Genomic DNA, 56,745 nt, shown 5'->3' with positions numbered 1-56,745 from the left:
TATTCTTGGCCTGAGCCGGAATATGGAAGGTATCCATTGGCGCATCTTCACCGTCGCTGACGCCTTCGGTGATCATCGGGAACTTGTAGAAATCGAGCTTGCTGTCATCAAGACCAGCTTCACGCAAAGGCGCCACGGCAAAGTTGCCCATCAGATAGGCCGCCGCTTCCCCTTTGACCATGAAGGGCAAAGCCTCCTGCCAGCTGTAAGAGGTGTGATTGTCGACATAGGCGCCCATGTCGATCAGCTCGCGCCAATTGGCGAATGTCGCTTTCACCCGATCATCAGTCCACGGCACATTGCCCTGCAGCAGATCGATATGGAACTCAAAGCCGTTGGTGCGCATATTGAGATAGTCGAACCAGCCCGCAGCAGTCCAAAGGAACTTGGTACCGATCGTGAAGCATTTACGGCCACTATCGAGAATTTTCTGGCAGTTGGACTTCATGTCGGCAAAGGTTTTTGGCTCGCTCAGACCCAGTTCCTTGTAGATGTCCTGACGATAATAGATGCCCCACTGATAGAAGGAATAAGGCACGCCCCACTGCTTGCCATCAAGGGTCAGAGCGGCTTTGGAAGGGGCCAGTTTGGTGGCAAACAGATCTTCTTTCCAAAGATCGGACACATCATCAAACAGCCCCGCATCCACATAAGGCTTCATCCGGTTGGCGGCATACCATGTGGCAACGTCCGGCGCATTGGCGGTCAGGAAGTTGCGGATCTGGGTTTTGTAGGCTTCGCGATCAATGATCGTGGTTTCGATCTGCAAATCCGGATTCTTGGCCTGGAAGCGCGCAATCATGTCTTCCATGGTCGCCCGCGGCGCCGGGTTTGACGTATCGAGAAAGATCTTCAAATCCCCCGTAAGACCTTCCGCCATCGCTGGCACCGCAATCATCGCAGTTGTGGCAAGAGCTGCCAAAGTTGTCTTGAGCATGGAACGCATTTTGTCCTCCCTATGGGTTCCAACTATTGAAACTTGGTTTTACATATTGCAATCATAACGCCAAACGGCTACACCTTGTCAACAGCAACAATTAAAAAGACACCGGTTTCGGGCCGCTCTACCTGTCCGCTAGCGCCAGCTACAAGCAGGCACGACAGGCTGTGTTTGCGGGCAGATATCAAGGCAAGCTGGCCGGTGAAAGCTGGGAGACATGAGATGGCTGTGATGGATGAAAAAAGGTCCGCCACCCCGGTCAAGACCGCTGATGGCACAGTCGGCAAAGCCCTTGATGTGCTCGATCAGGTGGCAGGCTTTGGCCGTCCGGTTCGCTTTGCCGAACTGCTCGAAGGCAGTCGCTATCCCAAAGCCACCCTTTATCGCTTTGTGCAAACCCTGACCAATCAGAACATGCTGAGCTATGACCCGGAGCGCCAGACATATAGCCCCGGCTTCCGGCTGGTGCGCTTGGCTCATGCCGCGTGGCGCCAGACATCGCTGGCACCGATCGCCCGCCCCTATCTCGACCAGCTCAGCCTCGACATCGGCGAAACCGTCCATTTGGCACAGCTGGATTCCGGTCATGTGCTCTATGTCGACAAGCGCAACGCCCGACAGCCCATCGCCATGTATAGTCAAGCGGGCAAAATCGGCCCGGCCTACTGCACCGGTGTCGGTAAAGCGATGTTGGCCTATCTGCGCGAACCGCAATTGTCGACAGTCCTCTCGCAGCAGAGTTTCCATGTCTTCACACCGCACACCTTGCGCGATATTGACAGCCTGAAGGCTGAACTGGTCGAAATCCGCACAGCGGGCCATGCCTTTGACCGCGAAGAGCATGAGCCGACCATCATTTGCGTCGCCGTGCCGATCATCACCAATCAAGACAATGTGCTGGGCGCTCTGTCGGTAACAAGCTCCACCCAGCGTTCGAGCCTGGAGGCGCTCGAGTTGCTGGCACCGCGCTTGAAACGAACAGCCAAGACCATCGCCGAAGAAGCCACCAACTGGCATTTTCCCGACGCTTGACGCCCGACGCGGCTCCAAGGCAGGAAGGCACTAAAACAATCGCAGCTCTCATCCGGGCTGATCAGGAGGAAACAACACCATGTCAGGACTGAAGCTCCGCAACACCGTCAAGAAATTCACGCAGGTTCAAGTCATCCATGGCGTCGACCTCGACATTGCTGACGGGGAATTCTGTGTCTTTGTCGGGCCATCGGGTTGCGGCAAGTCGACACTTCTGCGGATGATTGCCGGTCTGGAGGAGACCACAGAAGGCACCATCCATATCGGCGAACGCGAAGTCACCAAAATGGACCCTGCCGAGCGTGGTGTCGCCATGGTGTTTCAGACCTATGCCCTTTACCCGCACATGACGGTTGCGGAAAATATGGGTTTTGGTCTCAAAATGAATGGCTTTCCCAAGGAGGAGATCAACGCCAAGGTGACCGAAGCCTCTCGCATTCTCCGGTTGGATGACTATCTCAAGCGCAAGCCCAAGGCCCTGTCCGGCGGCCAGCGCCAGCGTGTCGCCATTGGCCGGGCCATCGTCCGCGGGCCAGAAGTCTTCCTGTTTGACGAACCCCTGTCCAACCTCGACGCCGAATTGCGCGTCGAAATGCGTGTCGAGATCGCCCGCCTGCACAAGGAAATCGGCGCGACCATGATCTATGTGACCCATGATCAGGTCGAAGCCATGACCCTGGCCGACAAGATCGTCGTGCTGCGCGCCGGGAAAATCGAACAGGTCGGTGCGCCGATGGATCTTTACCGCGATCCTGACAATCGCTTTGTTGCGGGCTTCATTGGCTCACCTTCGATGAATTTCTGCGCGGGCACCTTTGCGGCTGGCGGCATCCGGGTGGAAGGCTTCGGCATCGACCATCTGGCGCCACCATCCAGCCTGACCGATGCCCAGAAAGACGTAATCGTTGGCGTTCGCCCCCAGCATATCAAGATCGATCCATCAGGCAGCACCCATATGGTCGAACATTCCGAATCTCTTGGTGGCGTGTCCTATGTCTATTTGCGCGCCGACAATGGCGAGCGGATCACCGTCGAAGCCGGAGAAGAAGCACCAGCCAAGAATGGCGACCGTGTCGGCCTCGCCATCGAAATCGATCGTGCCATGGTGTTTGATGCCGCCACCGAGGCCCGCATCCGCTAGCTACCTCACAGATCCAACCCAAAAAGGCTGGCACCCGCCAGCCTTTTTCATTGCGTCTTTCTCAGACCTTAGCCTCTTGCTCCGCCTTGGCTTCGGCTTGGGCCATTGCCCTGAGGCTTGCACGGATGATCTTGCCACTGGTGGTCATCGGCATTTCTTCGATGAAGCGCACCACACGCGGATATTCATGCGCCGCTAACCGATGTTTGACAAATTGGGCGATCTCGTCGGCCAAATCATCGCTCGGCTCATAGTTGTCTGACAGCAAAATATAAGCCGCCACCACGGCATTGCGCATCGGGTCGGGCTTGGCGACGACACCTGCCATCTGCACCGCAGGATGCTGCAACAGACAGTCTTCCACCTCGACAGGACCGATCCGATAGCCAGCCGAGCCAATGACATCGTCATCCCGGCCAACAAACTGGATATAACCCTCGTCATCCTTGAGGCCCTGATCGCCGGTCAACAGCCAGCGCTTGCCCCTTGGGCCATCGAGATATTTCTCGGCCGTGGCATCCGGACGGTTCCAATAGCGCAAGAACATCACCGGATCCGGCGACAAAACGGCAATGGCTCCCTGCTCACCCGTTGGCATCACGTCGCCGGTCTGGTCATCAATCACCTCGACCACATGCCCCGGCACCGCCTTGCCAATGAAGCCGGTCTTGTTCACACCCAAAGACGAGCAAGAAGACAGCACCACGTTGCATTCGGTCTGGCCATAAAATTCATTGATCGTCACGCCCAGAACCTCACGGCCCCAGTCGAGCAATTCATGCCCCAGCGCTTCGCCACCACTGCCCACCGAGCGCATCCGTACAGTCGGTCGTTTGGCCTCGGGCACCTGCCGCATCAGCTTGAGCGCCGTCGGCGGCAGGAAGGCATTGCGGATGCCTTGCTTATGGATGAAATCAAACGCCCATTCGCCAGTGAATTTCTCCACCCGCCCCGCGACCACAGGCAAACCCAGATGCAAAGCCGGCATCAAGACATCCATCAAGCCGCCAATCCACGCCCAGTCCGCCGGTGTCCAGACCTTGTCTCCCGGAAGGGGAAGAAAATCATGATGCATTTCCACCCCCGGCAAATGGCCAAGCAGCACACGATGCCCATGCAAGGCACCTTTGGGCAGCCCGGTTGTCCCGGACGTGTAAATCAACAAAGCCGGATCATCGGCACGGGTAACGACCGGTTCAAAGACCGGGCTTTCCTGCTGGATTTCAACATGGAACCCAAAGGCACCAATATCGATCCCGTCAATCGAGAGCACCAGCGCCAACTCGGGCAAATCATTGCGGAGCGAAGCGATCTTGCGCGCCCCTTCCCGGTTGGTGATCACAGCGCGCGCGCCGGAATCCTTCAGCCGATGAATGAGCGCCTCTTCGCCAAACAGTGAGAAAAGCGGCAATGACACGCAGCCCATTTTCCACGCCGCGATATGCGCAACGGCAGTCTCAAGGCATTGAGGCAGCAGAACACCAATCCGGTCGCCCACATCGCCGGGGCGCTCCATACCGCGAATACCATGATGCTTCAGGCGATTGGCAAGACGGTTTGACATATCCCGCATCGCCCCAAAACTGAGATCCCGGCTCAGTTTCTTTTCAGAGACTTCGTGGATGGCCAAACGGTCAGGGTCTGATTGCGCCCACTTGTCGCAAACATCGACCCCCATATTATAGATGTCAGGAATGTCCCACCGGAATGCCTGATAGGTATCCCGGTAGCTATCTTTCTTTTCCAGCATAGTGTCCTCCCCGCTGGCACTGGTCTGATTGCCGCTATGGCCAGCTTTGGAAGATCACCCTAACCCGCTTCACCTCTGAGAAGAAAGCACTTCTTCAGAACTAGGTTCCTTGAGAGCCTGAAAGGCCGCAAGCGCCGCCTCGCGGCTTTCTTTCAAATCAACAATTGGCATCGGATAAGTCTTGCCAAGCGACACACCTGCCTCCTTCAAAACCAGCAAGGGCGCGTCCCAAGGTTTGAACAGGAATTTGTCAGGCAGATTGGCCAACTCAGGGACATAATGACGGGTATAGTCCCCCGCCTTGTCGAATTTTTCCCCCTGCAGGATCGGATTAAACACCCGGAAATAGGGCGCTGCGTCTGCCCCGCAGCCGGAAATCCACTGCCAACTGGCGCTGTTGTTGGCCAGATCCGCGTCCAGCAGACAATCCCAGAACCATGCTTCCCCCAACCGCCAGTCAAGCCGCAGATTCTTGACCAGAAACGAGCCAACAATCATCCGCACCCGATTGTGCATATAGCCTGTGCGCCACAGCTCGCGCATGCCCGCATCGACAATCGGAATGCCCGTCTGCCCCTGTTGCCAGGCAGTCAGCCAGCCCGGCGCATCGACCCAGTCGAAGGCCTTGAATTTTTCTTGCAAAGGCTGATGGGGCAGATCTGGATTGTGAAACAGCAGATGATAGGAAAATTCCCGCCAAGCCAGCTCGCTACGAAAATGATCAAGGTCATTTGATGGCGCATCATCGCCCACATCACTGGCCGCATGCCAGATCTGGTTTGGTGAAATCTGACCATTCGCCAGATAGGGAGAAAGCCGGGAAACATGGGTCTTGGCCGGGAAATTCCGCCCTTCCTTATAGCCATTCAGCCCACCAGACAGAAAGGTCTCCAACACATCCAGAGCGCCCGCCTCGCTCACATCCCAAAGGCTATCCATCTCTTTGTGCCAAGGGATGGACGGCATCAGCCCAAGCGCGTCAAGAGCCATAGCCCCGTCGTCAGCCTTTGCCGCGCAATAGTCGATCCCTTTGGGTGCAGCAATCGGCTCTGGCGGTGGTGGTGCTTGCAGGCAGCCCTTGCGGAAGAAGGGTGTAAAGACCCGGTATGGCGTTTTGTCTGCTTTGCTGATGGTCCATGGTTCCCAAAGAAGCGACCCATTCAGCCGCAGATTCTCGCAACCCATGGATTTGAGTTGCTCGGCAATCGCCTTATCGCGCTTGATCCGCCAAGGTTCATAACAGCGGGTCCAGCTGACGCATTTGGCCCCATAAAGCGCGGCCAGACGCGGCACGATCTCATCCGCCTTGCCGCGATAGAGCCGCAAATGGCCACCGAGTTGACGATTGAGGTCTACCAGCGATTTGTGCAGCCACCAGCGCCGCGCCCCGCCCAAGCTGTGGTCACCCGCCGCCTCATCATCGAGAATAAAGATTGGCAGCAAAGCCCCCGCTTCGACGGCCTTGGTCAAAGCAGGATTGTCCCCAAGGCGCAAATCCTGCCGGAACCAGTGAATGGCGATCTCTGTCATGGCTCTATTTCCTTCCCCGCCCAATCATAGCAGCGCCCGGTATGGCTTACATTCCGGCTCAGCAACACATCCATCAGGCAAGCCGCAGAATGGTCGGGCGTGAAGAGCTTTCCTTTCGGCACCGATTTCTGAAATGGCTGCGACAGAGCACTATCCACCGTTCCGGGATGCAGCCCCACCAGCACAGCCTCCTTGTTGCGTCGGAAAAGCTCAACCGCTGCCGACTTGACCATCATATTGAGCGCCGCTTTCGAGGCTCGGTAGCTATACCAGCCACCCAGATGATTGTCGGAAATCGAGCCGACCCGCGCACTGATCACCCCGATCCGCACAGGACTGGAGCGGTCCAGCCGCGGCAGCAGATGTTTGAGGATCAGGCTCGGCCCAATCAGATTGAGCGCCAACACCTTGGCGAAAGCCGACGGATCGAGATCCTGCAGACGGCGTTCGGGTGCAAAGCCATCCCCATGCAGCACCCCGGTGGCAATCAGCACAAGATCCGGCTGCCCATCGGCCAGACAAGCCTTGCAGGCAGCCTCGACCAAGGCTTCATTCTCCAGATCAAAACCGCAATGCTGATAAAGCCGCTGACTATGCTTTGTGGTGAAGCCGCCCATCTCGGAGCGGCTGACCACATGCAAAATAGCCTCAGGGAAGCGATCGAGCGCTTGCACGGCAAACGCTCGCCCAATGGCACCTGATGCACCAATGACTGTGATATTGCGTGGCATGGCGCCATCAAATCCCGATAATCGGCTGAAGCAAACGGGTGATCATCCCTTTGAATTCCAGCGGAGCATCGGTCACCGTGAGGCAAATGCACTCCTCTTCCGTATCGGCCATCGGCTGATGGTGCACCGAATCGTCCGCATCCTGAATATCGCCAACCCGATAGCGACCGGACTCATCGCTGAAAGAGCCCTTCAGCACCATCGTCAATTCGCTGCCATTGTGGCTGTGTTCAGGGGTGATGAAGCCGGGCGACAATTTCAGCAATCGCACCGTTTCCCCTTCCGACCCTTGCATCGGCAGAACAAATTGCTTGATCCCCGGACCAACAGCCCGCCAGCGAATGGCTTCAATATCATCACCAATCACAGCCGCCAGTTTGGTCGGCATCAGCGATGACCCCAGAGCGGGCGGGGCTGCCGATTGGGCCAGATCCATACCGGGACGGTTGAATGGGGCTTCAGGGAAGGTCGATCCCTGTTGCAAGCTCTCGTCCTCATCAATCGACGCCATCATGCGGTCGAACAGATCGTCCGAGACGACCATATACTCGCATTGATTGAGCATCGCGCCACCAATGACCTCGGCCTCGGCAACGCGGGCAGCGCAATGCGGGCACACTTCCAAATGACACGCCACCAGCAACGCATGCCCGACGGGCAGCGAACCGGCAGCATAGGCCAAAATCATTTCATCACTCAAATGATGGTGAATCATGCTTCTACCTCTGACAAAATCTTCCTCAGCCGTCCAAAGGCCAACCGCATGCGGGACTTCACGGTCCCAAGGGGCAAGGACAGCTTCTTGGCAATGTCGGCATGCGTGGCTTCTTCATAAAAAGCCATACTGACAATCTCTGCCTGATTGGCAGGAAGCAGCGCGAGCGCCTTGGATACCCGATCCGCCAGCTCACTTCTATGCACGTCTTGAGTCTGTTCCTCATCGAACACCAGCTGCGAAGCGAAATAGTCCTGGTCCTTGTAGACGAAGCTTTTTTCCGATCGCAAACGGTCGATGCGCTGGTTTCGTGCGATGGTGAAAATCCACGTGGATGCCGCGGCCTTGCCGGGGTCATACAAATGGGCTTTCCGCCAAATCTGGGCGAAGGTTTCCTGAACCAGTTCCTCTGCCATTTGCGGGTTCGTACCCGCCTTGAGATAAAAACTCTTCAGTCTGGGGGCGAAATGATCGAACAGCGACCGAAAGGCGTGTCTGTCCTTGTCGCTCCCGACTAATACGAGCATGGCATTGAACTGGCCAGAGGTCATAACCTCGCCTCCACTTGATCCTTTTCGCAAAGGTTGCCTCAATGACATTGCCAAATCCACCTAAAAAGCCGTTCGAAGACTGATACTCCGCAGATAGATAATTGGATCACAATAATCATCCACTGCAGAACAGGTCGTCTACGACTTATCGCCTAATGATTGCATTCGATTTCGGTGATCTGATGAAGGCGGGTCTTCGAATAAGGGTAAAACGCTCGGAGAAACAGATGGATATCGCAGTCATCGGATCAGGGGTAGCGGGGTTGTCCGCAGCTTGGCTACTATCGCACAATCACAAAGTCGACCTGTTTGAAAAGGACGATCGCCTTGGCGGACACGCCAATACACAACAGATCGAGCTCAATGGTGCCCCCGTCGCCGTGGATACCGGCTTCATCGTCTATAATGAGCACACCTACCCCAACCTAACTGCCCTGTTTGATCATATTGGCGTCGAGACAGCAGATTCCGATATGTCCTTCTCGGTCTCGCTGGCGAATGGCAAGCAGGAATATTCCGGCACCGGTCTGCGCGGCCTGTTTGCCAAGCCGAGCAACATGCTCAATCCGCGTTTTCTGAAAATGCTTGCTGACATCCGCCGCTTCTATGCCGAAGCCACCGAAGAGTTTGCCGCCAACCCGGACCTTGACGTCACCCTTGGCGCTTATCTCTCGGAGAAAGGCTATTCCGAGGTCTTCATTCGTGAGCATCTGATGCCCATGGGGGCTGCCATCTGGTCGGTGCCATCCGAACAAATGCTGAAATTCCCTTTCTCCGCCTTCATGCGGTTCTGTGTCAATCACGGCCTCGTCCAGTTTCGGGACCGACCGCAATGGCGCACAGTCCCCGGCGGATCTCGCGCCTATGTCGACCGGCTGGCCGCTGGCATTTCAGGTGAGATCCACCTCAATGCCGCCATTGCGGAAATCGACCGCCGCCCCGGCTCGGTGACGCTCTATACCCGCCACGGGACCGAGAAGCGCTATGACCATGTGGTGCTGGCCTGCCATTCCGATCAGGCGCTGCGCATTCTGTCTTCCGGCAACGGCGATGCTAGCGCCGAGGAACAGGCTTTGCTCTCCGCAATTCCTTATCAGCGCAATCTTGCCATTCTGCATACAGATTCCCGCCTGATGCCCCGACGCAAGGCTGCCTGGGCCAGTTGGAACTATTTGCAGCAAAGCCATAATGAAGAAGAGGCAGAACAGGGTCAGTTGTCCGTCACCTATTGGATGAACAACCTCCAGCCTCTGCAAACCGAGCAGAACCTGTTCGTCACCCTCAACCCGATCACCCCGCCCGCAGAGGGCTCGATCCTGCGCTCAAGCATTTATCATCACCCGGTCTATTCGCTGGAAGCGATGGTGGCCCAGAAGCATCTCTGGACCCTTCAGGGCAAAAAGCGCACCTGGTTTTGCGGCGCTTATTTCGGCTATGGCTTCCACGAAGATGGCTTGCAATCCGGCCTTGCGGTCGCCGAGCAATTGGGCGGCATGGCGCGACCATGGCAAGTGGACAATCCATCGGGCCGCATTCACCTCAGCGCGTCCGGCTTGGATCGCCTTGCCCCCTTCACGCCGCAAGCACGAAAGGCGGCGGCAGAATGAGCAACGCGCACTCCTTGCAGTTCAGCCCTGAGCCTTGCCTTTATCGCGGTCACGTCAGCCATGTGCGGCAGGGTCAGGCCGATCATCGGTTGGTCTATAGAGTGGCCTGCCTGCTGCTGCCGCTCCACCGGATGGATGACGCGGCCAAGGCTTCGCCTTTCTTCTCGATCAATCGCTTCAATCTCTTCTCTTTTCATGAGACAGATCACATGGATGAAGGCTTTCCGTCGCTGGAGGGATTCGTGCTGCATTGCCTGCGGACATCCGGTCAATACGAGCTGCAAGAGGTACTGCCCACGCGCATCTCACTGCTGGCCTTCCCGCGCTTTCTCGGCCACGCCTTCAACCCCTTGTCGATCTTTTTTTGCTGCGATGAAAACGACCACTTGCAGGCCATTCTCTATCAGGTTCGCAACACCTTTGGTCAGCGTCATCACTATCTTTATCGCGTGGATCAGTCATCGATCGAGACAGGTCCCGATTCCCGTCTGCGCCATGGCGGAGACAAAAAATTCTATGTTTCCCCGTTTCTTGCGATGGACGGCCATTATGAATTTGTCATGCGCCTGCCCGACGAGAAGGCAAACTATCAGATCACCATGTCCGGCAACCAACCGGCCTCGCTGACCGCCTCCTTTGCCGCCAAGCGCCAACCGCTGACCACCGGCACCTTGCTGCGTCTGGCTGGCATGCTCTGGCAGGGTGGTTGGAAGATCCTTGCCGCGATCCATTTCGAAGCGCTGAAATTGTGGCTGAAGGGGGCACGTTTTCACAAACGCCCACCACTGCCCAGCCAGCCCGTAACCAATCTTACACCGACCCCTGCCGGGAAAGGACCCCTTTCATGACCATGGAAAACGACTTGCTCAATCCCCCACTCCCGCAGGCTCCTCATCTCGCGCTGCCCAAGCTGCCCACATGGCTGTGTCGCCTCTGGCACAAAATGCTCACCCCGCTTTTTAAGCACTTTGAGCATGGCCGCATCGAAATCACGCTGCCGTCTGGCGGCCATCTGGTCTATGGAGCAGGCAGTCCGGACGGCCCGACAGCCCATGTGACCGTGCATCAGCATGCCACCCTATGGCGTATCCTGTCGCGCGGACCGCTTGGCCTTGCCGAAAGCTACATGGATGCCCAATGGTCCTGCGATGATCTGACAACCCTGTTTGACATCTGCCTGAAAAACCGGGCGATCTTCGAAGCCATCCGGGCACGAGGCTCGGTCGCCCATCTGTTTGCCCGCCTGAAGCATCTCAGTCGCGCCAACAGCCTGAAGGGCAGTCGCCGCAACATTGCCTATCACTATGATTTGGGCAACGACTTCTACGACCTGTGGCTCGACCGCACTATGACTTATTCCTCAGCGCTCGGGGTCAAGGCGGGCGAGGATCTGGCCATCAGCCAATGGCGCAAGTTCGACAAGGCCCTTGCCATGTGCAACGCCAAGGAGGGCGACCATATCCTCGAAATAGGCTGCGGCTGGGGCGCCTTTGCCGAACGTGCAACCGACGCCGGATGCCAAGTGGATGGCCTGACGCTGTCGCGCGAACAGCTTGCCTATTCCACCGTGCGGGCCGAGACCAAAGAGTTCAGCGACCGCGCCCGATTCCATTTGCGTGACTATCGCCACGAGACGGGCACCTATAATGCCATTGTGTCAATCGAAATGATCGAAGCGGTTGGTGAGGAAAATTGGCCGGTCTATTTCCAATGTCTGCGTGACCGTCTCAAACCCGGCGGACAGGCGGCCATTCAGGCCATCACCATCCATGATGACCAATATGAACGCTATCGCCGCAGCGCCGATTTCATCCAGACCTATATTTTCCCCGGTGGTATGCTGCCGACCAAAGGCCTGATGAAAGAGCATGCGGAACAGGCCGGGCTTGAACTGGTCGAGCAGCATATATTCGGTGCCGACTATGCCAAAACATTGGCCCGCTGGCGACAAAACTTCCTTGCCGCATGGCCAAAGATTGCCGCCCTTGGCTATGATGAGCGTTTTCGCCGGATGTGGCTCTATTATCTGTCTTATTGCGAGGCCGGCTTTGAAAATGGCACCATCGATGTGGGCCTCTATAGCTTCAGAAAGCCCGCTTGAGTGCACACCAAAAAGGGGAGGCAAATGCCTCCCCTTTTTTTTCGTCCTTGAAAATGGCTCAAGAGCCCAGCCGCGCCTTGCGAGTGAGGAAACGCAGAAGAGGGCCAATCACCGGCAGCCGACCATAGAAATGCCGACCACTGTCCCAATAGTCATAATGGGCGCAAATCAGCCCCTCCTCGTTGAACTGCAATTCGGTCATGCCGCGCACATGCCAGGCCCCGATCACCTTGACATTGCAATAAAAGTCCCAGCGCATCAGACAAAGCTCATCTGTCCAGGCGAGATCGAGAATATCGAAGCGAGGATCCTCAACATCCTCGAACATTTTCTCAACCAGCCGGACGACCTGATCTCTGCCCCGCACATCGTTGAACGGGTCTATGAAATGCACATCCTCGCTGAGCAATGCTGCAATATCCCCGGCCCGGTCCAACGTGAGCGTTTCAAAATAGTGGGCATATTGCCCGGCAATCTGACGTCGACGATCTTTTCTGTCGCTCATTTGGCCATCCTCCGCATCAGGGTGAAATAAAGACCATAGGGAAGCCAGCTGAGCAGGCGCAGCAGCCATGCCATCCGCGAGGGAAAGGCAATCTCGAACCGCTTCCCGTCCAACCCCTTCATGATCCGCTCAGCGGCTTCCTCTTCGTCCATCAGAAAAGGCATTTCGAAGTCATTCATTTCGGTCAGCCTTGTCGTCACAAAACCCGGATTGATGACCTGCAGTCGCAGGCCCATCTGTTCCACCTCCGGTCGCAAAGTTTCGCACAGACTGAGCAATGCCGCCTTGGTCGGTCCATAAAGCGCCGCATTGGGTAAGCCACAATAGGAAGTAAGAGACGCAGTGATGGCAATGCTGCCCGCTCCGCGCTCTTTCAAGGCAGGCAGAAGGGCCTCGATCAGCGCAACTACGCCAAGATAGTTCACCGCCATATGGTCCGAGGCTGCGGCATGGCTCAGGGCGCTAATGCCACCGGGTTGATAGATTGCCGCGCAATAGATCGTCTGGTCCGGCAGACAATCGCGCACAGACAGATCGTCCACCGCCGCGCGCAGATCCTCAATTCTGGTTGCGTCCAGCGGCAGCGCCTCAATGCGATCGGACTGATCGCTCAAAGCCTCGAGTTGTTCAGCCCGCCGCGCACTGGCCACGACCCGGTGCCCCGCTCTGGCATAGCCAAGCGCCAAGGCCCGTCCAATGCCAGAACTGGCGCCGATGATCCAGATCCGCTTGCAGGTATCATTGTATTTGAGGTCTTTGAGGTCTTTGGAATTGTCAGCCATGAGCGCGAAAATCCTTTCGCACTCCATACGCCACAACCTGAGAGGCAGATCACCCCGATCCGCGTCAAGGGTGCGGAGCAAGTCTGCCCCGCGGCCCAATTTCGATCCTATTGGGGGCTTTAGCCAACCATCAATTGCTTGAGGCGCAGATTCTCATATTCCACTTCCTGCACCCGATGGATAACCATGTCGCGGATCGAAATCATCCCGACCAGTTCGTCACCATCCATGACGGGCATATGACGAAACCGCCCCTTGGTCATCCGATCCATCACATCCAGAACCCGATCCTCACTAGAGCAGGTTTCTGGATTGGCCGTCATATGGGCCGACACCGGATCATGCATCACCATGTCGCCCAATTCTGCGGTCGCAGCAATCACGTCGCGCTCGGACAAGACTCCGACAAGGCCACCATTGTGATTGATCACTGGCATGTTGCCAATTTTGCGTGCAGACAATTCCGCCACCGCCGCGGCCAGCGTCATGCTGGCAGTGATGGTGAAGATCTCGGCGCTCTTTTGCTCGAGGACATCCTGAATCACGGTTTGGGAATAGGCCTTTTCAAATGCCAATCTTGCGTCTTGAGACATGCTGAGTTGGCTTGGTTCCTCAATATCGGCGCGTGGTCCTTGATAGGTGCTAGGTGCCATCATCTCTCTCCGCGAGTGTCCCCTCCGACCTCTTGATCACCACTCGCTGCCGACCAGAGGCTCGTTGTTTTCTGAAAGCCTATCAAACGATTGGCAGATATGGCAATCCACCACAGCTCGAATTGTTACCAATGGCCTAATCGCATTTTCGTGATCACGGCCATTTTAAAAAGCGACAGGGAGACCGGGATCGCTTGCAAAACCCAATTTTTCCCGCCTTTGCTTCCCCTCAACGAAAGATCGCCCGCTCCTCTTCCACCAACCGATAGATATAATCAGACACCGCCTGAATCCGCGCCAACCGCCGCGTGCTTTCGTGATAAACCGCCCAATAGGCCCGCTGAATCGCATGCTGGGGCAAGATTTCAACCAGATTGTCATCCTCCCGCGCCATGAAACCATGCAGAATGCCGATCCCCAGCCCGGCCCGCACGGCCTCCGTCTGCCCCAAAGCACTGGCGCATTCAAACTGGGCACTCTGGCCTTTCATCATCTCACCGGCATAATTGAGCGACGGGCTATAGATCAGATCCTCGACAAAGCCCACCAGCCTGTGTGACGCCAGCGCCTCGCGGCTCACCGGGATGCCATGCCGGGCGACATAATCCCGCGAGGCATAAAGCCCAAGGCTATAATCCACCAGCTTGCGCGCCACCAGCCGCCCCACCGACGGACGATCCACCGTGATGACAATATCCGCTTCGCGCCGATTGATCGAAAAGGTCCGCGGCACCGGCACCAGCTGGATGGTCAAATGCGGATAGCGATCCAGCAACGGCGCCAGCCTTGGGGCCAGATAGGCCACCCCGAAACCATCCGGTGCCCCGATCCGCACCACGCCCGAGACATCGATATTGGTCTCTCCAATGCTCGCTCGCGCCGCATCCATTTCCGCTTCCATTCGCTCGGCAGCGAGCTGGAAGTCCTCCCCTTCCGGGGTCAGAACACACCCGGTTGTGCGCCGATCGAGCAGTTTGGCATGGAGTGATTCTTCCAGCGCCGTGATGCGCCGCGCCACCGTGGCATGATTGACCCCCAGACTGCGCGCGGCCTGCAGGATCTGCCCTGCCCGCGCAACCGCCAAAAAAATCCTCACATCATCCCAGTTCATCGCAACAGCTTTCCCTTGCAATAGAGTGCCTTACCTTCATTACTTTAATTTTTGCACATCCGATGAGACTTTGCGACTATTGATATTTATTTTTGTCGAGGCAAAATACAGCCAAACGGCAATCAACAACAAAAAGCTGCATCAGGCAGCGACATGAAGACGCAAATCGACATTTAAGGGAGGATCCCCCCAATGACACGTGAAATCGGTCATTTCATCAATGGTGCGCTTGTCTCCGGCACGTCCGGACGCTTCGCCGACATTTACAACCCTGCGACCGGTGAAGTGCAGGCCAAAGTCGCACTGGCCACCAAGGCGGAGCTTGACGCAGCAGTCGACGCCGCCGCCAAGGCACAGCCAGCATGGGCTGCCCAGAACCCGCAGAAACGTGCCCGCGTGATGATGAAATTCGTCTCTCTCATCAACCGCGACATGGACAAGCTGGCCGAGAAGCTGTCTTCCGAGCATGGCAAGACCTTTGTTGATGCCAAAGGCGACGTGCAGCGCGGTCTCGAAGTGATCGAAGTCTGCATTGGTGCGCCCCACCTGCTCAAAGGCGAGTTCACCGACAGCGCCGGTCCGGGCATTGACATGTATTCCATGCGCCAGCCATTGGGCGTCGTCGCAGGCATCACACCGTTCAACTTCCCGGCCATGATTCCGCTTTGGAAAATGGGCCCGGCGCTGGTTGCCGGCAATGCCATGATCCTCAAACCATCCGAGCGCGACCCGTCCGTGCCGCTGATGTTGGCAGAATTGCTCAAAGAAGCCGGTCTGCCCGATGGGGTTCTGCAGGTGGTCAATGGCGACAAGGAAAGCGTTGACGCGATCCTCGATAATGAGACCATTGAAGCGGTCGGCTTTGTCGGCTCCACGCCGATCGCTCACTACATTTACACCCGCGCAGCGGAAACCGGCAAACGCGCCCAGTGCTTCGGCGGCGCGAAAAACCACATGATCATCATGCCCGATGCCGACATGGATCAGGCGGCCGATGCGCTGGTCGGCGCAGGCTTTGGCGCTGCTGGCGAACGCTGCATGGCCATCTCGGTTGCCGTACCCGTGGGTGAAGAGACCGCCGACAAACTGATCGAAAAACTGGTGCCACGCATCGAAAAACTCAAAGTCGGCCCATACACGGCAGGCGATGATGTCGATTACGGTCCGGTCGTCACCGCAGCCGCCAAGGAAAATATCCTTCGTCTGATCGAAACCGGAGTCGAGCAAGGGGCCGAACTGGTCGTCGACAGCCGCGACTTCCAGCTACAAGGCTATGAAAATGGCTTCTTCGTTGGCCCGCACCTGTTCGACAAGGTGACCACCGACATGGATATCTACAAGAAAGAAATCTTCGGCCCGGTTCTCTCCTGCGTCCGTGCCAAGACCTATGAAGAAGCCATCGGTTACGCCATGGATCATGAATATGGCAACGGCACCGCCATTTTCACCCGTGATGGCGACACGGCCCGTGACTTTGCCAACCGTATCAATATCGGCATGGTCGGCATCAATGTGCCAATCCCTGTGCCGCTCGCCTATCACACCTTTGGTGGCTGGAAAAAGTCCGGCTTTGGCGATCTGAACCAGCATGGCCCGGATGCCTTCCGCTTCTATACCCGCACCAAGACCGTGACGGCCCGGTGGCCATCGGGCATCAAGGAAGGTGGCGAATTCTCCATTCCTGTAATGGAATAAGCCTTAATGCTGCGGGGATGTCTCCCTCCCTGCAAGGGCCTCTTGATAGAAGCCTGACCAAGCCGTCGCCATCCTCATCTCGGGCGACGGCTTTTTCATGTTTGTGGAGTCCTTGCTTTGGGCTGGCCTTTGTTGCCATCAGTCAGTATGGTGCACTCTGTTTGATCGCAAGGACAGAGCATCGGCCCTAGGCACCCTGCCAAAGCCAGACCGCAGTCCATCCCGCATTCCCAATGAGCCACTCTCATGCAAGTCACTTTTTCGCCCGACAACCATCCTGACATTCTCGTGGTTGGCGGTGCCCATATGGACCGCATTGGCCGCTCACGCGCACGCCTTGAGCTCGGCCAATCCAATCCCGGCTCGCTAAAGCGCACCGTCGGCGGTGTCGCGGGCAACATCACCCGCTCTCTGGCCCGCCTTGACTGGAAGGTCGCGCTTTCGACCATCAGCGGCGAGGACATCGACGCCACCCTGTTGCTGGAACAATTGCAGCAGCAGGGCATCGACATGTCACTGGCCACCCGCAATCCGGATCTAACCAGCGCGACCTATACCGCAATCGAGGATCGCGATGGCTCGCTGATTGCTGGCATTGCCGATATGGGCATCTATGACAGCTATCCAGCCGATCAGATTACCCACGCCCTGTCGCGTCTGACCAAGCCAACCCGCATTCTCGCCGACACCAATCTGCCGACAGACGCCCTGCTGCGCATCGCCGAGGCAAAGGGCGATCATCTCTTTGCCGTCTGTGCCGTCTCCGGCCCAAAAGCCAACCGGGTGGCCGAAGCGCTGCATGGAGTCGACCTTCTCTTCTGCAATGAAGCCGAAGCCGCAATCCTTGCCGATGAATTTGCCGACCTTGCTGCCTTGCCTGACATCCTGCGCGACATCGGCGTCACTTCTGGCGTCATCACCAAGGGCAATGCGGGCGTCACCGCCTGGCAAGGCGACAAAGTCTGGAGCCTGCCAGCCCCGCCGGTCAAGGTCACCTCATCGAACGGTGCTGGCGATTGCCTGACCGCTTGCACACTCCATGCGCTATTGCTGGGACGGGATCTGCAACAGGCTCTTGCTTATGGCATGGCGGGCGCAAGCCTTGCCTTGATGAGCGAACAATCGGTCCCGGATCTTCTGTCCCGCACCATGCTGGAGGCCTGTCTCGCAGACATTCCCGCCAGCCAACCCCAATCCTGAGTCAATCAAGCCAACCAAGAAAGAGCAACAAAATGGCAAGTCTCCCAATTAAATTCAGCGCCGAAGTGCAGGCCGCCCGTGACGCAGGCCAGCCGATTGTCGCCCTTGAATCGACCATCATCACCCATGGCATGCCTTACCCGGAAAATGTCAGCACGGCCTTGGATGTCGAAGACATCATCCGGACCGAAGGGGCATGCCCTGCCACCATCGCCATTCTCGACGGGGTGATTGAAGTCGGCCTGACCCGCGAACAGATCGAACATCTGGCCCAGCGCGATGATATCCTGAAACTGTCCCGCGCCGATCTTGCCTATGCGCTGGTTGCTGGCAAAAGTGGCTCGACCACGGTTGCCGCCACCATGATCTGCGCGGCACAGGCGGGCATCGAAACCTTCGCCACCGGTGGCGTTGGCGGTGTCCATCGCGGGGCCGAGGAGAGCTTCGACATTTCCGCCGACCTGCAAGAATTGGCCAAGACCCCGGTGATGGTTGTCTCCGCTGGCGTCAAGGCTCTGCTCGACATCCCCAAAACCCTCGAGTTGCTCGAAACCCTTGGCGTGCCCGTGGTCGGCTTCGGCACTGACGAGTTCCCGGCCTTCTGGTCCCGCGAGAGTGGTGAGGCCTGTCCGATGCGCCTTGATGAACCCGAACAGATCGCAGCCCTATATAAAATGCGCGCCACTCTGGGCCTTGAAGGTGGCATGATGGTCGCCAATCCGGTGCCAGCCGAAAGCGAAATTCCACGCAACGAAATGGAAAGCGACATCATCGAAGCCATTGATGAAGCCAACCGCCGCAATGTTTCGGGCAAGGACGTCACCCCCTTCGTGCTGTCCCGCATCAAGGAATTGACCAACGGTGAGAGCCTTGTGACCAACATTGCTCTGGTCAAGAACAACGCCAAACTGGCCGCACGGATTGCCAAAGGTCTGAAAGCCTGATCCATCGCGCCACGCAACAAAAAGACAAAAGCCCGCCAGCATTTGATTGCTGGCGGGCTTTTTCATAAGGGATGTGCCTGAAGGCAACCCGATCAGGCATCGAGCACTTCGCGGATCTTGGTCGCCAATTGCTTCAGTGAGAAGGGTTTTGGCAGGAAGCCAAATTCCACATTGTCCGGCAAATTCTTGCGGAAAGCCTCCTCCGCATAGCCGGACATAAAGATCACCTTGAGATCCGGGCGTTTCTTGCGCAGCTCACCGAGCATGGTCGGTCCGTCCATTTCCGGCATCACCACGTCGGACACCACCAGATCGACCTTCTCTTCGATTTCCTCGATCAATTCCAGTGCCTCGGCACCGGATCCCGCTTCATGGACACTGTAACCACGTGAGGCCAAGGCGCGCGCAGCAAAGGCTCGCACCGCTTCTTCGTCCTCGACCAACAGAATGGTGGCACTGCCGGTCAGATCGGTCACAGCATCGGTCTCTGCCGGTGGCGCTTCGGCCAAGCCCAGATCTTCTTCCACAGCAACGCCTTCCAAAGCGTCGGTGTCCGACAACCCGGTCAGCGCCTTTGCCTCTTCCACATGGCGCGGCAGGAAGATGCGGAAGGTCGTGCCCTGCCCCATCTCGCTTTCAAGGAAGATGAAGCCGCCCGTCTGCTTGACGATGCCATAAACGGTGGACAGGCCAAGCCCGGTTCCCTTGCCCACATCCTTGGTAGAGAAGAATGGCTCGAAAATCTTGTCCCGGATATCCTGTGGGATGCCCGTACCGCTATCAAGCACTTCGAGCAGAACATAGTCGGATGGCTCAAGCTGCGTATAAGGCATCTCGGCAGCTTCGGCCTCGATGAGATTGCGGGTCTGGATGGTCAACTGCCCCCCATCGGGCATCGCATCGCGCGCATTGACCGCCAGATTGACAATCACCTGTTCGAGTTGGTTGAGGTCGGCCTTGACCGGCCACAGATCACGGCCATGCACCATGTCGAGATCGACTTTTTCACCCAACAGACGATCCAGCAGGATCGACAGATCGGCCAGCACATCACCAAGCTCCAGCACCTGAGGCCGCAAGGTCTGACGGCGCGAGAAGGCCAGCAACTGCCGCACCAGTGACGCCGCGCGGTTGGCATTCTGCTTGATATTCATGATGTCCTGGAAGGACGGATCGCTTGGCCGATGGCTGGCCAGCAGCAGATCGGAAAAACCGATGATTGCGGTCAGAACGTTGTTGAAGTCGTGTGCCACCCCACCGGCCAGCTGACCAACGGCCTGCATTTTCTGGCTCTGGGTGAATTGGACTTCCAACGCCCGCTGCTCGGTGGTTTCCAGCGCATAGACAATGACCTTCTCGTCATCCGCTTCACTATCCTCGACCCCGGAGAGGAAGAAACGGACCGTCCGGCTTTCATCTTCTGCGAGATCGCATTCCACCGGCAGAATATGGCTCTTGCCGCTCAAAGCCTCATCCATCCGGGCAGACAGCTCGGCCCGGTTCTTCTCAACCACCAGACTGTGAATGGTCGGGGTCTGCTCATCGACATCCCCGCGCTCACCAGGCACGACCGAAGAGAATAACCGGGCAAACGGCGCGTTGGTGCGCACCACCTGCCCTTCGCTGGTCATCGCCGCAATGGCAATCGGGGTATTGTTGAAGAAACGGGCAAAGCGCACCTCGGCAACCCGCAACTCCTCGGAAATATCCTCGCCCGGACTGCGATTGAGCACCAAGGTCCGAGACGCTCCGGCCGTCCCATCAGAGGCCATAGGCACCCGATGCATCAACCGCACTGGCAGACTGTGACCATTGCGCTTGACCAGATCGATATCGAGCATCTCGGTTTTCGGCATGCCTGGCGCATTGCTTGCCGCATCCAGCAAAGCAGTCCCATCGCCGGATACCAGTTCGTTGAGATTGAGGTGGCGTGGCTCGAACTGCGTGAGGTCATAGCCCAGCCAGTCTGCCAGGGTGGCATTCATATAGACGATCCGGCCATCTGGCTCAGAGGAGAAGAAACCGGCTGGTGCGTGATCGAGATAGTTGATCGCCAGCTGCAATTCCTGAAAGATATTCTCCTGCCGCTCCCGATCCCGTGTGATATCATAGACCTCCCAGACCGACAGGGCCTGCTTGGCACCGCCGCTCTCCAAGTCATTCAGAGCCCGCACCTTGATCCGGTACCAGCGGGCCTGCGGGCTGACATCCGCAGCATCAGCCCCGGCGGGATTTTTGAAAAGACGGAACTCTTCCATCGCTGGCCGGCCATCGCGCACGGCTTCGGACAGGCGATAAATGGCCTCGGCGGCATCCGGTTCCCCGGCAAAACTGCGCTCGATCGAGCGGATCGCATCAGCATTTTCCGCTCCTGTCAGCCGTGCATATTCGGCATTCGCATAGACGATCCGGTCCTTGGCGTCACAGACCACAACCCCATCGGTCATGGCGTCAACGAACTGCCGCGTCAGATGAGGTGCGGGCTGAGAGCTACCAAACCGCAACAGACCGACAGCCAGACCCAACAGTGCCAAAATACCGATCCCGGCCAGCAAACTGAGGAAAATAAGCTGTAACTGGCCACCGAACTGGCCCTTGAAAAAGACGAGAGACGCAGCCACCCCAACGAGGAACAACGCCAATAGCAGCAACCCCTTGACGCTGCCTGACCGTTCTTCGTGATCGATCATGGCTGCGGATGGCCCGCTCTGGCTCACGTGTTTGCCCATTTGGATCTACCCCTGCCCTGCATCCGGCTCATCTTGACGATCGGGCCTGTGGCTCGATCCCATGTTTCTTTCTCCCTCACACGCACGCTGTGCCTAGCGACTGAGCGTGTCGGGAATGCCCGTCTCGGTTATGGTCTGCGATTAGACCAGCTTTGCCGATTCTTCAATTTCATAATATAGCCGATCACTTCTGCAACCGCTTTGTAGTGCTCTTCAGGCACTTCTTCTTCGATGTCCACTGTTGCATAGAGCGCGCGCGTCAAAGGTGGATTCTGGACAATCGGAATGTCATGTTCCTTGGCGACCTCGCGAATGCGCAACGCCGTCTCGTCAACCCCCTTGGCAACACAGACCGGTGCGCCCATGCCATCTTCATATTTCAGGGCAACCGAATAGTGGGTCGGGTTGGTCAGCACCACAGAAGCTTCGGGCACCGCAGCCATCATCCGCTTGCGACTGCGTTCCATACGCAGCTGCCGCAGCTTGGCCTTGACCGCCGGGTCACCTTCCTGCTGCTTGAACTCTTCCTTGATCTCGCGGACCGACATTTTCTGTTTTTCGAACCATTTGTTGCGTTGGTACATGTAATCGGCAATCGCCAACACCGTCATGACGACGATCACACCGATGATCAGCTGCAAGGCAAGGTCGCGCACCATCGGCAGCAATTGGGTCGGATCGAGCCCGATGATTACATCAAGCTTGTCACGCTGCGGATAGAGAATCAGCACAAGCAGGGTCGTCACGATACCCAGCTTCAACAATCCTTTGACAAAATTGATCAGGCTTTCGCCGGAAAAAAGCCGTTTTGCGCCGCTGGCAGGCGACACTTTCGACAGCTTCGGCTTCATGGGTTCGGTTGAAAATACAAATTTGTGCTGCACCAGATTGCCAAAAATGGCCATGACCAGCAGCGCAATCATGGGCAGAATCAGAAAACCGAGCAAGGTATAGCCGACATCATTCCATAGCCGCGCCAGCACGCCACCTTCGATCGACAATTCGTGGGAATGCTCGAAAAAGCCCTTCAGATTGCTCGCCACACCACCGGCGATATAGGTGCCCAGCACAGCCACGACGAGCCCGGTGCCCATCATAGAGAACCAGGCAGAGACTTCCTGACTTTTGGCGACATCGCCTTTCTTGTGCGCGTCGTCCAGACGCTTCTGTGTCGGCTCTTCCGACTTTTCAGCATCATCATTTTCTTCGGCCATAGCAGCCTCCTAGCCTGTCTGCACGGCTCAAGCGCGTCGCATGTGCAGTCAGCGCGCCACAAAATTGCCGAGCACGGCCTCGATGTGCCCCATATACCAGTTCATCAGGCTCACCAACAGAATCATGAAGAGCATTGTACCAACCAAAATGTTGGCAGGCATAGCAATAAAGTAGACCTGCAACTGTGGCATCAGGCGTGACAGCAGACCAAGCCCGAACTGGAAGATCATACCATAGACAATGAAGGGTGCCGACATCTTCAGCGCCACGACGAAGGAGGTGGCAACCACTTCAATCGCATATTCGGCAATGTCCCCAAGTGGCAGCATCTGATTGACCGGAAACAGCGTGTAACTGTCGAGCATTGCCCCGATCATCAGATAATGCAGGTTGGTCGTGAAAATCAGCGCCACCGCCAACGTGCCCATGAAGCGGCCCAATTGCACCGTCTGCTGACCCGTGCTCGGATCCGGCCCCATGGCAAAACTCAAACCCAGCTGAAAGGCGATTGTTGTCGCCGCAATCTGCAAGGCAGCCATCACCAGACGCACCGACAGCCCCAGAAAAACCCCAATCAGGATCTCGATCCCCATTGCTGCGACAAGGGCATAGAAATTGGCAGGCACAGAGCCGTAGTTGCCTGAGACAAGGGGATAGAAAAGCAGGCACATCATCAGCGCCAGAATAAGACGGATCCGGACCGACACAGCCTGCTCGGAGAAGGCAGGCAGGATCATGAAAAGCGTTCCGACCCGCGCAAAGATCAGAAAGAAGATGTAGGCGGTTTGCGGTAGGATATCGAGTGTCATGCGCAAATGAGGATCCGGCCTGAGGGCAGATCTACGCCCCCCAAGGTTAGCCAGAAATGACCCGCTCCATCAGAAACTGCGTGAAAGTGCCAAGGGTGGCCCCAATGAAGGGAAGTGCAATCATCAACGCTATGAAAATGGCGATGATCTTGGGAACGAAAACGAGGGTCATTTCCTGAATTTGCGTCAGAGCCTGGAACAGAGCGATCACCACACCGACGATCAGCCCGACCACCATGATGGGGCCGGAAATCTTCAGCATCACCCAAAGCCCCTCGCGGGCAATATCGAGCATCTCAGGTCCGGTCATTGCCGGTTTCTCCTAGCCTATCGTGATCCAACAAGCATGGGCGCGCCACCATGGCCCGCCCACAAGATCTGCCGAAACCCGACCCGATATCAAACCTGCCTAGATCGGCATCCGCATGATTTCTTCATAGGCAGAGATCACCCGGTCCCGAACCGACACCATGGTTTCCAGTGCAACTTCGGTTTCGGCAACGGCTGTGACCACGTCAACCACATCCGCCTTGCCATGCAACATGTTGGTTGCAGTCTTCTCGGCGACCTGCCCCTTGTCCAGCACCCCGGTGACACCATCCTTGACCATGGCACCGAAATCCGGCTTGGCATCGGCCGCCTTCTGCAGCGTCTGGTCCGATTGTGTCTGATTCGTCAGCTTCTGGGCTAGACTATAAGCGTTCGCTGCGGTCAAAGAGGTGTTGAGCATTGTCTGTCTCGCTTGCCCAACATGGGGCTGCTAAATCGAAAAGAGAAGCGATGCCATACGGCACCCGAGGGTGTCAGGCCTTGAGAATGTCGATGGTTTTGGTGATCATGCTGCGCGTTGCAGAGACCACATTCAGGTTGGCCTGATAGCTGCGCTGCGCCTGCTGCAGGTCGGTCACTTCAACCAGCGAATTGACATTGGGCAGCTTCACATAGCCATTGGGATCCGCAGCCGGGTGGCCCGGTTCATAGCGTGTCCGAAAATCGGATTTGTCGGTGACAACCCGTCCCATATCGACCGTTTTGGCTTCGATCTCGCGGTCATAATGCGACTTGAAAGTCGGGATCTGCCGACGATAGGGATCTCCGCCCGCCTGCCGTGCCGTGGAGTCCGCATTGGCGATATTCTCCGAAATCACCCGCATACGACCACTTTGCGCCTTCAGCCCAGACGCGGCGATCATGATCGATCTAAGAAAATCCATTTCACTCTCCACCTTTTCGGCCAACGCCGAACCATAGGCCTATCTCGCGCCTTACCGGCGGCGAGACGCCATGCGAATGATACCAAGACCCTTTTTGTACAGGGTCGACGCCGCCTGATAGTCCATCTGGTTGGCCGTCACTTTCATCATCTGCTCTTCAAGCACCACCTGATTGCCATCCGGTGTGATTTCGAAGCCATCCATTTTCTTGCCCGCCAGAGTGCCATCGGGAAAGATTGCTCGCCCCTTGAGGTGATGCGCATTGGTCAGACGGGTTTCAAGCCCCCCCGTCTGCTGGGGCTTAAGCATGCGATCAAACTTGAAACTGCTCAGATCACGCGCATGGTAACCGGGCGTATCGGCATTGGCGATATTCTCTGCCAGCACTTTCTGGCGCGCCTGATGCCAGTGCATCTTGGAGCGCAGCATAGAAAACAGCTTGAGATCTCCTACAGCCATGTCTGCCTTCATATCCCGGTTTGGATGCCAATTGCGCATCCGGTGTCACTTTGGTTCAGGCAAATTTTGCCTACCATATGGTTAACGAGACATTAACGTGACCCAAACTTTTCTCCATTGCGGCTGATTTCTGCCATTTACCTCAGATATTAGCTCGGCAAATCTTGCAAATTGCCCGCAAAAAAAAGCGACATATCTTTCGAAAAGGTTAAAATGGGCGCATCGACAGATTCGCAACAGGGGTGACGTCTGCCGCATATTCGCAATGGATATGCCCGTTTCCCCGCCCTTGCAGCTGTCTTGCGTAACGCGTCTGATGCCTGTGATGGTGAGGTGCCAGACAGTTGAGTAAACACAATTGGCAACATGTCTTTTATCGCGATAAGGCATGTTCGAGAGTGGAAGGCCCGTCATGGAAGACATCGGCACATTGATCAAGGCGCTCATTCTGTTGGGTGGAATCATTTTTCTGATCGTATTGCTCACCTGGATTCTGAAGAAGATAAACATGATGGGCGCGCGCATTGGCAAGGTCGGAGACGCACCACGCCTTGAAGTGCGCGAAGCCGTGCAGGTCGATCACCGCCGCCGTCTGGTTCTGGTGCGACGGGATCATGTGGAGCATCTGGTGATGATCGGCGGTGAGAATGACTTCCTCGTTGAGCATCACATCATGCCACCAATGCCGGCGCAGCCATCCGCGCAACCACCAGTGCAGCAGCCGATGCAAGCCACACCGCAGCCAGCCCCACAATCAGCCCCTCTGGCACCGCGTTCGGCAGCGCCGCAGCCCGCCCCGCAGCGCCCTCAGCCCACCGCCCAGCCAGTGCCACCTCAGCGTCCAACACCGCAACAGGCTCCCCATTTGCCAGCTCAGCCCAAGCCTATGGCGCGACCAACTGAAGCGGCCAAAGGCACGGCCCCTGCCATCAAAGTGTCCGATGGAGCCCAGACACGGTCAACCACACCGACTGTGGATGTCGCGAACAACAAGCCCTCTGCCTCGATCCAGACACCATCTCAGCCACAGCCGGCCCGCTGGCAAAATGATCTGACCGCCACCATGCCACCGCATCCACTCAAACCCAAGGATGCGGCATCCAGCCGCGAGGAAACGAAACCGGCCGAACCAAAACCCGCAGAACAGTCTGCGCAATCTGTTCGGTCAAACCAGCCCGCCCCTGCGGCAACAGAGCCCAAGGCGGCGTCCATAGGCAAGGCAACAGAACAAGGCACGGCACCGATACTCACCCAACCAAAGCCCGGCCAACCAGAGGCCAGCCAACCAGAGACCCACCAACGGCAATCCGCTGCAAAAGACCAGCTCCCCTCCAGCGACAAACCTGATCCAGCGGACAAGAATGAAAAAGGTCAGCCATCAGTTGACCCTGTGCAGGACAGCACCACAGCACCGAAAGAGCAGTCCACCGCACCTGAACAATCCAAGCCAGACGCTGACCTGCTGGCTGTGAAAGCAGACAAAGATCCCGGAACCACGGCACCAGTCGCCGCAGCACCCGAAGACTCTGCTCAGGAAGCATCAAAGCCAGATGCACCGCAGCAGGCAGCTCCAACGCAGGAAGAAGCAAAGCCGACACAATCCAAGCAGCCCCCGGCTTCGTCTGCTTACGATGATGAAATCAATCGTCTGCTCAATGAGTTGTCAGGTGACTTCAAGAAATGAGTGATCTGAAGAACGCGACCACGCAGACACCCGGTCAGAATATCAATGAAGCCACACGCACTCTGTTGACAAGCCTGAAACGCAGCGCCCTCACAGGGGGCTGCGTTGCTTTGTTGGCCATGCTGTTTCTGGCCATTGGCTTCAACCATCCTGTGCTGGCCCAGCAGCTCAGCATCGGCCTTGGCGATGATCTCACCCTGACCGAGCGGGCAATGCAGCTTGTTGCCCTCATCACCATCCTGTCGCTGGCCCCGTCAATCCTGATCATGGTGACCAGTTTCACCCGGATCGTCGTGGTGTTGTCTCTGTTGCGCTCGGCCATCGGTCTACAGACGGCTCCCCCCAACACCGTCATGGTCAGCCTTGCCCTGTTCCTGACTGCCTTCATCATGGCCCCCACCTTCGAGCAGGCTTACAATACCGGGATCCAGCCTTTGGTCGAGGGAAGCATCGAACTGCCAGAAGCCTTCGACCGGGCTGCGGTGCCGTTTCATGCCTTCATGCGTCAGCATGTGCGGGAAAACGATCTGGCCCTGTTTCTCGACATGGCCCAACAGGAGCCGCCAGCCACGCCAGAAGAAATCAGCCTTCGGGTGCTGGTGCCAGCCTTCATGATCAGTGAGCTACGACGCGCCTTCGAAATCGGTTTTCTGATCTTCCTACCCTTCATCATCATCGACCTGGTGGTCGCCTCTATTCTGATGTCGATGGGTATGATGATGCTGCCGCCTGTGGTGATTTCCCTACCATTCAAGCTGATCTTTTTCGTATTGGTCGATGGCTGGAATCTGATCACCGGTTCTCTGGTCAAGAGTTTCGTCGGCTCTTAGCAAAGAGACGTGCCAAACACGGACCAGACACGCGCCAGACACGCGCATGCATGCGCACTTTGCCGGTGCAGACTGAAAGGGCCAGTTTCGACTGAATCATTCAGACTTGCGGGTTGTCTGCCGGAGGCACGTCTTCAGGAGGGGCAGCCTGTTCCTCTGCCAATTTGCTGTCATCGCCTTTCAGATAGCGGGACCGATATTCGGTAAGGAACCGCTCCATCGTATTGATGCCTGCAATTTGCTGCGCAACAGCGTGGAACTCCTCACCATTGCGTTCAATTGGCAGCGTCACAACATCGAACGCACCAGCAACCGGTGTGGCTGACATTTTCTCGGCATATTTGCGACGCAGGCGATCAAGACCCAGCTTGTCATCTGCCAGACTGTAGGCGATGCCAGCGCGCAGAATGTTGGTTTGCTCCTGATCATCAAGCGCGGCAGCGAGGCTCCAGCGATCGCCCAGCATCATTTCGGTCTGTTCAGCCACATCCTGCCAACGCTTCGCATCCCACATGATATCGGCCCGCAACTGGTCCACATCGCCCCCTTGCAAAGGCTTCAGCAAATCAAGCGCCAGACTAACTTTATTCAACTGAGCCAACGACTTGGCTTCCACCAGTCGCCGCTGCCGTTCCACCGACAAAGGCAATTGGGACTGCCGTGTCCGGCGCAAGGTATCAAGGGCCATGTTCGGCTTGCTATCAAGCAGGTAGATTAACGCCAGATCGGCTGCAATCTGAGAGCGCGCGGCGCCTTTCAGGCGGTTGTCCACCTGATGTTTCAACAACTCGGACGCCCGATCCAGGAGATCAACCTCGACCAGCTTGTCTGCCAGCCGCCGCACCATTTCGTCCCCACGGCGACCAACAGGTGTCAGCTCACGAAAATCGTAATAAAGCGACAGCGCCTTGATGGCCGACAATTCATTGACCTTGCCATCGAGAAACAGCGATGAGAAGACGGCATTCATCTCTTCCTGCAACACCCGCGAAATCTCGGAGGCAGGATCGGAATCGGCTGCCGCCTTCAGGGTTTCAAAGGCGTTGCGATATTCTTTCTTGTCGACATAATAGTGCGCCAGTGTGCGAAGCGCATTCAACTCCACCTCATCACCGCGCCAGATTGTCGTCAGGCCTTCCAGTTCTTCAATTGCCTGATCGACATTGATCTGGTCTTCCTGACGCCGCAGCTTGACATCTTGCAGCCACGCATCATTGGCAATCGGCAGATACTTGGTATCGCGCGCCGCCTTGAACGCCTCAGAGGCTTCCTGGGCATCATTGCGGGCCACAGCGATTTTGCCGCGCAGCAGATTGTAACGCGCCACCCCTTGAGCATCCAGATAGGCAGGATTGACTTCGGCCAATGCCGCCGTGGCACTGCCGAACTGCTGATCGAGATAGGCGATCTCAACCCCATCGAGCAGCATCATCTGCCGCACTTTCATGCTGTAATCTTGCGCCACGGTGGCCGCCAGATCCAGCGCATCGTCAGCCTCGCGCCAGCGGCCCGAACGGGCTGCCGCCAAACCACGCCAAACCGAGGCATCCGGATCATTTTCGAATTCCGGATGATTCAAACGACGAAAGGCCGACTCGGGTCGACCTGCAAACAATTCCGCGGCGGAATAGAGCGTTCGAAACCCCTTGCCCCGGGCAAATTCAGGGGCGGCATCCTCAATCATTTGCAGATGCCCGAGCGCTTCGAACGCATATCCATTGGCCACCAGCAACTTGGACAGCGCCAATTGGCTCTGGATCGCCATCAAGTCAGTATAGTTGGAAAGCTTTCGTTCCAGATCCTGCCGCTTGCGCGAGAACTGTACCGGTGTCTTCGCCGCTAGCTTGTCGAGATTGAGAAAGGTCTCCCGCACCCGGCTGCCATTGTTGGTCAAGGCGCTGACATCCGCCGCACCAGGCTGGGCATTGGATATGGTCAAGCCCCGGTTCGAACTGATATAGACATAGCCTTCATCACGCGCCAGCAGCAAATCATCGACATGTTCGGCCAGAGCAATGCCATGCGCGGAAATCAAGGCGGTAAAATCGACAAATCGTTGCCCCTTGACGAAGCCGCGAGCAGGACCAAAACCGGTGACCACGTGCAAATTCTCACCCGTACCCGGATCGCGCAATTTCAGCACCGTGCCGGAGCGTTCAAACTTCACCCGCATGGCCGACCGTCCGTCGCTAACCTTGGTGCGTGACATATGTAGCGGTTTGGTCGGCTCAACCACCATGTCACCAATAGTCAGCAGCCAGCCATAGCCTTCGGGAGAAAAGGTCACGAGGCGGGGATTCTTCATCGGAATGCGCAACACGGCTGTCGCACCGGCACGCCAGACCTCGATATCATCGGAAAAAGCCGACAAATGCTCGCGCGCTGCTGCCACATCTAGGTCCAGCACCGTATCGAAGACTGCCCAGATAACCCCGTTACGCCGAAACACTGCCGATGACGTCGGATTCTTGAACGGGAAGAACAGGCGCACACTGCGGCCAAATGTCTTGGCTTCGACGCGCAGACTCTGTGAGGTCAGGTCAGCACCCTGCCCTTGCATCCGTTCAGCATTGCTGCGCACCATGGCAGGCATCGCCGTCTGCGGTTGCGTTTCGTCAGTCGCCCCGGCAGCATCCGTGCTTTGAGGCGCAGCAGGCTGCGGGGGTTGCGGCACTGGCTGGGTCGCAGGCTGAACCGGATTGGTTACCTGCTGCACGGGTGCCGGTTGAAACATCTGAGGCTTGATCGGATCTCCCTCAGTCGCCTGTTCAGTCGCCTGCAATGGTGCACGCGGTTGAGGCATGGGGGGCATTGCGGGCTGCTGTGGCGCTGGCACTGCCGATGTTGGATCTTCCGCCGGGCGAGGCAAAGGTTGACCAGCCTCAGGAGCCTGCGCCGGTTGTTGTTGCGGTTGCGGTTGTGGCACAGTCTGGTTGGCGACCGGCTCAACAAAAGGCTCGGACACATTGCCCGAGGCAGTTGGCCCAAGGATCAGTTTGCTCGGCCCCGAAGAAGCCGACAGATCGTCTGCAACACCGAGAATCTGTGCGCCATCGGGAGCGATGGTCACTGTGCGTGGTGTCATGTCGATGCCCTTGGCCACCAGCACACCGGTATCACCGGGCTTGGAGACGGCCCGCGTCACATGCTCTTCCGCGCCCTTTGCATCAAACAGCGACTTGTCGCCAGTGATATCAATAATATAGGTGTTGTTCTCGCGAAACGCCCGTACATCGGCATTCTTGGCAACAATCAGCGTAAATTTTGCTCTTCCCTCTTCCATGCTCATCTGCATGTCGCGCACCAGTCCCGGCAGGGACGTGCGCAACTCGGACAGATCCACATCGGTCTGGTGATTGAAGAACAGATTGACCGCCTCCCCTCGACGTTCAAAGGTCGAGTCGAACGGAATGTTCCAGATGAAGGCAAAACGAGAAAAGGTTGGATGATCGCCAATGCGGACATCCAGCTTTGGTTTCACCCGGGTGGCGCTTTCCTGCTGCTGCAGCGAGCGCGCCAACCGCAACGCTTCTTCCGCACGCCGTGCGAGCTCGGTGACGATCTCCGCCGGAAGAGACGGAGGAAGCCCGGCCCAGCTTTGCGGCAGCAGGTCGACAAACAGCCGCTCCCCAGCCTCCATCGTGTTGATCCGCACCCCTTCTTTCAGGGCAATCCGCAAGCCCTTGCCATCTGGGTCGAGGCGCGCAACGGTCACATAGTCGGGCAGGATTTGTGCCAGGGTCGCCACTGTATTGGACTGCATCCGCTCATCAAAGCGGACCACAAACACGCTGTTATTCTGCTTGATCGAATAACCCGGCAGCAGATTGCGCCCGGCAAAGTTGAGGACGATCCGACCGTAGCCTTCTTCCCTCGTCGTGGTAATTTCGAGCGAGCCCTTGTCGCTGCCTTCCAACGAGGGATCAGGCGCGCGCTGCTGCGCAACCGTCAGGGAAGGCGCAAGGATCAAGAACCATGACAAGACGAGCAGGAAGGCCAGCTGGCTGCGCGAAATCACGCACCCAAAAGCCTGCCCGATCCTCTCGGACCATGCATGCTTCATCCTACCATCTTGATCCAAACTGGACATCGACTGTCTCCGCCTTCTCATTCTTCGCTTCATGCCTGCTGGTGATGCGTGGTCACAAACTGGGTGACACTCTGCAGTTCACTGAGCTGCAATGAAACAAATATATGGGAAAATGCTTTATCGTCGCTTACCACAATCTCATATTGTCCGCTTTGCATCCGCTTTTCCAACAGATGCATCAGATGCCCCCGAAACGGGACATCTGAGCGTAGTCGCCTGATCTGTCCGAGCGGCTCACACCTTCAAGACAGACGCCCTTAGTTGCCAATCTGAGGCAATGTGTTGGATTCGAGATTCTTGACGTCCTGTTCCAGCGTGTTGCCCTTGGCAATCGCAAGGCTCAGAGCCCCTGCAGCATCGGCGCGCATCTGCCCCATGATGGCGGCAACCTTGCGTGGATTCATCATTTTGACGATCTCAAGCAAGACACCGGGTTCCAGCACTTCGAAAATCTGCGCGGCCTGTTTCGGCTTCATCGACTGATACATCGCCACCAACTTGCCAAGATCCTCTTCCTGTTCCTGATTGCGCTTGCTGGTGGCCTGCTTGATGGAAGCTTCCAGTGCCTTGAGCTCATCGACCCGTTTTTCCAACCGTTTCTCGGCAGCATTGAGCAGGGCTTCGCGCATTTCAATGCTCTTGGCACGCTCATCCAACTCTTCGCGACGCTCCGACAAACGCTCCAGAATAGCCAGCTCGGAGCGCGAACTTTCGGACGGATCCACCTTCATCCCTTCAATCAGCGAAGTGGGTTCCTCTGTGTTCGCGGCACCATTGGTGTTGGCTGGCGCATCGGCGGGGGTCTCAGCAGGCGCTGCCTGTTGGCCCGGCTGTGTCTCCTGTGCCAAGGCAGGCGCAGTCGAAACAAAAAGCATATCGCTATTGAAAACCAGATGCGTCACCTTGATGAACAGCAATCCAGTCACGGCCACCAACAGGGTTGGCAACAGACGAAGATTGGTCATGCCGCAACCCCTCTCTTTTGTCGAATGGCCATCAGGCGCTCGGACGTCGCCGCAGCAACATCCTTCAACCGGCGCGGGCTTTCCACTGCCTCAACCACCGGAGCATTGCTGTAATGGTCCGCCTCACCATAAGCGTTGGCATAACCAGGCTCTGGCAATTCATAGCCACGCGGCGCTGCGAGCGGCTGACTTGGTGCGGCACCACGCACAGCGTCGGAAATCTTGACGAGGCGTCCCACGACCCCTTCGCCCTGATCGACATAATGCTGCAACTCACCGGAAAGCCGTTCGGCCTCACGCAGGCGATGAGCCAGATTGCGATCACAGTCACCGGCGGTAGCCTTCAGACCAAGGATCGCCCGTTCGGCAATTTCAGTCGCGGTGATCAGCTCGGCGATGGTCGCCCGCAACGCTTCCTCGTCGTTGCGCAACCGCTTCAAACGCCGATTGAGCGTCACACAATAGCTGATTGTCAGAACGAGCAACAGCGCCACCAGCAACTCAATCATCATCCCAACAGACATCTATTCACCCTTTCCGGATCCGCCCTGTGCCGCTTTTTCAAACGCAGCCAGAGTCATTTTTGGTTTGGCGAGCTTATTGGACAGCTGCACCGAAATATTGCCGTTATGTTGCCCCATGACACCATCCGTCAGATGAACCCCTCCGGTCTTCAGACTGACAGGATCTGTCGGTCCGGTCTCCAGCATCAGGGTTTGCCCGACATCCAGTTTCATCACTTCGTTCAGCGACATTTTCTTGTCAAACAGGACCGCATCGAGCTCGATTTCCGACAGAAACACCTCTGTCGCCAGATGGCCTTCCCAGATTTGGTCGCGCCCGAACTTCTCCCCCATGAACATCTGCAGGAGAAGGTCTCGAATCGGCTCGATGGTAGCATAAGGCAGCAGCAATTCGATCTTGCCGCCCCGGTCTTCCATATCAATTCTGAGTTCAACAAGGATCGCTGCGTTGGCAGGCCGTGAAATGGCCGCAAACCGCGGATTGGTCTCAAGTCGTTCCAGCAAGAACTTGACCGGCGAGAGCGGAGCAAAGGCCGCTTCCGCATCCTCAAGCACGATCTCGATCATCTGGCGCACCAGATTGAGCTCGATGGTCGTATAGGGACGTCCTTCGACACGGATTGCCGACGTACCGCGTCCACCGCCCAGCAACACATCAATGATCGAATAGATCAGGCTGGAATCGACCGTAATCAGACCCAGATTGTCCCATTCCTCGGCCTTGAAGACCGTCAAGATCGCAGGCAACGGGATCGAGTTGAGATAATCGCCAAACCGGATGGAAGTGATTGAATCCAGCGAAACCTCAACGTTGTCGGATGTAAAATTGCGCAAACTGGTGGTCGTCATCCTGACCAGACGATCGAAGACGATTTCCAGCATGGGAAGACGTTCATACGAAACGATCGCGGAATCGATCAGGGCACGGACACCACTGCGCTCGCCCGCGAAGCCATCATCAAGACTGAAACCGAGCAGATTGTCGATCTCTTCCTGATTGAGCACGCGGTCCGCGCCACGGGACGCCCCTTCTTCACCATCGATCGGCTCGTCGATCATGGCCGCCCACTGCGCAGCCATTTCATCGGCACTACCGGCGCCCTGCTCCTCAAGAGCCGCGCCCCAGTCCGCCATCAGGTCTACGCTGTCATCATCGTCGTCAGCCATCTCAACCCCTACTGGATAAGGATTTCCTTGAACAGGATATCATTCACCTTGACCGGATAAATCGCATCATTGATCCGCTTGAGAAGCTCCCGCTTCAAACGGAACAGACCAGCAGACCCTTCCAGATCCGAAGTCCGAAGCTCCCGCAAATAGACCTGGAAAGCATCCAGAACCCGCGGCATAAAAGGCTCGATCCTACGGGCCTGCTCCTGACTGTTCATCTCAAGGGACACCTTGATGCGCAAATACTGCGCCCGACGGCTCTTCGAGTTCAGGTTAACAGTCATCTCAGGAAGATCGTAGAAATAGGCCTTTGCTTCCGGCTCTGCATTGGGATCATTCTCCGGCTCAACCACCTCGTCGGATGACATCATCAGAAAATAGTAAGCAGCACCGCCGCCGCCCAACAACAGCACGAGCGCAAGCGCGATGATGATGATCAGCTTTTTCTTGCCACCAGAGCCTTTGCCCTCGGCACCTTCTTCATCAATTTCGACTTCGTCAGCCATTGCGATTCCAAATTAGAAACGATTCATAAATCATGGTTAATGACTCTTATTAAATAGCGTTAAAATGGTTAACAAAACCTTTCCAGCGGCCAGTCGGCAACTTTTTCCCACTAGGCATTTTCACCCCCTCATTCCTGCCCAGCCACACGCATCGAACCCAAGACATCCCGAGCATTTCTGCCATTTTTAAAGTTGGCACGCATTATGCAAGACATAGGCCGAACGCACCGTGCTGGGGAGCGAGCGTGCGCATCATTTGGGAGCAAAGTGGTTAACGGTTATGGAGAACTCACAACTCATCGGCCTGTCGAGACAGATGGTCTTGCGACGCAAGATGGATGTCATCGCCAACAATCTGGCCAACATCAACACTGCCGGCTACAAGGCCGACAATCTGATGTTCAAGGAACATCTGATGCCAGTGGCACGGATGAATGAATTTCAATCGTCCGATCGCAAGCTGTCCTATGTCGAGGATGATCGCATCGCGCATAAGTTTGCACCCGGTGCCGTTGTTGACACTGGCAATCCGGTCAATGCTGCCCTCAACGATGAAAAATCCTTTTTCGTGGTTCAGGGCCCGGGCGGCGAACGGTATACCCGCAACGGTGAATTTGACATCAACGCGCAAGGTCAGCTGGTCACCTCCGATGGCCTTCCGGTCGTCGGTCAGGACGGACCGATCCTCTTCACCACCGAAGACACCAACATCTCCATCTCCCGTGACGGCCTGATCACATCAGATCGTGGCGAGGTTGGCCGCTTTCAGGTTGTCACCTTCAACGACATGCAGTCTCTCAAGAAAGAGGGATATTCACTGTTTGCCGGTGAAAACCCAGTTCCTGTCGATGCTCCTGTCGTTCTGGGCGGCCGTGTTGAACGCTCCAACGTCCAAGGCGTCGTCGAAATTTCCCGCATGATTCAGGTAACCCGCTCCTACACGTCCCTCGCCAAGGCCTTGAGCCAGGTCTCGGAACTGCGCTCCAACGCGATTGACACACTCGGCAAGCTTCAGGCTTGACGCAGCAATAGACAAGGAAAACCGATATGAGAGCCCTCTATATTGCGTCAACCGGCATGCTGGCACAGGAACGCAACGTCGAAGTAACATCGAACAACATCGCCAACATGCGGACGACTGGCTTCAAAAAATTCCGCGCCGAATTTCAGGATCTGCTCTATCAGGATTTGCGCCGGACCGGCTCCTCGACCTCAGCCACAGGAACCACCGTACCGGTTGGCATCCAGATTGGTTCTGGTGTCCGGGTCGCCGCCACCTCGCGCATCATGTCCCAGGGGTCGGTAGAAAATACCGGCAAGGAGCTCGACGTTGCCATTCGGGGCCAAGGCTTCTTCCAGATCACCATGCCTGATGGCCGGGTTGGCTACACACGGGACGGTTCCTTCGAGATCGACAACAATGGCCGTCTGGTCACCGTCGATGGCTATGAAGTCCAGCCCGGCATCACATTCCCCAATGACACCCGCGACATCACCATCAACAATGAAGGGGAAGTGCAGGTCACGACCGGCAACAGCACCGCAGTGCAGACGCTGGGTCAGCTGACCCTTGCCCGTTTCGTCAACAAAGCTGGCCTCGATGCAATGGGGGACAATCTGTATCTGGAAACCGGTGCCAGCGGTGCGCCGCAGGTCTCGACCCCCGGCACAGCAGGCTATGGCACTTTGCTGCAAAAGCATCTGGAAATGGCAAACGTCAACTCGGTCGCCGAGATTTCCGATCTGATCGCCGCCCAACGCGCCTATGAAATGAACTCGCGCGTCATCAAGGCAGCAGACGAAATGCTTTCCGCAACATCCAACCTTCGCTAGGTCATTGATATGAAACGATTCTCTTACATCGTGAAAAAGCACTGCCTGAGAAGAGGATGGGTCAGCCTCGCCTTTTCCGCAATTGCCCTGCTGTCCTTCACAGGCACCAGTCACGCCCAAGCCGCCCAAACCGCACAGGCAGAACAGGCAGCACAGAACAGGGAACCGGCCATACTGATTGACAATGTCACCGTGTCCGAGACCCTCGTTCGCCTCGGCGATCTGTTCAGAAATGCAGGCAGCCTGAGCAACAAGGCTGTCTTCCGCGCCCCGTCCATCGGTCAAAGCGGCACCATCAGCGCGCTGCGCGTGATCGACGCGGCCCGTCGCGCCGGTTTGCACCATATCGCACCAAGCGCCATTCAGACCGTACATGTGCGGCGCGCTTCCGAACTGGTCACCGAGCAGGATGTGACCGAAGGCATCAAGGCGCAATTGCGGGCCAAGGGCTATATCGCAGCCTCAGGCCGGGTCGACATGGAACTGTCCAGCCGCCTCATCGACCAGCACGCCTCCCCTGCCGTTGCACATCCCTTTGATCTGCGCAATCTGCGCTTTGATCGCAACAGCGGTCGCTTTTCGACCGACCTGTTCATCGGCGGCCGCGAGGATATCGGCACCATCCGTCTGACCGGACGGGCCATTGAAACTGTTATGGCCCCGGTCCTGACCCGCAACATGCGCCGCGGTGAGGTGGTTGCCGAAAGCGATGTGACCCTGACCCCGATGCCACGCCAGCAGGCTATACTCGCCAAACCGGCCAGCATCAAGGACATCATCGGCATGGCGACCCGTCAGCCCCTGCGGGCAGGGATCATTGCCAATGAAGGCTACTTCGTTGCCCCCGACATCGTTGAGCGTTCAGCCAACGTGACGATCCTGTTCAAGGCCGGCAGCCTGACACTGAGCATGATGGGCAAGGCCCTGACCGGCGGTGCCAAGGGGGACATCATCTCGGTCCAGAATGTCCAGACCAACCGCATCGTCCGCGCCCAAGTGATTGACCGGGGACTTCTGCAAATCAATACCCCCACCACCAGCATCGCGGCCCTGGGAGCCACAGAATAATGAAACTCTCTCACTTGCTCTCAATCAGCCTGATGGCAATTTCGCTGGCCGCTTGCGGCGCTGGTGATCGCCTGAAAAATATCGGCAAGGCCCCGGCCCTGTCCGGCATCGAAAACCCGACGGCTCAAAAAGGCTACAAACCGGTCCAGATGCCGATGCCAACTGCGCAACCGGTCAATTACAGCCCGAACTCCCTGTGGCAGACCGGGTCCCGCGCCTTCTTCAAGGATCAGCGCGCCAACCGCGTCGGCGATATCCTGACCGTCGAGGTTTCGATCACCGACAGCGCCAAGATCGACAATACCTCGAAACGGTCGCGCACCAATTCCGACAATGTCGGCCTGTCGGGCAGCATCGGCAACCAGCTTGCCAGCGTCATTCCCAAGGCTCTGATCGGCAACGGCGATCCATCCTCGCTGGCGGCCGCCACATCGGATTCAACCTCTGAAGGGTCCGGCGAGATCGACCGCTCCGAAGCCATCACCGTGACGGTCGCCGCAGTCGTTCTGCAGGTTCTGCCCAATGGCAATCTGGTGATTGAAGGACGTCAGGAAATTCGCGTCAACTTCGAGGTGCGCGAACTGTTGGTCGCTGGCATTGTCCGGCCGGAAGACATTTCGTCAGGCAACACGATCGCCTCGGAAAAAATTGCCGAAGCCCGCATCGCCTACGGCGGCAGAGGTCAACTCACCGATGTCCAGCAGCCACGCTACGGCCAGCAAGTCATGGACATCATCCTGCCATTCTGATCCAACCCGACACAACCCAACCAGAAAAGATTGAAAGCTCCCGATCCGCTGCAGACCACGCAGTGGATCACGGGACCGGCTCCAAGCTCCCCAATTTTGGAGATCCGGCTCCCTGCGTGATCCCCTAACCACCGGATCGCGCATATGGCAAGGCAAGCTCCCCAACCCTGCCTTGCTGTCCCGGCCACCAGAACCGCTCCCCAACAGGCTCTGTGGCAAACAAAAAAGGCGCGGATCCAGCTCCCGGATCCGCGTCCTTTTCATGTCTTGATTGCTTGTTTTGCAGCTGGCCTGACCCGAACGATCAATCGTCCCGATAGACCTTTTCCCGACGCTCATGGCGTTCCTGTGCCTCAATAGACAAGGTTGCCGTTGGTCGGGCATCCAGACGCTTGAGAGAGATCGGTTCGCCCGTATCCTCACAATAGCCATAGGAGCCATCCTCGATCCGCTTCAATGCGGCATCGATCTTCGAGATCAGCTTGCGCTGGCGATCCCGGGCCCTGAGCTCGATGGCGCGGTCCGTCTCGGAAGACGCCCGATCCACGAGATCCGGATGGTTTGAACTGTCATCTTGAAGGTGTTGCAAAGTCTCGCGGCTTTCGCGCAGAATATCGTCCCGCCACTTGAAAAGTTTGCGGCGGAAATATTCCGTCTGCCGTTCATTCATGAAGGGCTCATTGTCCGTTGGACGATAGTCATCTTCTATCTCGACCGACATGGGCTACCCCTTGGTTCCCTATATAAAAGACGAGGTCTATATAGATTGACATGCTCTTTTAGACAACTACCAAGTAGCAAAAAGTGAAGTTGATATTAATTTTGCCGGGTGTAATCCAACTCTTTTCCCGCCCCTTAAGACCTTCGTAGGTTTTACGAGACCTCAACCTGCGCGATGCCCCTCCAACTTTGCCAGTTCTACCTGTGCTCTCAAACCGATTTCCTCGACAAGGGCATCGATTCGCGCGTCTCCGCTTGATTCTGCCATCTCGGTCAGGCGCTCCAGCTGATGCAAAATCGACATGGACAGATTGCCGGACAACAGCCCAAGACGCACATCTTCCAGCAGATCCAACATCCGGTTGCCTTTGCGGATCGCCTTGCGCCGCTTGCCATGCAACGGATCCTCGACCCCCTGCAATGCGAGAAGCGAGGTGACATCACTCAAACCAGCAGAGTGAGAGGTCTGCTGCGCCTGGCTCGTCTGGCCACTTTCCTGCGGCACGGAAAAGCTGCTTGAGCTGCTGCGCGCACGACCTGCGGAACCCGATTTGCCAAGTTGTGTGGCTGGGTTGTTTGATTGAATGCGCATATTGCTTTACCCTTTTGGCTACTCGCTTGTGGCACCGATCACCAAACCTGGATCGACGGGCTGTGACGGCTTTTGACCTCGTTAAGGAAAAGATTAACTTATTCGGTTAACAAGCCGTTAATTGACCCGGCAATTCTTGCAGCCCGGCACTGCGCGCAACAATGACAATATGCTCAGGCGCAAAATTAAAGCAAATAAAGTCAACACCTTAAAGAAATACCTCCTTCTTGGAAAAGCTGGCATAGAGCTTGCAAAAGACAAGGGAAGACGCGTCATTTAATCAAGCCGGTTCACAAAGGTTAATCCGCAATGTCAATTCGCTCTGCTCTTCTGATTGCACTGTCTGCATTGTGCTTGGCTGTTCTGCCAGCGCAGAGTGCATCCCGGATCAAGGACATCGTCGATTTTGAAGGCATTCGAGACAACCAGCTGATCGGTTATGGTCTGGTTGTCGGCCTCAATGGCACGGGTGACTCACTGGGCAGCGCCCCCTTCACCAAGCAGAGCCTGCAGGCCATGCTGGAACGGATGGGCGTCAAGATTTCCGACAGCAACCTGAACACCAAGAATGTCGCAGCCGTCATGGTCACCGCCAATCTGCCACCCTTCAGCGTGCAGGGTTCGCGCATTGACGTTACCATCAGCGCTCTGGGTGACGCCAAGAGCCTGCAGGGCGGCACCCTGATGGTCACCCCCTTGATGGGTGCGGATGGCGAAGCCTATGCCATCGCGCAGGGCTCCATCGCAATCGGCGGCTTCTCGGCCAAAGGCGATGCCGCCACCATCACCCAAGGGGTGCCGACCGCAGGTCGCATTGCCAATGGCGGCCTTGTGGAACGCGAATTGCCCTTCAAGCTGGCCAGCATGTCCACCATGCGCCTGTCTTTGCGCAATCCGGACCTGACCACCGCCCGCCGCATCGCCCAATCGATCAATGACTTGATTGGCCAGCCGGTTGCCGAGCCTCTCAATCCAACCGAAGTGCGCCTGTCCCTGCCGCGCAATTTCAACGGCAACATGGTGGATCTGGTCACCGACATCGAACAATTGCTGATCGAACCGGACCTGCCAGCCAAGATCGTCATTGACGAGACCACCGGCATCATCGTCATGGGGCAGGAAGTCCGCGTCAGCACCGTTGCCATTGCGCAGGGCAACCTGACAGTTACCGTCTCCGAGGCTCCGCAGGTCGCCCAGCCGAACCCGTTGGCCAATGGCGAAACCACCGTCGTGCCCCGCTCTCAGGTTGATGTCTCGACAGACTCCGATAAGAAACTGGCCCTGTTGCAAGGCAGCGTGCCCCTGCGCGATCTGGTCTCCGGCCTCAACGCGCTGGGCGTCGGCCCCCGCGACATGATCTCCATCCTTCAGGCCATCAAGGCCGCAGGCGCCCTTCAGGCAGAAATCGAGGTGATGTAATGACCACTCTCAATGCAACACCTTTTTCCATCGCGCCCAATCAGGGCTTGAACTCCCAGCTCAACAGCAAGGAACAGGCGCGCGCCGTAGCCGAACAGTTTGAAGGCGTCTTTCTCAATCAGATGATGTCTGCCATGTTCGAAGGCGTGGGCAAGGATGATGCCTTCGGCGGTTCCTACGCCGAGGAAACCTATCGCGGCCTGTTGACCGAAACCTATGCCGACACCATCACCAAATCCGGCGGGATCGGCATTGCCGACTCCATCATGCGCGAATTGATCAGCCTTCAGGAAATGGAGCAATAAGATGTCCGAAGAGAACCAGACCGCCCCCAATCCTGTAACGCAGGCCGCAACCCTTGCCAAAACGCCGATCGGCAGCCCGGACGATGTCCAGCGCCTGCTCGGCGCCATCGAACAGATCATGGATAGCCTTGATGACGTGCTGGTCGAGGAAACCGACCTGCTGCGGGAAGGCAAGCTTGCAGAGGCTCTCGAGCTGGTCGAAGCAAAAAACCAACTGTCGATCCAGTATATGCTTTTGCAAAAGGCAATCACCACCAATGCCTCCCTCGTCAAGCAGCTTGCCCCGCAAGATGCCGAGCAGCTGACCCGCCGTCACCATATGTTCCAAAGCACCCTTCAGGCCAATCTGGCAGTGATCAGCACCGCGCGTGAAGTCTCTGCCGAACTGGTGGACGGGCTGAACCAGAAAGTTCAAAAGCACGGTCAGACCCAGACCTACGGTCAGTCCGGCCAGGTGCCACAACAAGTGAAGCAGCAGCGCGGTCTGTCAATCGACACCGCGTCCTGAGGCCATTGGGTCCTGCGCTGAGCAAGTGGAAGCCCTCATGACCGGTGCTCCCTATCTGATTTTTCTCGACCGGGACGGCACCCTGATCCGGCATATCCCCTATTTGTGCGATCCCGATGCCGTTGAGCTGCTGCCCGGTGTGCGCGATGGTTTGGTGCGCCTCAAGGAAGCAGGCCATTTGCTGTTTCTTCACACCAACCAGTCCGGGGTTGGTCGGGGCTATTTCACGTTGGAGCAAGCCATCGCCTGCAACGAGCGAATGATCGAGCTGCTTGCCTTCCCGTCCTCTCCCTTCGAAGCCATCTGCGTGGCACCGGAGCATCCCGACGCAGAACCGGTCCACCGCAAACCCTCCCCCCGCTTTGCCCTTGAAATGGCCAAGCGACATGACGCCACGCCCGACCAGATTGTCTATATCGGTGACGCCCCGTCCGATCTGCTGGCCGCACAAGCCGCAGGAGGTCTCGGCATTGGCGTCAATAGCGGCGACGGCCCGCTGCCCGACAGGCTGAAGGCGCAAGGGTTAGAGGCTGTCTTCCCGGTCTTTGATTGCTTTGGCGCCGCTGTCACCCATATCCTTGCGACAGACTTGGACAGCACAAAGAGGGACACGGAAACTCCATGACAAACATGCCTCTTTTGGTTTTGGCCGGGGGGTTCGGCACCCGTCTGCAATCCGTTGTCCATGATGTCCCCAAGCCGCTCGCCCCGGTTCATGGCCGCCCGTTCCTCGCCTATATGCTGGACAATTGGCGTGATGCAGGCATCCGCGATTTTGTGTTCCTGTTGCATCACCGGGCCGAACAGATCGAAGCCTTTCTGGAAGACCAGTTCGCCCAGCCCAGCTTTGAAGGTTGCAGCTGTCGCTCCATCATCGAGGCTCAGCCTCTGGGCACCGGAGGGTCTTTAGCCAATGCCTTGGCAGAGCTTGCCATTGAGGAGACATTCCTTGCCACCAATGCCGACACCTGGCTGCCAGCCGGAATGGAAACCATGGTCAAGGCAGACGGGCAAGCCATGGCCATTACCCATGTCGAGAATGCCAACCGCTATGGCCGCGTTCAATTCGACAAAAACCGGATCATTGCCTTTGAAGAAAAACAGAACCAAAGCGAGTCGGGCTGGATCAATGCAGGCATTTATCGCCTCAATCCGCACTGTCTGACCGATTGGGATGGATCATTTCTGTCGTTGGAGGCTGAGATTCTGCCGAAACTGGTGAAATCCGGCGCAATCCGCGCCATCAAGATCGATTGTGCCTTCATCGACATTGGCGTTCCTGCTGATTATGAGTATTTTCAAGCGATGATCGCAGAACAGGGAATCTAGCAGTGCCTCTCGATAAATTTCAGATCCATCAGAATGCCACACTTCGGGAAACGCTGGTCAAGATCGAGAAAAATCACGAAGGCTGCATTCTGGTGACCGATGATGCGGATCGGGTCATTGCTATTGCCACCGACGGCGACATCCGGCGCAAACTGCTCGCGGACATGACCCTCGAAGACCCGATTAGCCATTGCGGCAATGCCGATTTCATGGCCGCTGACTTGAAAACCCCGCGCGAGTTGCTGCTTAAACAGCTTGATCAGAAAATTCGACTGATCCCGGTGCTCGATGAGGATGGCAAGTTGGTGCAGGTCGTCACCAAAAAACACGTCCCGATCCAGATTGAGGAACCGGTCTATGCCCGCGCCCGCGCGCCCGTCCGGGTCAGCTTTGGCGGCGGCGGGTCGGACCTGACCCACTTTTTCTCTGATCATCAGGGCGCGGTGATCAATTCCACCATTTCCTCCTATTCCCACGCCACCTTGCGCAAACGCAAGGATTTGAAGGTGATCATTTCGTCCCTTGATCTGGGCGAGACCCTCAAGGCTGACAATCTGCAAGAGGCTTTCACCAAACCGGGGCCCTTCAATCTGATTTTGGCTCTGCTGCGCACCATCCAGCCAGCCTTCGGCTTTGAACTCTATGTCAATTCTGACTTCCCGCTAAAATCCGGCCTTGGCGGCTCGTCGGCGGTGTCGGCTGCCATCCTTGGCTGCTTCAACCAGTTCCGGCAGGACCGTTGGGACCGCCATGAACTGGCCGAACTGGCCTTTCAGGCCGAACGCCTCTATCTCGACATTGCCGGCGGTTGGCAGGACCAATATGCGACCGTTTTCGGCGGCTTCAACTTCATGGAATTCGGCATGGAGCAGACGGTGGTCAATCCCTTGCGGATCAATGACGACATCCTGTTCGAACTGGAAGAAAGTCTCGTGCTGTGCAACACCGGCACCGTGCATGAATCCGGCGAAATCCACGATGATCAGCGCAAGACCATGTTGAATGCCGAAATCCGCGCGCTGGTCAGCCGCTCGGTTGAGCTGACCTACCAGCTGCGCAACGATCTGCTGCGCGGCCGCCTGATGCAATTTGGCCAAAGCCTGCATGAATTATGGAAGATCAAGCGCCAATTGAGCGGCAAAATCAGCACCGACGAACTTGATCGCATTTATGATGCGGCCCTCGAACTGGGGGCCATTGGCGGCAAGATTTTGGGCGCTGGCGGCGGCGGCTTTTTCCTTTTTTATGTTCCGCCCTTCAAAAAGCATAAAGTCATGACCGGTTTGCAGGCCATGGGCCTGACGACCCTGCCCTTCCGCTTTGAAGCTGATGGCCTGAATGCCTGGACCATCCGCGAAGGCAAGCAATCCCTCGAAGATTAGTCTGGAAGTTCAAGATGTCCCTGAAAATTGGCCCATTCACTGTCGGCGAAGGGCGATGCTTTGTCATCGCCGAGATTGGCAACAACCACAATGGCTCTTTCGAGCTGGCCATCGATCTGATCAATCAGGCGATCGATGCCGGAGCCGATTGCGTCAAATTCCAGATGCGCCACCTCGATCAGGTCTATCGCGAACGCAGCCTCAAAAAGGCAGGCGAGGATCTCGGCTCGGAATATATTGTCGATCTGCTGCAACGCTTCGAGCTGAGCAAGGATGAACATCGCAAACTGAAAAGCTATTGTGACGAAAAAGGCGTGCTTTATCTCTGCACCCCTTGGGACGTTACAAGCCTCGACGTGCTCGAAGAGATGGGCGTCGAAGCCTATAAGGTGGCGTCCGCTGACCTCACCAACCTGCCTCTGCTCGATGCCTTGGCCAAAACCGGCAAGCCGCTGATCCTCTCCACCGGCATGAGCCGTACCGAGGAGGTCGAAACCACTGTCGCTTTCCTGCAGGCGCGCAAGGCCAGCTTCGCGCTTCTTCATTGCAACAGCACCTATCCCGCTCCCTTCCACGACATCAATCTGCGCTGGATGGAGGGATTGCGCCAACGTCATCCGGTGGTGGGCTATTCCGGCCATGAGCGCGGCACGGCGGTCTCCATCGCAGCCGTTGCCTTGGGCGCTTGCATCATCGAGCGCCATTTCACCGCCGACCGGGCGATGGAAGGCCCCGACCATGCGGCCTCCTTGGAAAAAGCCGAATTCCGCCAGCTGGTCGATGGCATCCGGCAGGTTGAAGAAGCCTTGGGCTCCGGCACCGAGCGCAATCTGTCACAGGGCGAAATGATCAACCGGGAAAATCTCGCCAAAAGTCTCGTTGCCGCCGCCCCCATTGCCAAAGGCACGGAAATCACTGCCGACCACATCAAAATCCGCAGCCCCGGTCAGGGCCTCGCCCCGCAGCATTTTGAGGCGCTGATCGGCAAGACAGCCAAGCGCGACATGGGCTTTGAGGATTTCTTCTATCCCGCCGATCTGGCGCTTCATGCCGCCGAACCCCGCCACTATGCCTTTGACCGCCCATGGGGCGTGCCGGTGCGCTATCATGATTATGCCGCCTTCGCCAAACGCATCACGCCGGACTTCTACGAGTTCCATCTCTCCTATTCGGATATGGACTTGAAGCTCGAAGACTATCTTGAGGGCCCTTATGACTGCGATTTTGTCGTCCATGCGCCGGAATTGTTCGCCGAAAGCCGCCTGATGGACCTCGCCACGCCAGATGAGGCCGAGCGGCAAAAATCCATCGCCGAGACCCAGCGGGTCATCGACATCACCCGTGCGCTGAAGGCCTATTTCCCGAAGACAAAACGCCCGATGATCGTCGCCAATATTGGTGGCTTCACCATGGATGCGCCGCTGCCCAAAGACGCGATTGAAGGCTATTACGCGCGCTTCGCGCAAAGCCTTGAGGCGCTGGACCGCGATGGCGTCGAGCTGATCCCGCAGACCATGGCCCCCTTCCCATGGCATTTTGGTGGCCAGCGCTATCAGAATCTCTTCGTCACCATCGAAGACATCCTGCATTATTGCCAGAAACTTGACCTGCGGATGTGTTTCGACATTTCCCATTCCTCGCTGACCTGCAACCATCTGGGTGTCGATTTTTATGACTTTGCGGCAAAAATTGCCCCCGTCTCCGCTCATCTCCATTTGGGTGACGCCAGCGGGCTGAATGGGGAAGGCCTGCAAATCGGCGAAGGCACGCTCGATTTTGATCGCCTCGGCGCGATCCTCAAGCGAGGCTGCCCCGACACCCCCTTCATCCCGGAAATCTGGCAGGGCCACAAGGGCGAGGGCGAAGGCTTCTGGATCGCCTTTGAGCGCCTTGAAGGCAGGCTCTAGGACAAGCTGTCAAACAAGGCTTGTGACAATCCGTTAACAAGCCATGGCCCGGCAATACCACAGAGCTGGACCATGGTTTACACTGCTTCCACTATCTTTGATTCTGGGAAAGATTTGGGTTCACTGTGCTTTCAACGATAAATCAAGAAATAGCGGCCTCAATCGCGGCCAAGCAGGCAGCCCTCGCCGATGAAGCCTTGCTCGAACAGCTTGCTGCGCTTTCTCAAACCTGTGTCGACAGCCTAAAAGCAGGCGGCAAGGTGATTTTGGCGGGCAATGGCGGCTCCTTCGCCGATGCCCAGCATCTGGCCGCTGAATTTGTCTGCCGCTTCCGCCGCGACCGTGCGCCCTTGCCCGGCCTCGTTCTTGGTGCCAATGCGTCGCTCGCCACCGCCATTTCCAACGATTATGGCTATGACCGTATCTTTGCCCGCGAATTGGAAGCGATGGCTACCAGCCAAGATGTCTTCATTGCCATTTCCACCAGCGGCAATAGCGGCAATATCATTCAAGCGGTCAAAGCCGCCAATAAGCTCGGCATCCACACCGTTGCCTTCACCGGTGACACGGGCGGACAGTTGGCCGCGCTCTGCGACTGCATCAAGGTGCCATCCAGCGTCACCGCCCGCATTCAAGAATGCCATATCCTGTTTGGCCATATCATTTGCGGCATTGTCGAAGACAGCCTCTTCCCTGAGACCCACCTGCCGGGAGGCAACGTATGAGTGAGATCATCGCGCTGATCCCGGCCCGTGGCGGCTCCAAAGGGGTGCCGAACAAGAATATCCGCCCGCTGGCCGGTCACAGCCTACTCGAATGGTCCATCGCCGCCTGCCTCAAATCCAAGCGTATCGACCGCACCATCGTGACGACGGATTCTAAGGATTATCGCCAATTGGCGCTCAAGCTCGGGGCTGACGCCCCCTTCCTGCGCCCTACTGAAATTTCGCAGGATCGCTCGCAGGATATTGAATTCGTCCTCCATGCTCTGGATTGGCTGAAAGCGCATGACAGCGAGCCACGCCTGATTGTCCAGATCCGCCCGACCACGCCGATGCGCGACCCTTCGCTGATTGATGCGGCGATTGCGGCCTTTGAGGCCTCCAGCACAGCCACCTCCCTGCGCTCGGTTCATGAAATGTCAGAATCCGCCTACAAGACCTTCGAGATCAATCAAGACGGCATATTGGCCTGTGTCGGCACCGGCAGCACGGCACTCGACGCCGCCAACCGGGCGCGACAGGCCTGCCCGACCACCTATTTCCCCAATGGCTATGTCGATGTGCTTTCGACCGACTTCATCCGCCGCACCGGATTGATGAATGGCGACCATGTTCTGCCCTTCCTCACCCCGGTCTCCCTTGAAGTCGATAGCGAAGACGATTTCCGCCATATCGAATATCGGGTCAGCCAAGAACCCGAAATCTTAGACCTTCTGTTTGATGAGGCCCCTTGATGGCGCACCAGCTTTTCTCCCGCGACCCGCAACAGGTTGCCCCGGTCGACACAGCCCACCGGACGATCAAGACGGCCATTCCCTGCCCCGGCACCGCCGAGATTTTGGCCCGCCTCGATGAAACCGAAAGCCGCTCCATGCATGGCCAGCTGCCGTTGGTCTGGGATAGCGCGATCAATTACAATGTGTTTGATGCGGCAGGCAACAAATGGATCGACTTCACCTCCTGCATCTTTGTCGCCAATGTCGGCCATTCCAACCCGCATCTTTCCAGCGCCATTGCCGCCACATTGGATAAGCCGCTTTATAGCTGCTACGCCTATGGCAATGAGGTCCGCGCTCGCTATCTGGAAAAATTGCTGGCCTTTGCTGGTAAGCCATTTGAGAAAGCGTTTCTTTTGTCTGCTGGCACCGAGGCCACCGAAGCGGCCCTCAAGCTCATCCGCATGCATGGCCAGTCGGTCGGCAAAAAGCGTGGCGGCATCATCACCATCCAGAATAACTGGCATGGCCGCACCCTTGGTGCCCAAATGCTGAGCTCGAACGAGGGCCAGAAAAGCTGGATCGGCACCCTCGACCCAGACATTCATCACATTCCCTTCCCCTATCCGTGGGAGACCAACGACAAGACCGGCCTCGACATCCTCGACAAGGGCCTTGCCGAGCTGGCGGACAAGGGCATTGATCTGGCCACCGACATTGCTGGTTTCATGTTGGAGACCTTTCAGGGCTGGGGCGCGGTCTTCTATCCCAAGGACTATGTGCAGGCCATCAAGGCGATCTGCGACAAGCATAATCTCCTGTTGGCTTTTGATGAAATGCAGGCCGGTTTCGCCCGCTGCGGCAAGGCCTTTGGCTATCAGCATTATGAGGTCGAACCCGATCTCATTTGCGTTGGCAAAGGCATGGGTGGCGGCGTGCCGATTTCCGGCGTCATCGGTCGCAAGCATATTATGGACCTGCCCGACATTGGCAATATGAGCAGCACCCATTCCGCCAATCCGCTCTGCTGCGCCGCTGGCCTTGCGGTGCTCGAGGAAATCGAGAGCAAAAATCTGATTGAGGAATCCCGCCGCAAGGGCGAGCTGCTCTTTGCCGAGCTGCGCAAGCTCGAAGCCCGCTTCCCGCACCGGATGGGGCCGTCTCTGGGCCATGGCCTGTTGGCCGCGATCTTCTTTTATAAGCCCGGCACGCGCGAGGCCGACGGGGCCTTTGGCAGCAAGGTCTGTGAACTTGCCATGCAGAAGGGCCTGCTGATGGTTCATACCGGACGCGAATCCATCAAGCTTGGCCCACCGCTGACCATCCCCGACGACGCCATTCTTGAAGCCATGGCGGTCTTGGGCGAGTGCATCGCAGAAGTGGATGCGGCCGTATGATCACCAACATCCGTCATACCGGCCTCGTGGTTCAGGATCTCGACAAGAGCCTCCATTTCTGGTGCGACGTCATGGGCTTTACGGTCGCCCGACGGATGGACGAAGCAGGACCCCATATCGACGCGATCATGGAGCTTGATGATGTGGCCGTCACCACGGTCAAGCTGGCCGCCCCCGATGGCAATCTGCTCGAGCTGCTGAAATTCACCTCCCATCCAGACAAGTCGGATTGGGAGGGCAGCCCCGTCAGCACCGGCCTCACCCATATGGCCTTCACGGTCAATGATCTGGAAGCCACCTGCGCCACGCTCCTCCAGCATGGAGTCCGGCTGCATTCCGACATCCAATTTTCCCCCGATGGCATGGCCAAGCTGGTTTATTGCCGCGGCCCGGAAGGCCTGATCCTCGAACTTGTGGAGATGCTCGCCTCATGACCCGACACTCCATTGATTGGCACACCAAGCAGGATGAGGATTATCTCCAGCTCTGCATTGATCGCCTGTCCCAGCCACCGCTCTTCTGGGTGGAGCAATTCGTCACCTTCATCAATGAAAAGACCGCTGACTGGGGGGACAATCCGCGCAAGGTCAATGACATTGGCTGCTGCACCGGGGCCTTCAATGTCGGTCTGCGGGATCTGGGCCAATGCCCGATTGACTATCAGGGCTATGACATTTCCCAAACCTATCTCGACATTGCCCGCCTGCATTTCCCTCAGCACCCCTTCGAGCTGCTCGATATTGGCCAAAGCAAGCCGCGTGAGACCGACATTTCGGTCATGTCCGGCACGCTGGAACATGTCGATGAGTGGCAAAGCGCCCTTTCTCATATCTGCCAGACCACCAAACGTTTCGTGCTAATGCGCACCTTCCTTGGCACCAGCTTTGAGGTCGGCCACTATTCCCAGCCCGGCGCGGACCATTCCTACCCGATCTATCAATTCACCTTCCAGCAGCTGCATGAAGAAGCCGAAAAGCATGGCTTCTCGGTGGAAATGATGCGCGACAAGGCCACGGATTCCATCCCCAAATATCTCGGCTGCGGCATCACCCGCACCCAATATGTCTGTCTGCTGACCGCAAAGGGGGCGTAATGCTTGCCCATCAGATCATTGACGGCCTGACCAAGCCTTGCCCACGCTGTGGCGCGGTCTGCGATCATGTCCTGACCGCCAAATTGCGCCGGGGCGAAGGGGTGGTCTATCATTGCCCCTCCTGCGACATCGGCTTCCTCGATGGCAAACCGTTCGATGTCAAAGCCTTCTATGAGAGCGAATATCGCAAAAAGGTCTCCCACAAGGCCGAAGGCACCGCGACCCATGCGGAAGAGATGTTCACCATCTATAGCCGTTTTCAGCAGCAGCGCCTCGATCTGATCCTGCCCCATGTGACGCCCCAGACCGACCTGTTGGAAATAGGCGCATCTGCCGGGCAGTTCCTCACCCATCTGGAGGGCAAAGCCAACCGCCTCGCAGCCATTGAGCTGGATACAGATTGCTGCGCCTACATGGCCGAGCGCTTCGCCTTTGAAATCAGCGCCGACTTCTTCGCTGACGGCCCCTTTGCCGATCAGCAATTTGATATCGTCTGCTCCTTTCAGGTGCTGGAACATACGCCCGACCCGGTCGCCTTCCTCAAGGATGTCTATAAGGCGCTGAAACCCGGTGGTCGTGCCTTCATCGAGGTGCCGAACCTCTATGACCCTTTGCTGACCACATGGAAGGTCCCCAGCTACACCCAATTCTATTATCATGCCGAGCATCTTTTCTATTTCTCAGGCGACGCTTTGAAAAAGGCCTGCAAGGACGCAGGCTTTGCAGATGAGGCGATGTGTCTGCACTACACGCAGGATTATAATCTGCTCAATCATCTGCACTGGATCATGAATGACGGCCCACAAGGCACCTGCGAGATCGGCCTGTCCGAGGTCAAGCTCGAGGGTCATGATCCGGTACTGACCTCTTGGCTCAGCGACCAATTGGCGGCGCTCAATGCGGCCTATATCGACAAGCTGGTGGCCAGCGGCCAAACCTCAAATCTTCTGATCGAATTGGTGAAAGAGACATGATTGGCTTCATTCAGGGCCGCTTGGTCCCACAGGTCAATGGCATGATTCAGGCCTTCCCATGGGAAGACTGGCAAAAGGAAATGGCGCTGGCTGACAGCATCGGCATCCATTGCATGGAATGGACGCTCGATCAGGCAGACCTCTATGACAATCCGCTGATGACGGAACAAGGCCAAGCCGAAATCCGCGCCCTGTGTGACAAGCATCACCTCACCATTCCAAACCTCACCGGCGACTGCTTCATGCAGGCCCCTTTCTGGAAGGCCGAAAGCGCGGCGAAAAAAACCGCCCTGCTTGCCGATTTCGAAGCCATTTGCCGGGCCGCCAGCACGGTCGGCATTCGCAACATCGTCGTGCCTCTGGTCGACAATGGCAGCTTGCAGACCGAAACCCAGACTGCATGCCTGATCGATGCGCTGCTTGCCCGCAAGGCTTTGTTTGACAGCCTTGGCATCGCCATCCTGTTTGAAAGCGACTTAGCCCCGCAGCCATTGGCCAGCTTCATCGCCAAGCTACCCGCCCCGACCTTCGGCATCAATTATGACAGCGGCAACAGCGCTGGCATTGGCTATGATGTCAGGCAAGAATGGGCCGCCTATGGCGAGCGGATTGTCAATCTTCATATCAAAGACCGCCTCTATCAAGGCACCACCGTGCCGCTTGGTACGGGGGCTGCGGACTTCCCTTCACTGTTCGCCTGCATGGCGGAAGCCAAGTATTCAGGCGACATCATTCTGCAAACCGCCCGAGCCGCCGATGGCGATCATCTCAGAGCCATTCTCGCCTACCGCGCCTTCGTCAAGGACGGGCTGAAGCAGGCGGGAGGCACCTATGATTGATCTCAAAGGCAAGTCCGCCCTCATCACCGGTTCATCCAAAGGCATTGGCCTTGCCATCGCCCGCGCTCTGCATCAGGCCGGCTGTCATGTGCTGCTGAATGGCCGCACCGAAGCGCCCCTGAAACAGGCATGCGACAGCCTCGGCGCTGAGCGCTGTTCCTATGTGGTGGGTGATGTCTCTGATCCGGCAGAGGCGCAAAGAATCGCTGATGCAGCCCGCGCTCTTTTTGGCAGCCTCGATATCCTTGTCTGCAATGTCGGCTCCGGGGCCTCTGTGCCACCCGGTCAGGAAACAGCCGCCGAATGGCAACGGGTCTTTGCCACCAATCTGTGGAGCACGACAAATATGGTGGAAAGCTGTCGCGACCTGATCACCAGACAGACCGGGTCGATCCTTTGCATTTCCTCCATTTGCGGCAATGAAACCATCCCCGGCGCACCCGTCACCTATTCCACCGCCAAGGCTGCGCTCAATGCTTTTGTCAAAGGCATCGCCCGGCCCTTGGGCAAGGATGGCATTCGCATCAACGCCATTGCGCCGGGCAACATCCTGTTTGACGGCTCGGTCTGGCAGCGCAAGCTGGATGAGAATGAAGAAGCCGTTGATCAGATGCTGCAAAAGGATGTGGCGCTTGCCCGTCTGGGCACCCCCGAAGAGATCGCCAATCTCACCCTTTGGCTGACCTCCGATCAGGCAACCTTTGCCACGGGCCAAATCTGGACCCTTGATGGCGGCCAGACCCGCCGCTGACATGACTGAAGGATAGACGTCCATGACCAACAGTGTATTGAGCAGCTTTGATCTAACCGACCGAGTGGCGATCATCACCGGCGGCGCAGGTTTGCTTGGCCGCAAACATGCCGAGGCTGTGGCTGAGCTTGGCGGCATCCCTTGCCTGCTTGACCTTGATGCGATCCGAGCGGCGGATGCCGCCAAAGATCTGGAAGCCACCCATGGCTGCCAGACCTTCTCCATTGGCGTCGACATCACCAACCCCGACGCCATCACGGCAGTGCGCGACGCCATTCTGACGCGCTTTGGCCGCATTGATATCCTGATCAACAATGCCGCCAACAATCCCAAGATGGAATCCACCGATGGGGCCAACTGGTCGCGCTTTGAGGATTTCCCGCTTCAGATCTGGCAAGACGACATCTCCGTCGGCCTGACCGGAGCGATGCTCTGCGCGAAAATCTTCGGCACGCACATGGCGCAGAAGGACGGTGGTGTCATTCTCAACATCGCCTCCGATCTCGGCGTTATCGCCCCGGATCAGCGCATCTATCGCAACGAGGGTGAAAGCACCGAGACCCAAAGTGTCAAACCGGTGACTTATTCCGTCGTCAAAGCGGGCCTCATCGGCCTCACCCGGTATTTGGCCACCTATTGGCCCGACAAGGGCGTGCGCGCCAATGTACTGGCCCCCGGCGGGGTCTATAATGGCCAGGACGACGCCTTCGTTGAACGCTTGACCAACCTCATCCCCATGGGACGGATGGCCGACAAGGACGAATATAAAGCCGCGGTCGCCTTCATGATTTCGGACGCATCGAGCTACATGAATGGCACCACCCTTTCCATCGATGGAGGCCGCACCGTCTGGTAGGGCCTTTTTTGCACGGGGGACGAATTGTGAATGCGCCCCCTTTTGCCCTAAACTGGCCCGACTTGACTGATTTGCCCGCCCATCCTTCACCGATCCGGCGGCATCCAGCGACCCGAAACGTAAGGCAGATCCAACATGCAAGCTCAGACCGCTGACCGCCTCCAGAAGGCCCAGAAATATCTCGCAGCCGGAAAAGCCGATCGGGCGGAGGCAATCTGCCGCAAATTGCTGAAGGAAAAGCTGGGCTATGTCGATATTCGCCTCACCCTGTCCAAGGCCTTGCTGGCGCAGGACAAGCCGGATCAGGCCCTGAAATATCTCTCGGAAGCCGCCAACCATCAGCCCGACAAATTGGCCCTCCAGTCAGCCACCGGCGATCTGGCCATGCGGATCAAAAAATATGCCGAGGCGATCCATCACTACCAGCAGGCAATCAGCCTTGAGCCCGGCAATCCAGATTTCTGGCATCGCCTCAGTGACGCGCTTTTTCAGGCTGCATCCGACAATTTCAAGGCCTATCAGGACCGTGGCGGCAAAACCGAGAGCGGAGAGACCAAACCCAAGGTCGATTTTTATGATGACGCCATCGCCATTTCCACCAAGGCGATTGAGCTGTTTCCCGAACATGTGCCTTTGTTGCGCCTGACCGGCGATATTCTTTTGAAGGCAGGCATCGACGATGTCGCCATGCTATGCTTTGAGCGCTGCCTGCCGCTCGATCCCTTCGATCATATCGCCCATTATCATTGGCTCGAATATAAACGCTCCAAGGAAGCCAATCAGGAGATTGTCGATTACGCCATTGCGCAAGGCGACCGCATTGCCAACGATGCCATCTGCAATCGCACCGTCACTTATGCCTATGCCCAGCTTGGCCGCTATGACAAGGCGATGGAGCATATCAACCGCTCGGTCGAACTGGCCCCCGAAAATGACAAATTCGTCACGGCCAAGGCGCATATTTTCTATCGGCTTGGCCGCTTTACCGAGTCCATCGCAACCAGCAACCATGCTCTAGAGCTCAACCCCGAAGCGACCTATCCGCATTGGCTGAACTGTCTGTCCAACTGGAAACTGGGCAATCTGCCCGAAGCCCACAAATGCAACCCCTATCGCTTCGAGGTTGCTGACGTCTGCACCAAGTTCAATTTGAAAAGCCCCCTCTGGCGTGGTGAAAGCCTTGAAGACAAGCGAATTTATGTCTGGTCGGATCAGGGCATCGGTGACATTTTCCAAACGACCAGCATGCTGAGGGAAATCACTCCGCATGAAAATGTGATTGTCGCAGTGCAAGACAAATGCATGCCGTTCATCAAGGCCCTGTTCCCCCGGATCGATGTCCGGCCCCTGCCGACCAAGTTGCCTGCCCTGAGCATTGTCAGCAATGCCTTTGGCACCAAACAGAGCCGCAAGAATGAATTCCCATCGATTGAAGAGGATTTTGACTGTCAGATCCCGCTTGGCTCACTGATCGAGGTCCTGCGCCCCGAAGTCTCCGATTTCGAAGGCAAAGACAAAATAATGATCCTGCCGGAGGAGCATATCGCCCCCTTCCGCGCGCTCAACATCCTGTCCAATCCAAACACCACCAAGGTCGGCATGGCCTGGTCGAGCAAGACCTTCGGTGACCCGGAAGCCTACGGCTATCTGGAACTGGAAGAGCTGTTGGATGTCCTGCGGATGCCCGGTTTCGAATTCTATAACTTCCAGTATACGACCAAGGAGCACGAAATCACGGCTTTCCGCGAAAAGCACGATGTGCCGCTCTATCATGCGCCGGGTCTTGATCTGATGGATGACATGCTGGGAACCGCCGCCTTTAACAGCTGCATGGATCTGTTTGTCGGTCCGGGCTCGACCAGTTCGGACATTGCCGGCGCTGTTGGCATCAAGTGCTTGCGTTACGCCCCATGCCACTATCAGGACAATCTGGGCCAACCCTATGTGCCTTGGTTCGCTGATCAGAAGTCCATCGACATTCCATGGGGAGACGACGCGCTCAACTATATCGACGTGATCAAGCAGTGGCTGCTGGACAATAAAAAACACTGACAACATTTGCGACGGAAATGCCACGAAAGCCAGTCACCAGAAGGGAAACTCCCTTCCTTGCGCAAAGCTTTCGTTCGGCAGCCCAGATTTATTAAAGTGCAGTTAGCCAATTTGCTGCTTTTTTGATTGTCAGAAATGACAGACCGTAAAATTTCCGCTAGTATAGTTCCCAAGTTTACCTTGTACACTTGAGGCTACACATGGATTTATCGGTCCAGAAAATGCAGCCGCCAGCGTCAGTTCAAGGCAAATCGGCGGCAAGGAAGGCATCCCGCTCAGGCGCCCTGACTGAAGACGAAGCGGTCGAATCCACTGAACGCGACGCGGAAGTTCGATTCATGCATGGCAAT

At 57.0% G+C, this 56,745-nt stretch carries 56 protein-coding genes (2 of these 56 only partly in view); 32 read left to right on the top strand and 24 right to left on the bottom strand.

The annotated features are described in order from the left end of the window. On the bottom strand, positions 1-946 hold the 5' portion of the coding sequence (locus FDK21_RS02570) for an ABC transporter substrate-binding protein (protein ID WP_138147401.1). It extends 302 nt beyond the left edge of the window; 946 of the gene's 1,248 nt are visible here — the first part of the coding sequence; its start codon is at positions 944-946; the stop codon falls past the left edge of the window. A gap of 216 nt (positions 947-1,162) precedes the next feature. Between FDK21_RS02570 and FDK21_RS02565 the strand changes: the two genes are divergently transcribed. Both FDK21_RS02565 and ugpC read left to right on the top strand, forming a co-directional pair. Continuing rightward, positions 1,163-1,972, top strand: coding sequence for an IclR family transcriptional regulator (locus FDK21_RS02565; protein ID WP_210238662.1), 810 nt, complete (start codon positions 1,163-1,165; stop codon positions 1,970-1,972). Between the two features lie 79 nt (positions 1,973-2,051). Beyond that, on the top strand, positions 2,052-3,113 hold the full coding sequence (ugpC, locus tag FDK21_RS02560; RefSeq protein WP_138147400.1) for a sn-glycerol-3-phosphate ABC transporter ATP-binding protein UgpC: 1,062 nt from the start codon (positions 2,052-2,054) through the stop codon (positions 3,111-3,113). A 61-nt stretch (positions 3,114-3,174) separates the two neighbouring features. Here the strand turns inward: ugpC and FDK21_RS02555 are convergent, their stop codons facing one another. From FDK21_RS02555 to FDK21_RS02535, 5 genes are all read right to left on the bottom strand, one after another. Further along, entirely contained in the window at positions 3,175-4,863 is a 1,689-nt protein-coding gene (locus tag FDK21_RS02555; protein WP_138147399.1) for an AMP-binding protein, read from the bottom strand. A gap of 69 nt (positions 4,864-4,932) precedes the next feature. After that, the gene (locus FDK21_RS02550) at positions 4,933-6,393 is read right to left on the bottom strand and encodes a deoxyribodipyrimidine photo-lyase (protein ID WP_138147398.1); all 1,461 of its coding nucleotides are present in this window, start codon (positions 6,391-6,393) and stop codon (positions 4,933-4,935) included. Further along, entirely contained in the window at positions 6,390-7,124 is a 735-nt protein-coding gene (locus tag FDK21_RS02545) for an SDR family NAD(P)-dependent oxidoreductase (protein WP_138147397.1), read from the bottom strand. The genes FDK21_RS02550 and FDK21_RS02545 overlap by 4 nt, the downstream gene beginning before the upstream one ends. Before the next feature lie 7 nt (positions 7,125-7,131). Beyond that, positions 7,132-7,839: a ChrR family anti-sigma-E factor gene (locus tag FDK21_RS02540; RefSeq protein ID WP_138147396.1), complete on the bottom strand. Its 708-nt coding sequence runs from the start codon at positions 7,837-7,839 to the stop codon at positions 7,132-7,134. Beyond that, the gene (locus tag FDK21_RS02535; protein ID WP_138147395.1) at positions 7,836-8,390 is read right to left on the bottom strand and encodes a sigma-70 family RNA polymerase sigma factor; all 555 of its coding nucleotides are present in this window, start codon (positions 8,388-8,390) and stop codon (positions 7,836-7,838) included. The genes FDK21_RS02540 and FDK21_RS02535 overlap by 4 nt, the downstream gene beginning before the upstream one ends. Positions 8,391-8,617: 227 nt before the next feature. On the opposite strand from FDK21_RS02535, the gene FDK21_RS02530 reads away from it, so the two are divergent. From FDK21_RS02530 to FDK21_RS02520, 3 genes are read left to right on the top strand one after another with little or no spacing between them, the layout of a single operon-like run. After that, positions 8,618-9,997, top strand: a complete 1,380-nt coding sequence (locus FDK21_RS02530; protein ID WP_138147394.1) for an FAD-dependent oxidoreductase — start codon at positions 8,618-8,620, stop codon at positions 9,995-9,997. After that, the gene (locus FDK21_RS02525) at positions 9,994-10,845 is read left to right on the top strand and encodes a DUF1365 domain-containing protein (protein WP_171021919.1); all 852 of its coding nucleotides are present in this window, start codon (positions 9,994-9,996) and stop codon (positions 10,843-10,845) included. Before FDK21_RS02530 ends, FDK21_RS02525 begins: the two co-directional genes overlap by 4 nt. Next, the gene (locus FDK21_RS02520) at positions 10,842-12,098 is read left to right on the top strand and encodes a cyclopropane-fatty-acyl-phospholipid synthase family protein (RefSeq protein ID WP_138147392.1); all 1,257 of its coding nucleotides are present in this window, start codon (positions 10,842-10,844) and stop codon (positions 12,096-12,098) included. The genes FDK21_RS02525 and FDK21_RS02520 overlap by 4 nt, the downstream gene beginning before the upstream one ends. A 58-nt stretch (positions 12,099-12,156) precedes the next feature. Here the strand turns inward: FDK21_RS02520 and FDK21_RS02515 are convergent, their stop codons facing one another. The 4 genes from FDK21_RS02515 to FDK21_RS02500 form a co-directional block, all read right to left on the bottom strand. Beyond that, a complete protein-coding gene (locus FDK21_RS02515; RefSeq protein WP_171021918.1) occupies positions 12,157-12,603 on the bottom strand; it encodes a nuclear transport factor 2 family protein in 447 nt (148 codons plus the stop codon). Then, on the bottom strand, positions 12,600-13,385 hold the full coding sequence (locus FDK21_RS02510) for an SDR family NAD(P)-dependent oxidoreductase (protein WP_138147390.1): 786 nt from the start codon (positions 13,383-13,385) through the stop codon (positions 12,600-12,602). Before FDK21_RS02510 ends, FDK21_RS02515 begins: the two co-directional genes overlap by 4 nt. Before the next feature lie 119 nt (positions 13,386-13,504). Further along, positions 13,505-14,038 (bottom strand): CBS domain-containing protein, encoded by a 534-nt coding sequence (locus tag FDK21_RS02505; protein ID WP_171021917.1) that lies wholly within the window; start codon positions 14,036-14,038, stop codon positions 13,505-13,507. Between the two features lie 229 nt (positions 14,039-14,267). After that, complete coding sequence (locus tag FDK21_RS02500; protein ID WP_114009336.1) at positions 14,268-15,149, bottom strand: LysR family transcriptional regulator; 882 nt, start codon at positions 15,147-15,149, stop codon at positions 14,268-14,270. Between the two features lie 192 nt (positions 15,150-15,341). On the opposite strand from FDK21_RS02500, the gene FDK21_RS02495 reads away from it, so the two are divergent. From FDK21_RS02495 to FDK21_RS02485, 3 genes are all read left to right on the top strand, one after another. After that, positions 15,342-16,844: a CoA-acylating methylmalonate-semialdehyde dehydrogenase gene (locus FDK21_RS02495; protein ID WP_114009337.1), complete on the top strand. Its 1,503-nt coding sequence runs from the start codon at positions 15,342-15,344 to the stop codon at positions 16,842-16,844. Between the two features lie 246 nt (positions 16,845-17,090). After that, positions 17,091-18,044, top strand: coding sequence for a carbohydrate kinase family protein (locus FDK21_RS02490; protein ID WP_138147389.1), 954 nt, complete (start codon positions 17,091-17,093; stop codon positions 18,042-18,044). Positions 18,045-18,076: 32 nt separating this feature from the next. Continuing rightward, the gene (locus tag FDK21_RS02485; protein WP_138147388.1) at positions 18,077-18,988 is read left to right on the top strand and encodes a pseudouridine-5'-phosphate glycosidase; all 912 of its coding nucleotides are present in this window, start codon (positions 18,077-18,079) and stop codon (positions 18,986-18,988) included. 92 nt (positions 18,989-19,080) lie between these two features. Here the strand turns inward: FDK21_RS02485 and FDK21_RS02480 are convergent, their stop codons facing one another. From FDK21_RS02480 to flgB, 7 genes are all read right to left on the bottom strand, one after another. Beyond that, positions 19,081-21,717 (bottom strand): response regulator, encoded by a 2,637-nt coding sequence (locus FDK21_RS02480; RefSeq protein ID WP_246657473.1) that lies wholly within the window; start codon positions 21,715-21,717, stop codon positions 19,081-19,083. A 128-nt stretch (positions 21,718-21,845) separates the two neighbouring features. After that, the gene (flhB, locus tag FDK21_RS02475; RefSeq protein ID WP_114009340.1) at positions 21,846-22,931 is read right to left on the bottom strand and encodes a flagellar biosynthesis protein FlhB; all 1,086 of its coding nucleotides are present in this window, start codon (positions 22,929-22,931) and stop codon (positions 21,846-21,848) included. A gap of 48 nt (positions 22,932-22,979) precedes the next feature. After that, positions 22,980-23,741 carry a flagellar biosynthetic protein FliR gene (gene fliR, locus FDK21_RS02470; protein WP_114009341.1) on the bottom strand — a complete coding sequence of 254 codons (762 nt, stop codon included), beginning with the start codon at positions 23,739-23,741 and terminating at the stop codon, positions 22,980-22,982. A 46-nt stretch (positions 23,742-23,787) separates the two neighbouring features. Beyond that, a complete protein-coding gene (gene fliQ / locus FDK21_RS02465) occupies positions 23,788-24,051 on the bottom strand; it encodes a flagellar biosynthesis protein FliQ (RefSeq protein WP_114009342.1) in 264 nt (87 codons plus the stop codon). 99 nt (positions 24,052-24,150) lie between these two features. After that, positions 24,151-24,471, bottom strand: a complete 321-nt coding sequence (locus FDK21_RS02460) for a flagellar hook-basal body complex protein FliE (protein WP_114009343.1) — start codon at positions 24,469-24,471, stop codon at positions 24,151-24,153. A gap of 73 nt (positions 24,472-24,544) precedes the next feature. Continuing rightward, entirely contained in the window at positions 24,545-24,955 is a 411-nt protein-coding gene (gene flgC, locus FDK21_RS02455) for a flagellar basal body rod protein FlgC (RefSeq protein ID WP_114009344.1), read from the bottom strand. 51 nt (positions 24,956-25,006) lie between these two features. Continuing rightward, positions 25,007-25,414: a flagellar basal body rod protein FlgB gene (gene flgB / locus FDK21_RS02450; RefSeq protein ID WP_114009699.1), complete on the bottom strand. Its 408-nt coding sequence runs from the start codon at positions 25,412-25,414 to the stop codon at positions 25,007-25,009. 412 nt (positions 25,415-25,826) lie between these two features. Between flgB and FDK21_RS02445 the strand changes: the two genes are divergently transcribed. After that, positions 25,827-27,098: a flagellar biosynthetic protein FliO gene (locus tag FDK21_RS02445; RefSeq protein ID WP_171021916.1), complete on the top strand. Its 1,272-nt coding sequence runs from the start codon at positions 25,827-25,829 to the stop codon at positions 27,096-27,098. 119 nt (positions 27,099-27,217) lie between these two features. Further along, positions 27,218-27,928, top strand: a complete 711-nt coding sequence (gene fliP / locus FDK21_RS02440; protein WP_171021968.1) for a flagellar type III secretion system pore protein FliP — start codon at positions 27,218-27,220, stop codon at positions 27,926-27,928. A 100-nt stretch (positions 27,929-28,028) separates the two neighbouring features. Here fliP and FDK21_RS02435 read toward each other — a convergent pair whose 3' ends face one another. From FDK21_RS02435 to FDK21_RS02415, 5 genes are all read right to left on the bottom strand, one after another. After that, positions 28,029-32,018, bottom strand: a complete 3,990-nt coding sequence (locus tag FDK21_RS02435) for a hypothetical protein (RefSeq protein ID WP_138147386.1) — start codon at positions 32,016-32,018, stop codon at positions 28,029-28,031. A gap of 257 nt (positions 32,019-32,275) precedes the next feature. Further along, positions 32,276-32,983 carry a hypothetical protein gene (locus tag FDK21_RS02430; protein ID WP_114009348.1) on the bottom strand — a complete coding sequence of 236 codons (708 nt, stop codon included), beginning with the start codon at positions 32,981-32,983 and terminating at the stop codon, positions 32,276-32,278. Continuing rightward, complete coding sequence (locus FDK21_RS02425; RefSeq protein WP_114009349.1) at positions 32,980-33,507, bottom strand: DUF6468 domain-containing protein; 528 nt, start codon at positions 33,505-33,507, stop codon at positions 32,980-32,982. Before FDK21_RS02425 ends, FDK21_RS02430 begins: the two co-directional genes overlap by 4 nt. Then, complete coding sequence (gene fliM / locus FDK21_RS02420; protein ID WP_138147385.1) at positions 33,508-34,674, bottom strand: flagellar motor switch protein FliM; 1,167 nt, start codon at positions 34,672-34,674, stop codon at positions 33,508-33,510. A gap of 8 nt (positions 34,675-34,682) precedes the next feature. After that, positions 34,683-35,183: a flagellar basal body-associated FliL family protein gene (locus FDK21_RS02415; protein WP_138147384.1), complete on the bottom strand. Its 501-nt coding sequence runs from the start codon at positions 35,181-35,183 to the stop codon at positions 34,683-34,685. A 280-nt stretch (positions 35,184-35,463) separates the two neighbouring features. Here FDK21_RS02415 and FDK21_RS02410 point away from each other — a divergent pair, with 280 nt between their 5' ends. Genes FDK21_RS02410 through flgH form a run of 4 tightly spaced genes read left to right on the top strand, consistent with a single transcriptional unit; the run spans position 35,464 to position 38,833 of the window. Continuing rightward, on the top strand, positions 35,464-36,204 hold the full coding sequence (locus tag FDK21_RS02410; RefSeq protein ID WP_138147383.1) for a flagellar hook-basal body complex protein: 741 nt from the start codon (positions 35,464-35,466) through the stop codon (positions 36,202-36,204). A 26-nt stretch (positions 36,205-36,230) separates the two neighbouring features. Beyond that, a complete protein-coding gene (flgG, locus tag FDK21_RS02405) occupies positions 36,231-37,016 on the top strand; it encodes a flagellar basal-body rod protein FlgG (RefSeq protein ID WP_114009353.1) in 786 nt (261 codons plus the stop codon). 9 nt (positions 37,017-37,025) lie between these two features. Continuing rightward, complete coding sequence (flgA, locus tag FDK21_RS02400) at positions 37,026-38,084, top strand: flagellar basal body P-ring formation chaperone FlgA (RefSeq protein ID WP_138147382.1); 1,059 nt, start codon at positions 37,026-37,028, stop codon at positions 38,082-38,084. Further along, entirely contained in the window at positions 38,084-38,833 is a 750-nt protein-coding gene (gene flgH / locus FDK21_RS02395) for a flagellar basal body L-ring protein FlgH (RefSeq protein WP_114009355.1), read from the top strand. The genes flgA and flgH overlap by 1 nt, the downstream gene beginning before the upstream one ends. A gap of 304 nt (positions 38,834-39,137) precedes the next feature. Here flgH and dksA read toward each other — a convergent pair whose 3' ends face one another. Both dksA and FDK21_RS02385 read right to left on the bottom strand, forming a co-directional pair. Next, positions 39,138-39,554 (bottom strand): RNA polymerase-binding protein DksA, encoded by a 417-nt coding sequence (dksA, locus tag FDK21_RS02390; protein ID WP_114009356.1) that lies wholly within the window; start codon positions 39,552-39,554, stop codon positions 39,138-39,140. A gap of 162 nt (positions 39,555-39,716) precedes the next feature. Continuing rightward, complete coding sequence (locus tag FDK21_RS02385; protein WP_114009357.1) at positions 39,717-40,145, bottom strand: flagellar assembly protein FliX; 429 nt, start codon at positions 40,143-40,145, stop codon at positions 39,717-39,719. Positions 40,146-40,454: 309 nt separating this feature from the next. Between FDK21_RS02385 and FDK21_RS02380 the strand changes: the two genes are divergently transcribed. The 18 genes from FDK21_RS02380 to FDK21_RS02295 form a co-directional block, all read left to right on the top strand. After that, positions 40,455-41,564 (top strand): flagellar basal body P-ring protein FlgI, encoded by a 1,110-nt coding sequence (locus FDK21_RS02380; protein ID WP_114009358.1) that lies wholly within the window; start codon positions 40,455-40,457, stop codon positions 41,562-41,564. Beyond that, positions 41,564-41,869 carry a rod-binding protein gene (locus tag FDK21_RS02375; protein WP_138147381.1) on the top strand — a complete coding sequence of 102 codons (306 nt, stop codon included), beginning with the start codon at positions 41,564-41,566 and terminating at the stop codon, positions 41,867-41,869. Before FDK21_RS02380 ends, FDK21_RS02375 begins: the two co-directional genes overlap by 1 nt. 1 nt (position 41,870) lies before the next feature. Further along, positions 41,871-42,377 (top strand): hypothetical protein, encoded by a 507-nt coding sequence (locus FDK21_RS02370; RefSeq protein ID WP_114009360.1) that lies wholly within the window; start codon positions 41,871-41,873, stop codon positions 42,375-42,377. A gap of 37 nt (positions 42,378-42,414) precedes the next feature. Further along, positions 42,415-43,002 carry an HAD-IIIA family hydrolase gene (locus FDK21_RS02365; protein ID WP_138147380.1) on the top strand — a complete coding sequence of 196 codons (588 nt, stop codon included), beginning with the start codon at positions 42,415-42,417 and terminating at the stop codon, positions 43,000-43,002. Next, positions 42,999-43,706 carry a sugar phosphate nucleotidyltransferase gene (locus tag FDK21_RS02360; protein ID WP_138147379.1) on the top strand — a complete coding sequence of 236 codons (708 nt, stop codon included), beginning with the start codon at positions 42,999-43,001 and terminating at the stop codon, positions 43,704-43,706. Before FDK21_RS02365 ends, FDK21_RS02360 begins: the two co-directional genes overlap by 4 nt. Positions 43,707-43,708: 2 nt before the next feature. Continuing rightward, a complete protein-coding gene (locus FDK21_RS02355; protein ID WP_114009363.1) occupies positions 43,709-45,088 on the top strand; it encodes a CBS domain-containing protein in 1,380 nt (459 codons plus the stop codon). Between the two features lie 14 nt (positions 45,089-45,102). After that, positions 45,103-46,995, top strand: a complete 1,893-nt coding sequence (locus FDK21_RS02350; protein WP_138147378.1) for an N-acetylneuraminate synthase family protein — start codon at positions 45,103-45,105, stop codon at positions 46,993-46,995. A 125-nt stretch (positions 46,996-47,120) separates the two neighbouring features. Then, entirely contained in the window at positions 47,121-47,720 is a 600-nt protein-coding gene (locus FDK21_RS02345) for an SIS domain-containing protein (RefSeq protein ID WP_138147377.1), read from the top strand. Continuing rightward, complete coding sequence (locus tag FDK21_RS02340; protein WP_138147376.1) at positions 47,717-48,451, top strand: acylneuraminate cytidylyltransferase family protein; 735 nt, start codon at positions 47,717-47,719, stop codon at positions 48,449-48,451. The genes FDK21_RS02345 and FDK21_RS02340 overlap by 4 nt, the downstream gene beginning before the upstream one ends. Beyond that, a complete protein-coding gene (locus FDK21_RS02335) occupies positions 48,451-49,830 on the top strand; it encodes an aminotransferase class III-fold pyridoxal phosphate-dependent enzyme (RefSeq protein WP_138147375.1) in 1,380 nt (459 codons plus the stop codon). The genes FDK21_RS02340 and FDK21_RS02335 overlap by 1 nt, the downstream gene beginning before the upstream one ends. After that, the gene (locus FDK21_RS02330; protein WP_138147374.1) at positions 49,827-50,264 is read left to right on the top strand and encodes a VOC family protein; all 438 of its coding nucleotides are present in this window, start codon (positions 49,827-49,829) and stop codon (positions 50,262-50,264) included. The genes FDK21_RS02335 and FDK21_RS02330 overlap by 4 nt, the downstream gene beginning before the upstream one ends. Next, the gene (locus FDK21_RS02325) at positions 50,261-50,923 is read left to right on the top strand and encodes a methyltransferase domain-containing protein (RefSeq protein ID WP_138147373.1); all 663 of its coding nucleotides are present in this window, start codon (positions 50,261-50,263) and stop codon (positions 50,921-50,923) included. The genes FDK21_RS02330 and FDK21_RS02325 overlap by 4 nt, the downstream gene beginning before the upstream one ends. Beyond that, positions 50,923-51,897, top strand: coding sequence for a class I SAM-dependent methyltransferase (locus tag FDK21_RS02320; RefSeq protein WP_138147372.1), 975 nt, complete (start codon positions 50,923-50,925; stop codon positions 51,895-51,897). The genes FDK21_RS02325 and FDK21_RS02320 overlap by 1 nt, the downstream gene beginning before the upstream one ends. Continuing rightward, entirely contained in the window at positions 51,894-52,736 is an 843-nt protein-coding gene (locus FDK21_RS02315; protein ID WP_138147371.1) for a TIM barrel protein, read from the top strand. Before FDK21_RS02320 ends, FDK21_RS02315 begins: the two co-directional genes overlap by 4 nt. Further along, a complete protein-coding gene (locus FDK21_RS02310; RefSeq protein WP_138147370.1) occupies positions 52,729-53,487 on the top strand; it encodes an SDR family NAD(P)-dependent oxidoreductase in 759 nt (252 codons plus the stop codon). The genes FDK21_RS02315 and FDK21_RS02310 overlap by 8 nt, the downstream gene beginning before the upstream one ends. Before the next feature lie 22 nt (positions 53,488-53,509). Further along, positions 53,510-54,343 carry an SDR family oxidoreductase gene (locus tag FDK21_RS02305; RefSeq protein ID WP_138147369.1) on the top strand — a complete coding sequence of 278 codons (834 nt, stop codon included), beginning with the start codon at positions 53,510-53,512 and terminating at the stop codon, positions 54,341-54,343. A 135-nt stretch (positions 54,344-54,478) separates the two neighbouring features. Beyond that, the gene (locus tag FDK21_RS02300; protein WP_138147368.1) at positions 54,479-56,395 is read left to right on the top strand and encodes a tetratricopeptide repeat protein; all 1,917 of its coding nucleotides are present in this window, start codon (positions 54,479-54,481) and stop codon (positions 56,393-56,395) included. A 200-nt stretch (positions 56,396-56,595) separates the two neighbouring features. Then, a protein-coding gene (locus tag FDK21_RS02295; protein WP_138147367.1) for a hypothetical protein crosses the window boundary here: on the top strand, positions 56,596-56,745 show its beginning. It continues 246 nt past the right edge of the window; only the first 150 of its 396 coding nucleotides appear in the window; its start codon is at positions 56,596-56,598; its stop codon lies off the right edge, out of view.

Origin of the sequence: Cohaesibacter sp. CAU 1516 (assembly GCF_005771485.1) — a bacterium.
GTDB classification, from domain to species: domain Bacteria; phylum Pseudomonadota; class Alphaproteobacteria; order Rhizobiales; family Cohaesibacteraceae; genus Cohaesibacter; species Cohaesibacter intestini.
The sequence above is the reverse complement of the archived record's forward strand: the minus strand, read 5'-3'. Positions and strand labels throughout refer to the sequence as shown.

What these genes read in the sequence shown, in the direction of transcription:
- flhB (WP_114009340.1), bottom strand. Translation starts at nt 22,931, where the DNA reads ATGGCCGAAGAAAATGATGATGCTGAAAAGTCGGAAGAGCCGACACAG.
- FDK21_RS02545 (WP_138147397.1), bottom strand. Translation starts at nt 7,124, where the DNA reads ATGCCACGCAATATCACAGTCATTGGTGCATCAGGTGCCATTGGGCGA.
- FDK21_RS02460 (WP_114009343.1), bottom strand. Translation starts at nt 24,471, where the DNA reads ATGCTCAACACCTCTTTGACCGCAGCGAACGCTTATAGTCTAGCCCAG.
- FDK21_RS02520 (WP_138147392.1), top strand. Translation starts at nt 10,842, where the DNA reads ATGACCATGGAAAACGACTTGCTCAATCCCCCACTCCCGCAGGCTCCT.
- FDK21_RS02555 (WP_138147399.1), bottom strand. Translation starts at nt 4,863, where the DNA reads ATGCTGGAAAAGAAAGATAGCTACCGGGATACCTATCAGGCATTCCGG.
- FDK21_RS02370 (WP_114009360.1), top strand. Translation starts at nt 41,871, where the DNA reads ATGTCCGAAGAGAACCAGACCGCCCCCAATCCTGTAACGCAGGCCGCA.
- FDK21_RS02335 (WP_138147375.1), top strand. Translation starts at nt 48,451, where the DNA reads ATGGCGCACCAGCTTTTCTCCCGCGACCCGCAACAGGTTGCCCCGGTC.
- FDK21_RS02360 (WP_138147379.1), top strand. Translation starts at nt 42,999, where the DNA reads ATGACAAACATGCCTCTTTTGGTTTTGGCCGGGGGGTTCGGCACCCGT.
- FDK21_RS02300 (WP_138147368.1), top strand. Translation starts at nt 54,479, where the DNA reads ATGCAAGCTCAGACCGCTGACCGCCTCCAGAAGGCCCAGAAATATCTC.
- flgG (WP_114009353.1), top strand. Translation starts at nt 36,231, where the DNA reads ATGAGAGCCCTCTATATTGCGTCAACCGGCATGCTGGCACAGGAACGC.
- FDK21_RS02530 (WP_138147394.1), top strand. Translation starts at nt 8,618, where the DNA reads ATGGATATCGCAGTCATCGGATCAGGGGTAGCGGGGTTGTCCGCAGCT.
- FDK21_RS02515 (WP_171021918.1), bottom strand. Translation starts at nt 12,603, where the DNA reads ATGAGCGACAGAAAAGATCGTCGACGTCAGATTGCCGGGCAATATGCC.
- FDK21_RS02535 (WP_138147395.1), bottom strand. Translation starts at nt 8,390, where the DNA reads ATGACCTCTGGCCAGTTCAATGCCATGCTCGTATTAGTCGGGAGCGAC.
- FDK21_RS02445 (WP_171021916.1), top strand. Translation starts at nt 25,827, where the DNA reads ATGGAAGACATCGGCACATTGATCAAGGCGCTCATTCTGTTGGGTGGA.
- FDK21_RS02505 (WP_171021917.1), bottom strand. Translation starts at nt 14,038, where the DNA reads ATGGCACCTAGCACCTATCAAGGACCACGCGCCGATATTGAGGAACCA.
- flgH (WP_114009355.1), top strand. Translation starts at nt 38,084, where the DNA reads ATGAAACTCTCTCACTTGCTCTCAATCAGCCTGATGGCAATTTCGCTG.
- FDK21_RS02410 (WP_138147383.1), top strand. Translation starts at nt 35,464, where the DNA reads ATGGAGAACTCACAACTCATCGGCCTGTCGAGACAGATGGTCTTGCGA.
- FDK21_RS02340 (WP_138147376.1), top strand. Translation starts at nt 47,717, where the DNA reads ATGAGTGAGATCATCGCGCTGATCCCGGCCCGTGGCGGCTCCAAAGGG.
- FDK21_RS02485 (WP_138147388.1), top strand. Translation starts at nt 18,077, where the DNA reads ATGGCAAGTCTCCCAATTAAATTCAGCGCCGAAGTGCAGGCCGCCCGT.
- FDK21_RS02305 (WP_138147369.1), top strand. Translation starts at nt 53,510, where the DNA reads ATGACCAACAGTGTATTGAGCAGCTTTGATCTAACCGACCGAGTGGCG.
- FDK21_RS02490 (WP_138147389.1), top strand. Translation starts at nt 17,091, where the DNA reads ATGCAAGTCACTTTTTCGCCCGACAACCATCCTGACATTCTCGTGGTT.
- FDK21_RS02415 (WP_138147384.1), bottom strand. Translation starts at nt 35,183, where the DNA reads ATGGCTGACGAAGTCGAAATTGATGAAGAAGGTGCCGAGGGCAAAGGC.
- FDK21_RS02495 (WP_114009337.1), top strand. Translation starts at nt 15,342, where the DNA reads ATGACACGTGAAATCGGTCATTTCATCAATGGTGCGCTTGTCTCCGGC.
- FDK21_RS02550 (WP_138147398.1), bottom strand. Translation starts at nt 6,393, where the DNA reads ATGACAGAGATCGCCATTCACTGGTTCCGGCAGGATTTGCGCCTTGGG.
- FDK21_RS02510 (WP_138147390.1), bottom strand. Translation starts at nt 13,385, where the DNA reads ATGGCTGACAATTCCAAAGACCTCAAAGACCTCAAATACAATGATACC.
- fliQ (WP_114009342.1), bottom strand. Translation starts at nt 24,051, where the DNA reads ATGACCGGACCTGAGATGCTCGATATTGCCCGCGAGGGGCTTTGGGTG.
- FDK21_RS02325 (WP_138147373.1), top strand. Translation starts at nt 50,261, where the DNA reads ATGACCCGACACTCCATTGATTGGCACACCAAGCAGGATGAGGATTAT.
- FDK21_RS02365 (WP_138147380.1), top strand. Translation starts at nt 42,415, where the DNA reads ATGACCGGTGCTCCCTATCTGATTTTTCTCGACCGGGACGGCACCCTG.
- FDK21_RS02350 (WP_138147378.1), top strand. Translation starts at nt 45,103, where the DNA reads ATGTCCCTGAAAATTGGCCCATTCACTGTCGGCGAAGGGCGATGCTTT.
- FDK21_RS02565 (WP_210238662.1), top strand. Translation starts at nt 1,163, where the DNA reads ATGGCTGTGATGGATGAAAAAAGGTCCGCCACCCCGGTCAAGACCGCT.
- FDK21_RS02480 (WP_246657473.1), bottom strand. Translation starts at nt 21,717, where the DNA reads ATGGGCAAACACGTGAGCCAGAGCGGGCCATCCGCAGCCATGATCGAT.
- fliP (WP_171021968.1), top strand. Translation starts at nt 27,218, where the DNA reads ATGCTGTTTCTGGCCATTGGCTTCAACCATCCTGTGCTGGCCCAGCAG.
- FDK21_RS02500 (WP_114009336.1), bottom strand. Translation starts at nt 15,149, where the DNA reads ATGAACTGGGATGATGTGAGGATTTTTTTGGCGGTTGCGCGGGCAGGG.
- FDK21_RS02380 (WP_114009358.1), top strand. Translation starts at nt 40,455, where the DNA reads ATGTCAATTCGCTCTGCTCTTCTGATTGCACTGTCTGCATTGTGCTTG.
- FDK21_RS02435 (WP_138147386.1), bottom strand. Translation starts at nt 32,018, where the DNA reads ATGTCCAGTTTGGATCAAGATGGTAGGATGAAGCATGCATGGTCCGAG.
- FDK21_RS02315 (WP_138147371.1), top strand. Translation starts at nt 51,894, where the DNA reads ATGATTGGCTTCATTCAGGGCCGCTTGGTCCCACAGGTCAATGGCATG.
- FDK21_RS02385 (WP_114009357.1), bottom strand. Translation starts at nt 40,145, where the DNA reads ATGCGCATTCAATCAAACAACCCAGCCACACAACTTGGCAAATCGGGT.
- fliM (WP_138147385.1), bottom strand. Translation starts at nt 34,674, where the DNA reads ATGGCTGACGACGATGATGACAGCGTAGACCTGATGGCGGACTGGGGC.
- FDK21_RS02425 (WP_114009349.1), bottom strand. Translation starts at nt 33,507, where the DNA reads ATGTCTGTTGGGATGATGATTGAGTTGCTGGTGGCGCTGTTGCTCGTT.
- FDK21_RS02320 (WP_138147372.1), top strand. Translation starts at nt 50,923, where the DNA reads ATGCTTGCCCATCAGATCATTGACGGCCTGACCAAGCCTTGCCCACGC.
- FDK21_RS02540 (WP_138147396.1), bottom strand. Translation starts at nt 7,839, where the DNA reads ATGATTCACCATCATTTGAGTGATGAAATGATTTTGGCCTATGCTGCC.
- flgC (WP_114009344.1), bottom strand. Translation starts at nt 24,955, where the DNA reads ATGGATTTTCTTAGATCGATCATGATCGCCGCGTCTGGGCTGAAGGCG.
- FDK21_RS02525 (WP_171021919.1), top strand. Translation starts at nt 9,994, where the DNA reads ATGAGCAACGCGCACTCCTTGCAGTTCAGCCCTGAGCCTTGCCTTTAT.
- FDK21_RS02310 (WP_138147370.1), top strand. Translation starts at nt 52,729, where the DNA reads ATGATTGATCTCAAAGGCAAGTCCGCCCTCATCACCGGTTCATCCAAA.
- ugpC (WP_138147400.1), top strand. Translation starts at nt 2,052, where the DNA reads ATGTCAGGACTGAAGCTCCGCAACACCGTCAAGAAATTCACGCAGGTT.
- FDK21_RS02330 (WP_138147374.1), top strand. Translation starts at nt 49,827, where the DNA reads ATGATCACCAACATCCGTCATACCGGCCTCGTGGTTCAGGATCTCGAC.
- FDK21_RS02375 (WP_138147381.1), top strand. Translation starts at nt 41,564, where the DNA reads ATGACCACTCTCAATGCAACACCTTTTTCCATCGCGCCCAATCAGGGC.
- flgB (WP_114009699.1), bottom strand. Translation starts at nt 25,414, where the DNA reads ATGGCTGTAGGAGATCTCAAGCTGTTTTCTATGCTGCGCTCCAAGATG.
- dksA (WP_114009356.1), bottom strand. Translation starts at nt 39,554, where the DNA reads ATGTCGGTCGAGATAGAAGATGACTATCGTCCAACGGACAATGAGCCC.
- fliR (WP_114009341.1), bottom strand. Translation starts at nt 23,741, where the DNA reads ATGACACTCGATATCCTACCGCAAACCGCCTACATCTTCTTTCTGATC.
- FDK21_RS02430 (WP_114009348.1), bottom strand. Translation starts at nt 32,983, where the DNA reads ATGACCAATCTTCGTCTGTTGCCAACCCTGTTGGTGGCCGTGACTGGA.
- flgA (WP_138147382.1), top strand. Translation starts at nt 37,026, where the DNA reads ATGAAACGATTCTCTTACATCGTGAAAAAGCACTGCCTGAGAAGAGGA.